The sequence below is a fragment of the Enterobacter cloacae complex sp. SYL001 genome, from assembly GCF_049237025.1.
GTDB classification, from domain to species: domain Bacteria; phylum Pseudomonadota; class Gammaproteobacteria; order Enterobacterales; family Enterobacteriaceae; genus Enterobacter; species Enterobacter intestinihominis.
Genome location: NZ_JBMKJI010000018.1, coordinates 1 through 55443, shown reverse-complemented (window position 1 = coordinate 55443; position 55443 = coordinate 1). Strand labels below are relative to the sequence as shown.

62 protein-coding genes, 2 tRNA genes and 1 pseudogene (1 of these 65 only partly in view) are annotated in these 55443 nt (G+C 54.3%); 27 read left to right on the top strand and 38 right to left on the bottom strand.

Annotation, left to right across the window (positions count from 1 at the left end):
- From ACOTZP_RS16145 to ACOTZP_RS16120, 6 genes are all read left to right on the top strand, one after another.
- Positions 1 to 488: the end of a methionine ABC transporter ATP-binding protein gene (locus tag ACOTZP_RS16145; RefSeq protein WP_271075313.1), read on the top strand. Its footprint begins 535 nt before the window's first position; only the last 488 of its 1023 coding nucleotides appear in the window; its start codon lies beyond the left edge, outside the window; it ends in the stop codon at positions 486 to 488.
- Positions 481 to 1149, top strand: a complete 669-nt coding sequence (locus ACOTZP_RS16140; protein ID WP_271075312.1) for a methionine ABC transporter permease — start codon at positions 481 to 483, stop codon at positions 1147 to 1149. Before ACOTZP_RS16145 ends, ACOTZP_RS16140 begins: the two co-directional genes overlap by 8 nt.
- 23 nt (positions 1150 to 1172) lie before the next feature.
- A complete protein-coding gene (locus ACOTZP_RS16135; RefSeq protein ID WP_023305994.1) occupies positions 1173 to 1985 on the top strand; it encodes a MetQ/NlpA family ABC transporter substrate-binding protein in 813 nt (270 codons plus the stop codon).
- Positions 1986 to 2093: 108 nt separating this feature from the next.
- The gene (gene fumD, locus ACOTZP_RS16130; protein ID WP_003857676.1) at positions 2094 to 2303 is read left to right on the top strand and encodes a fumarate hydratase FumD; all 210 of its coding nucleotides are present in this window, start codon (positions 2094 to 2096) and stop codon (positions 2301 to 2303) included.
- 117 nt (positions 2304 to 2420) lie between these two features.
- Positions 2421 to 2588, top strand: a complete 168-nt coding sequence (locus tag ACOTZP_RS16125) for a hypothetical protein (protein ID WP_022647883.1) — start codon at positions 2421 to 2423, stop codon at positions 2586 to 2588.
- Positions 2589 to 2732: 144 nt separating this feature from the next.
- Positions 2733 to 4139: a DUF1996 domain-containing protein gene (locus ACOTZP_RS16120; protein WP_271075311.1), complete on the top strand. Its 1407-nt coding sequence runs from the start codon at positions 2733 to 2735 to the stop codon at positions 4137 to 4139.
- A gap of 56 nt (positions 4140 to 4195) precedes the next feature.
- On the opposite strand, the gene ACOTZP_RS16115 is transcribed toward ACOTZP_RS16120, so the two are convergent.
- Positions 4196 to 4336, bottom strand: coding sequence for a hypothetical protein (locus ACOTZP_RS16115; protein ID WP_003857665.1), 141 nt, complete (start codon positions 4334 to 4336; stop codon positions 4196 to 4198).
- Positions 4337 to 4461: 125 nt separating this feature from the next.
- Here ACOTZP_RS16115 and ACOTZP_RS16110 point away from each other — a divergent pair, with 125 nt between their 5' ends.
- Together ACOTZP_RS16110 and ACOTZP_RS16105 are read left to right on the top strand one after the other, a co-directional pair.
- Positions 4462 to 5244, top strand: coding sequence for an MBL fold metallo-hydrolase (locus tag ACOTZP_RS16110; RefSeq protein ID WP_048965526.1), 783 nt, complete (start codon positions 4462 to 4464; stop codon positions 5242 to 5244).
- Between the two features lie 72 nt (positions 5245 to 5316).
- Complete coding sequence (locus ACOTZP_RS16105) at positions 5317 to 5952, top strand: carbonic anhydrase (protein WP_045309087.1); 636 nt, start codon at positions 5317 to 5319, stop codon at positions 5950 to 5952.
- 28 nt (positions 5953 to 5980) lie between these two features.
- On the opposite strand, the gene ACOTZP_RS16100 is transcribed toward ACOTZP_RS16105, so the two are convergent.
- Positions 5981 to 7576 carry an FAD-NAD(P)-binding protein gene (locus ACOTZP_RS16100; RefSeq protein WP_271075310.1) on the bottom strand — a complete coding sequence of 532 codons (1596 nt, stop codon included), beginning with the start codon at positions 7574 to 7576 and terminating at the stop codon, positions 5981 to 5983.
- 398 nt (positions 7577 to 7974) lie between these two features.
- On the opposite strand from ACOTZP_RS16100, the gene ACOTZP_RS16095 reads away from it, so the two are divergent.
- From ACOTZP_RS16095 to ACOTZP_RS16080, 4 genes are all read left to right on the top strand, one after another.
- Positions 7975 to 8271, top strand: coding sequence for a hypothetical protein (locus tag ACOTZP_RS16095; RefSeq protein WP_404350033.1), 297 nt, complete (start codon positions 7975 to 7977; stop codon positions 8269 to 8271).
- 54 nt (positions 8272 to 8325) lie between these two features.
- The gene (locus tag ACOTZP_RS16090) at positions 8326 to 8448 is read left to right on the top strand and encodes a hypothetical protein (protein ID WP_254909560.1); all 123 of its coding nucleotides are present in this window, start codon (positions 8326 to 8328) and stop codon (positions 8446 to 8448) included.
- 179 nt (positions 8449 to 8627) lie between these two features.
- Entirely contained in the window at positions 8628 to 8828 is a 201-nt protein-coding gene (gene glgS, locus ACOTZP_RS16085; RefSeq protein WP_271075309.1) for a cell surface composition regulator GlgS, read from the top strand.
- A 172-nt stretch (positions 8829 to 9000) separates the two neighbouring features.
- Positions 9001 to 9471 (top strand): Hsp20 family protein, encoded by a 471-nt coding sequence (locus tag ACOTZP_RS16080; RefSeq protein ID WP_003857647.1) that lies wholly within the window; start codon positions 9001 to 9003, stop codon positions 9469 to 9471.
- A gap of 3 nt (positions 9472 to 9474) precedes the next feature.
- On the opposite strand, the gene ACOTZP_RS16075 is transcribed toward ACOTZP_RS16080, so the two are convergent.
- The 4 genes from ACOTZP_RS16075 to mdtK all read right to left on the bottom strand — a co-directional run bounded on the left by ACOTZP_RS16075 (position 9475) and on the right by mdtK (position 11459).
- A complete protein-coding gene (locus ACOTZP_RS16075) occupies positions 9475 to 9801 on the bottom strand; it encodes a hypothetical protein (protein WP_271075308.1) in 327 nt (108 codons plus the stop codon).
- Positions 9775 to 9851 (bottom strand) — tRNA-Val (locus ACOTZP_RS16070). Before ACOTZP_RS16070 ends, ACOTZP_RS16075 begins: the two co-directional genes overlap by 27 nt.
- A 4-nt stretch (positions 9852 to 9855) precedes the next feature.
- Positions 9856 to 9932, bottom strand: a tRNA-Val gene (locus ACOTZP_RS16065).
- A gap of 153 nt (positions 9933 to 10085) precedes the next feature.
- Positions 10086 to 11459 carry an MdtK family multidrug efflux MATE transporter gene (mdtK, locus tag ACOTZP_RS16060; protein WP_032622176.1) on the bottom strand — a complete coding sequence of 458 codons (1374 nt, stop codon included), beginning with the start codon at positions 11457 to 11459 and terminating at the stop codon, positions 10086 to 10088.
- Between the two features lie 225 nt (positions 11460 to 11684).
- On the opposite strand from mdtK, the gene ACOTZP_RS16055 reads away from it, so the two are divergent.
- The gene (locus ACOTZP_RS16055) at positions 11685 to 12326 is read left to right on the top strand and encodes a riboflavin synthase (protein WP_022647892.1); all 642 of its coding nucleotides are present in this window, start codon (positions 11685 to 11687) and stop codon (positions 12324 to 12326) included.
- A gap of 30 nt (positions 12327 to 12356) precedes the next feature.
- On the opposite strand, the gene cfa is transcribed toward ACOTZP_RS16055, so the two are convergent.
- Entirely contained in the window at positions 12357 to 13505 is a 1149-nt protein-coding gene (gene cfa, locus ACOTZP_RS16050; protein ID WP_022647893.1) for a cyclopropane fatty acyl phospholipid synthase, read from the bottom strand.
- 298 nt (positions 13506 to 13803) lie between these two features.
- Positions 13804 to 15003, bottom strand: coding sequence for a purine nucleoside transporter PunC (punC, locus tag ACOTZP_RS16045; RefSeq protein WP_023299943.1), 1200 nt, complete (start codon positions 15001 to 15003; stop codon positions 13804 to 13806).
- A 112-nt stretch (positions 15004 to 15115) separates the two neighbouring features.
- Here punC and punR point away from each other — a divergent pair, with 112 nt between their 5' ends.
- Entirely contained in the window at positions 15116 to 16027 is a 912-nt protein-coding gene (punR, locus tag ACOTZP_RS16040; RefSeq protein WP_022647895.1) for a DNA-binding transcriptional activator PunR, read from the top strand.
- Positions 16028 to 16044: 17 nt separating this feature from the next.
- Here the strand turns inward: punR and purR are convergent, their stop codons facing one another.
- Complete coding sequence (purR, locus tag ACOTZP_RS16035) at positions 16045 to 17070, bottom strand: HTH-type transcriptional repressor PurR (RefSeq protein ID WP_006809011.1); 1026 nt, start codon at positions 17068 to 17070, stop codon at positions 16045 to 16047.
- 297 nt (positions 17071 to 17367) lie between these two features.
- Here purR and ACOTZP_RS16030 point away from each other — a divergent pair, with 297 nt between their 5' ends.
- Both ACOTZP_RS16030 and ACOTZP_RS16025 read left to right on the top strand, forming a co-directional pair.
- The gene (locus ACOTZP_RS16030; RefSeq protein WP_003857632.1) at positions 17368 to 17457 is read left to right on the top strand and encodes a YnhF family membrane protein; all 90 of its coding nucleotides are present in this window, start codon (positions 17368 to 17370) and stop codon (positions 17455 to 17457) included.
- Between the two features lie 160 nt (positions 17458 to 17617).
- The gene (locus ACOTZP_RS16025; protein WP_045622824.1) at positions 17618 to 18784 is read left to right on the top strand and encodes an MFS transporter; all 1167 of its coding nucleotides are present in this window, start codon (positions 17618 to 17620) and stop codon (positions 18782 to 18784) included.
- Between the two features lie 37 nt (positions 18785 to 18821).
- Here the strand turns inward: ACOTZP_RS16025 and sodB are convergent, their stop codons facing one another.
- Both sodB and ACOTZP_RS16015 read right to left on the bottom strand, forming a co-directional pair.
- Positions 18822 to 19403: a superoxide dismutase [Fe] gene (sodB, locus tag ACOTZP_RS16020; protein ID WP_271075305.1), complete on the bottom strand. Its 582-nt coding sequence runs from the start codon at positions 19401 to 19403 to the stop codon at positions 18822 to 18824.
- 122 nt (positions 19404 to 19525) lie between these two features.
- Complete coding sequence (locus ACOTZP_RS16015) at positions 19526 to 20284, bottom strand: C40 family peptidase (protein WP_271075304.1); 759 nt, start codon at positions 20282 to 20284, stop codon at positions 19526 to 19528.
- A 338-nt stretch (positions 20285 to 20622) separates the two neighbouring features.
- Between ACOTZP_RS16015 and grxD the strand changes: the two genes are divergently transcribed.
- Complete coding sequence (gene grxD, locus ACOTZP_RS16010; protein WP_003832760.1) at positions 20623 to 20970, top strand: monothiol glutaredoxin 4; 348 nt, start codon at positions 20623 to 20625, stop codon at positions 20968 to 20970.
- Positions 20971 to 21048: 78 nt separating this feature from the next.
- Here grxD and rnt read toward each other — a convergent pair whose 3' ends face one another.
- From rnt to eptA, 5 genes are all read right to left on the bottom strand, one after another.
- Positions 21049 to 21708, bottom strand: a complete 660-nt coding sequence (gene rnt / locus ACOTZP_RS16005; protein ID WP_063841778.1) for a ribonuclease T — start codon at positions 21706 to 21708, stop codon at positions 21049 to 21051.
- A gap of 96 nt (positions 21709 to 21804) precedes the next feature.
- On the bottom strand, positions 21805 to 22212 hold the full coding sequence (gene gloA / locus ACOTZP_RS16000) for a lactoylglutathione lyase (protein WP_022647898.1): 408 nt from the start codon (positions 22210 to 22212) through the stop codon (positions 21805 to 21807).
- A gap of 99 nt (positions 22213 to 22311) precedes the next feature.
- Positions 22312 to 23409: an alkene reductase gene (locus ACOTZP_RS15995; protein WP_023299948.1), complete on the bottom strand. Its 1098-nt coding sequence runs from the start codon at positions 23407 to 23409 to the stop codon at positions 22312 to 22314.
- Positions 23410 to 23462: 53 nt separating this feature from the next.
- Entirely contained in the window at positions 23463 to 24062 is a 600-nt protein-coding gene (locus tag ACOTZP_RS15990; RefSeq protein ID WP_022647900.1) for a TetR/AcrR family transcriptional regulator, read from the bottom strand.
- Between the two features lie 41 nt (positions 24063 to 24103).
- Complete coding sequence (gene eptA, locus ACOTZP_RS15985) at positions 24104 to 25729, bottom strand: phosphoethanolamine transferase EptA (protein WP_045308478.1); 1626 nt, start codon at positions 25727 to 25729, stop codon at positions 24104 to 24106.
- Between the two features lie 148 nt (positions 25730 to 25877).
- On the opposite strand from eptA, the gene ACOTZP_RS15980 reads away from it, so the two are divergent.
- From ACOTZP_RS15980 to sodC, 3 genes are all read left to right on the top strand, one after another.
- The gene (locus ACOTZP_RS15980) at positions 25878 to 26117 is read left to right on the top strand and encodes a DUF1289 domain-containing protein (RefSeq protein WP_023299951.1); all 240 of its coding nucleotides are present in this window, start codon (positions 25878 to 25880) and stop codon (positions 26115 to 26117) included.
- Between the two features lie 48 nt (positions 26118 to 26165).
- Positions 26166 to 27062: an aldo/keto reductase gene (locus ACOTZP_RS15975; protein WP_058647176.1), complete on the top strand. Its 897-nt coding sequence runs from the start codon at positions 26166 to 26168 to the stop codon at positions 27060 to 27062.
- An 80-nt stretch (positions 27063 to 27142) separates the two neighbouring features.
- Complete coding sequence (gene sodC, locus ACOTZP_RS15970; RefSeq protein ID WP_022647904.1) at positions 27143 to 27661, top strand: superoxide dismutase [Cu-Zn] SodC; 519 nt, start codon at positions 27143 to 27145, stop codon at positions 27659 to 27661.
- On the opposite strand, the gene ACOTZP_RS15965 is transcribed toward sodC, so the two are convergent.
- Genes ACOTZP_RS15965 through ACOTZP_RS15955 form a run of 3 tightly spaced genes read right to left on the bottom strand, consistent with a single transcriptional unit; the run spans position 27640 to position 30772 of the window.
- Entirely contained in the window at positions 27640 to 29673 is a 2034-nt protein-coding gene (locus ACOTZP_RS15965; protein ID WP_032622268.1) for an FUSC family protein, read from the bottom strand. The genes sodC and ACOTZP_RS15965 overlap by 22 nt on opposite strands.
- A complete protein-coding gene (locus ACOTZP_RS15960; RefSeq protein WP_038417029.1) occupies positions 29673 to 30533 on the bottom strand; it encodes an HlyD family secretion protein in 861 nt (286 codons plus the stop codon). The genes ACOTZP_RS15965 and ACOTZP_RS15960 overlap by 1 nt, the downstream gene beginning before the upstream one ends.
- Before the next feature lie 2 nt (positions 30534 to 30535).
- Positions 30536 to 30772: a DUF1656 domain-containing protein gene (locus tag ACOTZP_RS15955; RefSeq protein ID WP_022647907.1), complete on the bottom strand. Its 237-nt coding sequence runs from the start codon at positions 30770 to 30772 to the stop codon at positions 30536 to 30538.
- A 187-nt stretch (positions 30773 to 30959) separates the two neighbouring features.
- On the opposite strand from ACOTZP_RS15955, the gene slyA reads away from it, so the two are divergent.
- On the top strand, positions 30960 to 31400 hold the full coding sequence (gene slyA / locus ACOTZP_RS15950) for a transcriptional regulator SlyA (protein WP_032623345.1): 441 nt from the start codon (positions 30960 to 30962) through the stop codon (positions 31398 to 31400).
- Positions 31401 to 31438: 38 nt separating this feature from the next.
- Here slyA and ACOTZP_RS15945 read toward each other — a convergent pair whose 3' ends face one another.
- A complete protein-coding gene (locus ACOTZP_RS15945; protein WP_045308479.1) occupies positions 31439 to 32800 on the bottom strand; it encodes a sensor domain-containing diguanylate cyclase in 1362 nt (453 codons plus the stop codon).
- A gap of 196 nt (positions 32801 to 32996) precedes the next feature.
- The gene (gene slyB, locus ACOTZP_RS15940; protein ID WP_022647910.1) at positions 32997 to 33464 is read right to left on the bottom strand and encodes an outer membrane lipoprotein SlyB; all 468 of its coding nucleotides are present in this window, start codon (positions 33462 to 33464) and stop codon (positions 32997 to 32999) included.
- A 255-nt stretch (positions 33465 to 33719) separates the two neighbouring features.
- On the opposite strand from slyB, the gene anmK reads away from it, so the two are divergent.
- The 5 genes from anmK (at position 33720) to pdxY (ending at position 38302) form a co-directional block, all read left to right on the top strand.
- Positions 33720 to 34844, top strand: a complete 1125-nt coding sequence (anmK, locus tag ACOTZP_RS15935) for an anhydro-N-acetylmuramic acid kinase (protein ID WP_421633755.1) — start codon at positions 33720 to 33722, stop codon at positions 34842 to 34844.
- An 87-nt stretch (positions 34845 to 34931) separates the two neighbouring features.
- Positions 34932 to 35261 (top strand): C-type lysozyme inhibitor, encoded by a 330-nt coding sequence (mliC, locus tag ACOTZP_RS15930; protein WP_271075326.1) that lies wholly within the window; start codon positions 34932 to 34934, stop codon positions 35259 to 35261.
- A 57-nt stretch (positions 35262 to 35318) separates the two neighbouring features.
- Positions 35319 to 35975: a pyridoxamine 5'-phosphate oxidase gene (pdxH, locus tag ACOTZP_RS15925; RefSeq protein WP_003857601.1), complete on the top strand. Its 657-nt coding sequence runs from the start codon at positions 35319 to 35321 to the stop codon at positions 35973 to 35975.
- A 125-nt stretch (positions 35976 to 36100) separates the two neighbouring features.
- Positions 36101 to 37375, top strand: coding sequence for a tyrosine--tRNA ligase (gene tyrS / locus ACOTZP_RS15920; RefSeq protein ID WP_038415949.1), 1275 nt, complete (start codon positions 36101 to 36103; stop codon positions 37373 to 37375).
- Between the two features lie 66 nt (positions 37376 to 37441).
- On the top strand, positions 37442 to 38302 hold the full coding sequence (gene pdxY / locus ACOTZP_RS15915) for a pyridoxal kinase PdxY (RefSeq protein ID WP_271075303.1): 861 nt from the start codon (positions 37442 to 37444) through the stop codon (positions 38300 to 38302).
- A gap of 60 nt (positions 38303 to 38362) precedes the next feature.
- Here the strand turns inward: pdxY and gstA are convergent, their stop codons facing one another.
- From gstA to blr, 12 genes are all read right to left on the bottom strand, one after another.
- Positions 38363 to 38968 carry a glutathione transferase GstA gene (gene gstA, locus ACOTZP_RS15910; RefSeq protein ID WP_045308481.1) on the bottom strand — a complete coding sequence of 202 codons (606 nt, stop codon included), beginning with the start codon at positions 38966 to 38968 and terminating at the stop codon, positions 38363 to 38365.
- Positions 38969 to 39073: 105 nt separating this feature from the next.
- Positions 39074 to 40582 (bottom strand): dipeptide/tripeptide permease DtpA, encoded by a 1509-nt coding sequence (dtpA, locus tag ACOTZP_RS15905; RefSeq protein ID WP_023299961.1) that lies wholly within the window; start codon positions 40580 to 40582, stop codon positions 39074 to 39076.
- A gap of 608 nt (positions 40583 to 41190) precedes the next feature.
- Positions 41191 to 41826, bottom strand: coding sequence for an endonuclease III (gene nth / locus ACOTZP_RS15900; RefSeq protein ID WP_023306010.1), 636 nt, complete (start codon positions 41824 to 41826; stop codon positions 41191 to 41193).
- Positions 41823 to 42509, bottom strand: coding sequence for an electron transport complex subunit E (locus ACOTZP_RS15895; RefSeq protein WP_003857592.1), 687 nt, complete (start codon positions 42507 to 42509; stop codon positions 41823 to 41825). The genes nth and ACOTZP_RS15895 overlap by 4 nt, the downstream gene beginning before the upstream one ends.
- A 2-nt stretch (positions 42510 to 42511) precedes the next feature.
- A complete protein-coding gene (gene rsxG / locus ACOTZP_RS15890) occupies positions 42512 to 43132 on the bottom strand; it encodes an electron transport complex subunit RsxG (protein WP_022647917.1) in 621 nt (206 codons plus the stop codon).
- A 10-nt stretch (positions 43133 to 43142) separates the two neighbouring features.
- Positions 43143 to 44195 carry an electron transport complex subunit RsxD gene (gene rsxD, locus ACOTZP_RS15885; protein ID WP_022647918.1) on the bottom strand — a complete coding sequence of 351 codons (1053 nt, stop codon included), beginning with the start codon at positions 44193 to 44195 and terminating at the stop codon, positions 43143 to 43145.
- Positions 44196 to 46217 carry an electron transport complex subunit RsxC gene (gene rsxC / locus ACOTZP_RS15880; RefSeq protein WP_271075302.1) on the bottom strand — a complete coding sequence of 674 codons (2022 nt, stop codon included), beginning with the start codon at positions 46215 to 46217 and terminating at the stop codon, positions 44196 to 44198.
- Positions 46210 to 46788 carry an electron transport complex subunit RsxB gene (gene rsxB, locus ACOTZP_RS15875; protein ID WP_015570664.1) on the bottom strand — a complete coding sequence of 193 codons (579 nt, stop codon included), beginning with the start codon at positions 46786 to 46788 and terminating at the stop codon, positions 46210 to 46212. The genes rsxC and rsxB overlap by 8 nt, the downstream gene beginning before the upstream one ends.
- Positions 46788 to 47369, bottom strand: coding sequence for an electron transport complex subunit RsxA (rsxA, locus tag ACOTZP_RS15870; RefSeq protein ID WP_022647920.1), 582 nt, complete (start codon positions 47367 to 47369; stop codon positions 46788 to 46790). The genes rsxB and rsxA overlap by 1 nt, the downstream gene beginning before the upstream one ends.
- A gap of 76 nt (positions 47370 to 47445) precedes the next feature.
- Positions 47446 to 47886, bottom strand: coding sequence for a DUF2569 domain-containing protein (locus ACOTZP_RS15865; RefSeq protein WP_015570663.1), 441 nt, complete (start codon positions 47884 to 47886; stop codon positions 47446 to 47448).
- Between the two features lie 85 nt (positions 47887 to 47971).
- A complete protein-coding gene (gene ydgT / locus ACOTZP_RS15860) occupies positions 47972 to 48187 on the bottom strand; it encodes a transcription modulator YdgT (RefSeq protein WP_000217941.1) in 216 nt (71 codons plus the stop codon).
- Positions 48188 to 48416: 229 nt separating this feature from the next.
- Positions 48417 to 48542 (bottom strand): division septum protein Blr, encoded by a 126-nt coding sequence (gene blr / locus ACOTZP_RS15855; RefSeq protein WP_151884424.1) that lies wholly within the window; start codon positions 48540 to 48542, stop codon positions 48417 to 48419.
- A 239-nt stretch (positions 48543 to 48781) separates the two neighbouring features.
- On the opposite strand from blr, the gene ACOTZP_RS15850 reads away from it, so the two are divergent.
- Positions 48782 to 49822 (top strand): oxidoreductase, encoded by a 1041-nt coding sequence (locus tag ACOTZP_RS15850; protein ID WP_271075301.1) that lies wholly within the window; start codon positions 48782 to 48784, stop codon positions 49820 to 49822.
- 56 nt (positions 49823 to 49878) lie between these two features.
- Here ACOTZP_RS15850 and add read toward each other — a convergent pair whose 3' ends face one another.
- From add to ACOTZP_RS15825, 5 genes and pseudogenes are all read right to left on the bottom strand, one after another.
- Entirely contained in the window at positions 49879 to 50877 is a 999-nt protein-coding gene (gene add / locus ACOTZP_RS15845; RefSeq protein ID WP_022647922.1) for an adenosine deaminase, read from the bottom strand.
- A 96-nt stretch (positions 50878 to 50973) separates the two neighbouring features.
- Positions 50974 to 52146, bottom strand: coding sequence for a MalY/PatB family protein (locus ACOTZP_RS15840; RefSeq protein WP_271075300.1), 1173 nt, complete (start codon positions 52144 to 52146; stop codon positions 50974 to 50976).
- A 49-nt stretch (positions 52147 to 52195) separates the two neighbouring features.
- Positions 52196 to 53602, bottom strand: a pseudogene (malX, locus tag ACOTZP_RS15835) (maltose/glucose-specific PTS transporter subunit IIBC); the annotation flags it as partial.
- Positions 53603 to 53646: 44 nt separating this feature from the next.
- On the bottom strand, positions 53647 to 54927 hold the full coding sequence (locus ACOTZP_RS15830) for an Arm DNA-binding domain-containing protein (RefSeq protein ID WP_421633754.1): 1281 nt from the start codon (positions 54925 to 54927) through the stop codon (positions 53647 to 53649).
- Between the two features lie 32 nt (positions 54928 to 54959).
- A complete protein-coding gene (locus ACOTZP_RS15825) occupies positions 54960 to 55208 on the bottom strand; it encodes an excisionase family protein (RefSeq protein ID WP_022650951.1) in 249 nt (82 codons plus the stop codon).
- Positions 55209 to 55443: the final 235 nt, after the last annotated feature.

Here is a 55443-nt window from a genome sequence, read left to right as displayed (position 1 = left end):
TCCTCGATCTGCTCCTGGACATTAACCGTCGTTTTAACCTGACCATCGTACTCATTACGCATGAGATGCATGTGGTGCGCAAAATCTGCGACCGCGTGGCGGTAATGGAGAACGGCAAGGTGGTGGAAGAGGGGGAGGTGCTGAGCGTGTTTACGCATCCTCAGCAGCCGATCACCCGGCAGTTTGTCCGCCAGGTGAGCCAGTACGCGGAGGAAGAGACCTTCAATACCGAACTGGCAAATGAGCTGGAGGGCGCGGTCATCAAGCTCACCTTCACCGGGCACAGCACGCACAGGCCGATCGTCGGTGAACTGACCCTGCGCTACGGCCTGCCGTTTAACATCCTGCACGGCAAAATGACGCAAACCGCCCACGGTGTTTTCGGGCAGCTCTGGGTGCACGTGGTGGCATCGGATGAACAACTGAACAATATCCTCGCCGACCTGAAGCAAAGCGATATTGAAGGCGAGGTAATCAAGCATGGCTGAAGAACTCTTTCCGCACCTGAAGTGGGATCAACTTTGGGCTGCAACCCAGGATACGCTCTACATGACCGCGCTTTCCGGCGTGGCGACGTTTGTTCTGGGGATCGCGCTCGGTCTGGCGCTGTTTTTAACCGCCCGCGGCGGGTTATTCCACAACCGCACGGTCTACAGCGTGATGTCGATTGTGGTGAACGTGTTCCGCTCGATTCCGTTCATCATTCTCATTGTTCTGCTGATCCCGTTCACCAAGACCGTTGTGGGGACCATTCTCGGCGCTAACGCTGCGCTGCCCGCTCTGATTGTGGGCGCCGCGCCGTTTTACGCCCGTCTGGTCGAGATTGCCCTGCGGGAAGTGGATAAAGGGGTAATTGAAGCCACGCGTTCGATGGGCGCGCGGCTGAGCACGTTAGTGTTTCGGGTTTTACTGCCGGAATCTTCACCCGCACTGGTTTCAGGTATGACGGTGACGCTGATTGCGCTGGTGAGCTACAGCGCAATGGCGGGGGTGATAGGTGCCGGCGGTTTGGGAAATCTGGCTTATCTGGAAGGATTCCAGCGCAACCATGGTGACGTCACGCTGGTGGCAACGGTGACCATTCTGATCATCGTGTTCATTATCCAGTTCTGCGGCGATGCCATTACTTCACTGTTAGATAAACGCTAATAAATACACACAGGAACCACATCATGAAAAAGACACTGACACTGATCGCCGCAGCCACCCTGAGCGCCCTGAGCTTTGCCTCCTGGGCGGACACGCTCACCGTGGGGGCGTCCAACACCCCGCACGCGGAAATTCTGGAGCAGGCTAAGCCGATTCTGGCGAAGCAGGGTATTGAACTGGAGATTAAACCGTTCCAGGACTACATTCTGCCAAACACGGCGCTGGCAGGGCATGACATTGATGCCAACTATTTCCAGCACATCCCTTACCTGAACAGCGTGCTTAAAGATCATGCGGGCGATAAGGATTATGATTTTGTCAGTGCAGGCGCAATCCACATTGAGCCGATCGGTATCTATTCAAAAAAATACAAATCGCTGAAGGATCTGCCGGAAGGCGGCAAAATCATCATGCGTGATGCGGTTTCCGAGGAAGGGCGTATTCTCTCCATCTTCGAAAAAGAGGGCGTGATCAAACTGAAGCCAGGCATCGATAAAGTGACCGCGCGCATCAGCGATATTGTGGAGAACCCGAAAAAGCTGCAATTCACCCCTAACGTCGAGGCATCTCTGCTGCCGCAGATGTACAACAACGACGAAGGTGCTGCGGTGGTGATCAACGCCAACTACGCAATTGATGCCGGTCTGGATCCGGTCCACGATCCAATTGCGGTTGAAAGCGGTGAGAATAACCCGTACGCCAACATCATTACCGTTCATCGCGGTGATGAGAAGAAGAAGGATATCGTCGCGCTGGTGAACGTGCTGCACTCCAAAGAGATTCAGGACTGGATCCGCACCAAATACAAAGGCGCGGTCATCCCGGTAAACAACTAATCGCCTGATTTTCCAGACGAAGCCCGGCGAACAACACGCCGGGCTTCTTTTTTGTATCCAGCCGACGAATGATTTAAGCTGACGGTTTAGGGCAACGGAGTGATGGCAATGGGCAATGTGACCAAAGACGAAGCGCTGTACCAGGAGATGTGTCGGGTGGTAGGCAAGGTCGTTCTGGAGATGCGTGACTTAGGGCAGGAGCCCAAGCATATCGTGATTGCCGGGGTACTGCGTACCGCGCTGGCGAACCAGCGCGTTAAGCGCAGTGAGTTGACCACCAAAGCGATGGAAACGGTGGTTAAAGCGCTGGCCGGTTAGGACGAAGCGTCTCGCGAGTTTTTCAGATCCCGCATATCAACAGTCATTATTGTTATTTCCTCTTCATGATGAAGGCGTGTTTAACTGAGTCCAGGTTAAGCGAGAAGGGTAATGACGATGAAAAAATGGATAAGCACGTTACGGCGGTTTTTTGCGCCCCGACCAGCGAATGCGGAGAACAGCGCGCAACGTGTTCTTGAGTCAATACTGCCTGTCGCCAGCCTCTATGGCGTGGACGTAGCCAACATCGACCCGGAGTGGTTCTATGTTAAAACGTCACGCTGAACTTCGCCGGACGCGCGAAATGTACTGGAATGAGCTGTGCGTGATGCGTGTAAAGTGAGAATGAAGGGAAAAATGCCCTGGCTAATCCTCGGTAAACGATAGCCGTTTTGTTACCACTATCTCCTTTCTCAGATGGAGATGATAATGAAACGGACAGTATTAACCCCCGCGCTTTCTGCCACCGTGCTATTGCTTGCCATGCAGGCGGCACACGCTGGTCCACAGGCGCATGTTGTATGCAGTTATTCCCATACCCTCGGCGATGATGCCATTATGATGTACGGCATGCCCAACGAGGCCATGCTGCACGATTTTTTTGGTAACGTGCAAACGGATGCTTACTCCAGCCGTGAATCGCTGCGTACCCAGGAAAAGACCACCTGCGATAACAAAGCAGACAGCTCGGCCTACTGGGCTCCGTCGCTAAAATTACCGGACGGAACGGTGGTCAAACCCGCCTATCAAAAAACCTATTATCAGGCATCGAACGTTGACGCCTGGCCACTGCACCCGTTCCCGGCGGGGCTGTCGCTGCTGGCGGGCGATCATCACGGCACCGCGCCAAATCCACATATCACCTTTTTATGCGCCAACGGCAAGGGCTACACCACCAGAACGGGTGAAGTCTGCGGTTTACGCAAGGCGAAGGATGCCGTGCAGTTTAATATCGGCATTCAGTTCCCGAACTGCTGGGACGGGGCCAACCTGAAGCCCGCCCACGGTCTGGCTAACGCCACCTACGATACGAAAGGACAGTGTCCGTCCACCTTCCCGGTGAAGATCCCGACGGTGAACATGAATATTGCGTACGTGCTTCCGACAATTAGCTCTCTGGATACCAGTAAAGTCCAGCTTTCCCTCGACCCCACCATGCATGGCAGTGAACGTGAAGAGCGATGGGGGAGCCTGTATACGGCGCATGCTGACTTCATGAACGGCTGGACGGAAGATGCCGCGCGCTTTATGACCGACCTGTGCATGAACCGCGGAATGGATTGCGGCACCACCGTGCCGTATGGTTATTCAAAAGCGAAGGCCAACGTCTGGCTCAGCAGCATGGAACCCGCACTTTCACAGCCCGATCCCCAGGTCTTACTGGTGCAGGACAACTGGAAGAACGGCGGAAGGACGAAAAACAGCGAAACATTGTCGCTGGTGAAGTTCAACATCCCTCCGCTGCCTGCCGGACAGGATCCTGCCCAGTTTAAATACCGCGTGAGAATTTATGGCGGGAAAGTGGAAACCAACGGCGCGGATCAAATCTTCTTCTATCCGGCGAGCAACGACTGGGATCCGGCCACCGTGAGCTGGCATTCACGGCCGCGCTGCAACTATCGCTCGGATGCGGTGCTTTACCTGAACCACTCCCGCGAATACCGGATGGTGGATGTCGATAAAGCGGTACGCAAGGCGCTGGCAGAAGGGAAAACTGAAATTTCGTGGTATATCGGCGGCGATCGTCAGGGAAACCACTATCAGTTTGAGACGGGGTCATCTCAACAAAGCCTGATCCTGATGCTGACCGGGTTTAGCAAAACGCCGGAGATCTGATAGCGGGTAGCAAATGTATTCATAAAAAAAGCACCGGGGAGCCCGGTGCTTTTTCTTCAGATCTTGCAGGCATCGCCGCAGTCGTCATCGGCGACAATCGCCTGGGCTTTTTTATCCGCATCGTCGAGACGTTCTGCGTTGCGCTCTTCTGCTTCATCCAGCCCGTTAAAGACTAAGTTATCGAGATCAATTTCCATGTGCCACCTGCGTTATTCAGTTTTTGATACTGGCACAGTATAAGTCAAAAAAAGCGGGCCAGGCACCCCTCAGCACATATGGATAATCCCTGCCATACTCAGTGCTTTATTGCTGAGGAAAGCCGATGATTACACTCTGTAAAACCTGCGGTACCGCTTACGATGAACAGCCCAAAAACTGCCCGATTTGCGACGATGAGCGCCAGTATGTCCCGGTGACGGGCCAGGCATGGACGGACTTCGACAGCCTTACGACCACGCACACCAACAAATGGCAACAGCTGGAGCCACAGCTGTTCAGCATCAAAACCGTTCCCGCTTTTGCCATCAACCAGCGGGCGCTTCTGCTGAGTACGCCGCAGGGCAATGTTCTGTGGGACTGCATCGCTAACCTCGATCCGGCGACCAGAGCGTTAGTTGACGCGCTCGGGGGCATCAGCGCGATCGCGATTTCGCACCCGCATTACTACACCACCATGCAGGAGTGGGCCGCCGCGTTTAACGCGCCGATCTATCTGCACGCCAGCGATCGGCAGTGGGTGATGCGTGACAGTCCGGCGATACGCTTCTGGGAGGAGGACGCCCTGGAGATTATGCCGTCGGTGACGCTGCTGCGTCTGGGCGGGCATTTTGCAGGCGGCACGGTGCTGCACTGGCAGTCAGGCGACGGCGTGCTGCTGGCCGGTGATATTTTGCAGGTTACGCCTGGTAAGGACGCCGTGTCGTTTATGTGGAGTTATCCGAATATGCTGCCGCTGCCTGCCCGCACCGTTGAGGCGGTGATCGGTCGACTGACCGGGAAAACGTACCAGCGACTGTACGGGGCCTTTGAAGGGCAAAACATCCCGGCGAACGCAGATGAGATTGTGCAGCGGTCGGGCCAGAAATATATTGCTTGTCTCCGCTAAGGCACGGTGGTTAAATTTTACGAGTGTGATCGCGATCATACCTAAACTAAAACAGATAAAAGAGAAATGGCTATGCAACATATCATTGAAGGTTTTCTCAGCTTTCAAAAAGAGATTTTCCCGCAACGTAAAGAGCTTTTTCGTAGTTTAGCGTCCAGTCAGAATCCCAAAGCGCTGTTTATCTCCTGCTCCGACAGCCGTCTGGTTCCGGAACTGGTCACGCAGCAGGAGCCAGGACAGCTCTTTGTCATTCGAAACGCGGGCAACATTGTGCCACCGTTCGGGCCGGAGCCTGGCGGTGTCTCTGCAACCATCGAATACGCGGTAGTGGCCCTTGGCGTGACCGATATTGTTATTTGCGGCCACTCCAACTGCGGCGCGATGAAGGCGATTGCTGACAACGCCGATCTGGAGCCGATGCCAGCCGTTTCCCACTGGCTGCGCTATTCTGATGCGGCAAAAGCGGTGGTTGAGAAGAAAACCTGGGATCAGCCAATCGATAAAGTGAATGCGATGGTGCAGGAGAACGTCTTTGCTCAGCTGAGCAACATCAAGACCCATCCGTCGGTGGCGGTAGGCCTGCGCAACAACGCCATTCGCCTGCACGGCTGGGTATATGACATCGAAAGCGGCAAAATCCTTGCCCTGGACAAGAACACTAAAACCTTCGTATCGCTGTCGGAAAACCCGGAAGTCTTCTTCGAGTAATCCGACACCGCAGGGCAGGGAAGCCCTGTTAAAACTCCACGAAAGGTAATTTTCGTCGCACGCCCGACGCAGGATTCCCCGCCGCTTTCGCCATCGCTTTACCAATATCAGCGCACTCAGACAAACCCTGAACAAACGGATGATCGTGCATCAGCCAGGGGATCGCCCCAAAAGCGATACGTCCGCGCAGAGACGCAGGTGACAGCAACGTGTAGTCTTCCCCCACGTCCGGTATTTCATCCCCCGTTTCCTCAAGCTGTTTGCGCAGCGTCGGGAAGGGAATATCCTTATTTCTGAGCGGTTTCTGCCCGCGGGCATCGATAAAGACGTCGAAGCGATAACGCTTTTCTTTCGTGGTGATGACGGTCTGATCGCTGCCGATATCCAGGGCGTAATCATCACCGAGTGCGACTACGCTAATGATCCCTGCCTCGCGCAGTGCCAGTAACCGGCGGATAGACTGCGGTGGAATGGCGGCATAGTTATCAATAAACACACGCTCCAGCCCGGATTTAAACCGTTCTCTGTCACGCTCATTGAGTGAAGGGACAATGGCCTGAACTACTTCATGCAGACGAAGCACGGTATAGCGCCAGGCAACGGTGCGTTTCTCGCACTTGTTGCGCTCCACTTCTTTCAGATTCGCTTCGGCCCAGGTGAAAGGACCATGCTTTTTACGATCCTCAAACCAGACATCACGAAGCGTGTCAGCATTCAGCGTGCCGATCGTTATCGCCTGGCACCAGCGCGGATCGGCCAGCTCAAGCTCTTTCACCATCAGCGCAAAGATGCGGTCAAGCAGCCCGTCAGGGCCTTTGGCAATTTCGCTTTCTGCCACAGACTCCGTTAACACCGACAGCGGTTCATAAGGGATAGGGCAGTAAAAGTCGGCCTCCGGGAGAACGCCCGAGCGGGACATCAGCGTGATGTTTAGCCCCTCACTACCTTTATTGACAACGAACTGCTCCCCGCTAAACCGACCATGCTGCATTACTACAGCCATAGCAGCGTCCAGTCCGCTGAGGGAGGTACCCATAATCCCCACCTCACAGGCTCGGATATCCGCGTCCATCAGCCCCGACCATGGGCTTGGGAAATAGTCGCGGGTGGATTCATCTTCATCAGGCCAGACGTGACCGGTGGCGACCACTGCAAGATCAAACCGCCTTGAGAAAGGGGCATCGTTCACTGACAGGGCCACGCCGTCTGCATCAGCCTTAATATCAGTGACTTCTGCGTTGGGATGAACCTCGATATGAAACCCAGCCTTTTTCGCCTCGGCAACGACGGCGAGAAAGCGGTCGTGGAAATATTCACCCAGCAGAATACGGGGCAAAAACTGCCGGTCGTGCAGTTTGTCTTTGTCGACGCTATAGCGGGCAAGGTGGGCTGCATTTTGCTGTTTAAGCCAGTCGAGATAGGTGATAAAAATGGGCGGAATTTCGATACTGGCGATGTTCGCCAGCATCAGCCGGGAATTATCCTCGTCGCTGTAGGGCATCCCGACACCGGGTTGGTCTGCCTTTTCGAACACGGTGATCGAAAGCGGTGCTGCGTTGTTAAGAAGTGAGTAAAAGGTATAAATCCCTGTTGGACCTGAGCCGATAATGGCGATTTTTTTCATCGAAAGCGTTCCTGCATTTCTGAACCATAAAATAAGCGTAGCAGGAGAAAGGTTAAATCATTCAATGAAGGAAAAAATTAAGACGTTTTGAAGAGGGGATGTTGCGCCCCTTCCTGAACTTATGGGAAAGTCAATTCAATTGACCCTGGCTGATTAGATATGATTCTGCCTGATTTCTGAAAGGAAAGACTGTTTGGTCCCAGGTTTAACGATTATCTGTATGTGATGGGGGTTAAAAAGTACGGTAACTTCGCCGGCGGGCTTGACCTGCACAGCGTCAGTGAGGAGAACCAGCTGATTTTATCAGGAGAATTCTCCATCTTACGGTCAGTGTACTTTTTAACATGCAGGCTGATGCCGCCCGTGGGAGATAGCCCTGCTCTGGCTCAAAAGGTGGCATAGCACACTGTACATCGGATGGCAGTTTTGTCTGCAATGACGGAAGTCTGAGTCAGTCGAAGCGATTCTGTTCAGGTTATGGTGCCTCCGAACTGCCGCGACAGTTAAAACCCTCCCCCTCCGCCAGGAAAGCGCAGACGAAAAAAAGAATAGCCGTGCAAGGCCAGGAGCAGCGTGTTGTAGATAACAATGCGCAGTTCGATACACAACCGCGGCAACCTACATGCGCCCCTCTCTATATGGCCAACAAGCCCGGATACACCCATTTACCCATTTGTTCAGGAAATCAGTATTAATCCGCCAGTGTAAACGTTCTTTGTCTGTTATTCGAACTGATAAGACGCTTGCAGGTGGAAACCCACCTGAACGCGCTGGGCGACCTGTTACAGCGTCTGGCATTAAAGCACGCCGTTCGCACCTTCCGGCTACATGGCGAACTTACTGCATGGCTGGCGTTTATGTTTTCTGCGTGAGTGATAAAAGGGAGGGAAAATCATGACCAGGGCTGAAGAGTTTGGTCGTTCCTGAAATGTGAACACTGGCAGAGTGATGCGCACACATCGCTCAAAAAACGATCTTTTTCAGGCGGATACTGAGATCAGAAAAGCATATGACCTTGAACAGGAATCACAATGACTGGAGGGATATGCTAATGAAGCGACAAGATATAAACGCATTAAAGAATTTTGATTTTCTGGCACGCAGTTTTGCCCGTATGTACGCCCTGGGCCAGCCAGTTGATATCGATGCCGTGACCGGCAATATGAATAATAAACAGCAGGCATGGTTCCGGGAGCGATATGACCACTACCGAAAGCAGGCTGAGCGGGCGAGAGTAATAGAACTGCGATGATGTAACGAACAACGGGCTTAACGGCCCGTTGCTTTTTTAGGTTCCAGCTACATTTTTGCAGGCTCCTGAGGTTGAAATATTTTGCGGTAACCTCAAATAGAAAGCGGGTAAGGAACACCTGCCCATAAGACATGAACTTTTTGAATATTCTTTTTTACTGTTCAGGAGGTACATGATGACTCTCAGAACCTTTCCCGTGTTGAACGATCTCTCCGACTCTCTGTTTGCGGACCGTTTTAACCGTATCGATCGCCTTTTTAGCCAGCTAACCGGCAGTACGCCGTTGCCCTCCACGCCTTCTTACAATATCCGGCGGCTGGGCGATAACCGCTATGAACTGACGCTCAGCGTGCCGGGCTGGAAAGAGAGCGAACTGGAAATTGAAACCGTTGGCGGTCAGCTGAATATCAGCGGTAAACGTGAAGAGGAGAAAACCGAAAACGGCGAAGAAGGGTGGATCCATCGGGGTATCAGCCGCAGCGACTTCCGGGCCAGCTATAGTCTGCCGGAACATGTGAAAGTAACCGGCGCTTCGCTGGAAAACGGCTTGCTGGCGATTGAATTACACCAGGATATTCCGGAAGAAGAGAAACCGCAGCGAATCGCCATCAATAACAACCCGGCGATTGAACACAAGCCGTAATCGTTAACTGATGTTGTTTTCACGCCCGGCAAACGCCGGGCGTTTTGCTAACCTGATGAGCCACTTTTCTGGCCTCTGACTATTTGAGCCGTGAGCGCTGTAACGGTTTCTTGCTGCTGCACCAGGACCGCCTCCAGCTCCATTTTTTGAAGTCGTCAATGCTTTGCCTGGACGGATAAAAAATGTCTTATGCCATTCCGCTTTTCCCGGCACGCGCGGGCTGGAGGTTAATTTCGATGTGCTTAAAAAGTTTGCTGCCCCTGCACGAGGCTGAACGGGAATGAAATGTGCGAGGAAATTGATTGGTGCGTCTGAATGGACTCGAACCATCGACCCCCACCATGTCAAGGTGGTGCTCTAACCAACTGAGCTACAGACGCATAATGGTGCGTTCAATTGGACTCGAACCAACGACCCCCACCATGTCAAGGTGGTGCTCTAACCAACTGAGCTATGAACGCATTGTGTTGTCGGTGACAACGGGGACGAATATTAGCGGCACAGCCCCAAGGTGGCAAGAGGGAAAATGCATTTTTCTCTCTGATTTCACGCGATTGCTTCATTACCGCGCAAAGTGAAGAGAAAGTAGCCGCCAGCCGGCGGCTACTGTGTCATTAACGCGCAGCGCGTTGCAAAATTACCGCAGACGACTGACGTTGCAGGAAGCGCATGCGCAGCATCATCATAATGGCTGCAGACGTTAAGCCGATGATAAAGCCCATCCAGAATCCGGCTGGCCCCATGCGATCCACCACCAGATCCGTGAGCGCCAGAATATACCCACTCGGCAGGCCCAGAACCCAGTAAGCGATAAAGGTGATAAAGAAGATGGAACGCGTATCTTTATACCCACGCAGCACGCCGCTGCCAATTACCTGGATAGAGTCAGAGATCTGGTAAATGGCCGCCAGCAGCATCAAATGCGAGGCCAGGGTCACTACTTCCGGGTTGTCGTTATAGAGCAGGGCAATTTGCTCACGCAACAGCACGGTAAAGAGCGCGGTACAGACTGCCATGCAGACGCCGACGCCCAGCCCGGTGCGGGCTGCCGTTTGCGCATCCAGCGTCGAGCCTTGCCCCAGACGAAAGCCCACGCGAATCGTCACCGCAGCAGCCAGGGACATCGGCAGGACGAACATCAAAGAGCTGAAGTTCAGGGCGATCTGGTGGCCTGCCACGTCAATGATCCCTAACGGCGAGACCAGCAGGGCGACAACGGCAAACAGCGTCACTTCAAAGAACAGCGCCAGCGCAATGGGCAGACCCAGTTGGGTAAGGCGGCTCATCATCGACCAGTCAGGCGTGCTAAAGGCGGTGTCGTTACGAATGTCGCGCATGGATCGCGCATGTTTAACGTAGGTGAGCATACAGCCGAACATCACCCAGTACACCGCAGCCGTCGCCACGCCACAACCCACGCCGCCGAGTTCCGGCATGCCAAAATGACCGTAGATGAAGATGTAGTTCACGGGAATGTTCACCAGCAAGCCGATAAAGCCCATCACCATGCCCGGCTTGGTTTTTGCCAGCCCTTCACACTGGTTACGAGCCACCTGGAAGAAGAGATAACCGGGCGCGCCCCAGAGCAAGGCGCGCAGATAACCGACTGCTTTATCTGCCAGCGCCGGGTCGATATTATGCATGGCGCGAATAATATACCCGGCGTTCCACAGGACGATCATAATCAGGACGGAGACACCCCCGGCCAGCCAGAAGCCCTGGCGCACCTGATGGGCTACGCGGTCGCGTCGACCGGAGCCGTTAAGCTGCGCGATAACGGGCGTCAGCGCCAGCAGCAGGCCGTGACCAAACAGAATGGCCGGGAGCCAGATTGAGGTTCCGATCGCCACGGCGGCCATATCGGTGGCGCTGTAACCACCGGCCATTACCGTATCCACAAATCCCATTGCGGTTTGGGCTACCTGCGCGACGATCACCGGTATGGCCAGTGCCAATAACTGACGCGCTTCGATCATATACTTCTGCACGTGAACACCTTTGTATTGTAGTTATTTGAGAGACTAAAAAGGCCGCCGTTACTGGCAGCAAGAAGAAAAAACAGAGGGATGCCAGCTATTGTAGCGGGGTTTAACTAATTATCTAGTGAAAAAATCGCCAGAAATTGCGCATCACTGGCAACCTGTTTTTTCAACTGTTATTGTGGTGGGATTATACGGTGTCATCGCCGTTCGGAATGAACAGGAGCTGTACGCATGTTTACTGGTATTGTGCAGGGCACTGCCAAAGTGGTGTCCATTGATGAAAAACCGAATTTCCGCACTCACGTAGTTGAGCTGCCTGAATATATGCTCGACGGCATTGAAACCGGGGCGTCGATAGCGCATAACGGCTGCTGCCTGACGGTGACCGAAATTAACGGTAACCAGATAAGCTTTGATTTAATGAAAGAGACGCTGCGCATCACTAACCTGGGTGAGCTGGTGGTGGGGGATACCGTCAACGTTGAACGTGCGGCGAAATTCAGCGATGAGATTGGCGGGCATCTGATGTCGGGCCATATTATGACCACCGCAGAAGTGGCGAAAATCGTGACCTCGGAAAATAACCGTCAAATCTGGTTTAAGGTGCAGGATCCGTCATTAATGAAATACATCCTTTATAAAGGATTTATTGGCATCGATGGGATTAGTCTGACCGTCGGTGAAGTGACGCCAACGCGTTTTTGCGTGCATTTAATTCCTGAAACGCTGCAACGTACTACGCTTGGCGCAAAAAAACTGGGGCAGCGCGTAAATATCGAAATTGATCCGCAGACCCAGGCGGTCGTGGATACCGTTGAGCGCGTGCTGGCGGCGAAAGAGGCGGCGATAATAAAGGCCGTGGAAGAAGAATAAAAAATAACCCCGGGTAACCGGGGTTATTTTTCAGCGGGCCACGCGCAGGCCGTGCTCAATCCCACGACTAAACACCACCTGCCACAGCTGTATATCCCGCGCGCGGAACGCACCCGCGCAGGCATTCAGATAATAGCTAAACATCCGTTTGAATCGTTCCGAATAGTTGTCGGCGATTTCAGGCCATGCAGCCTGGAAACGTTCATGCCAGGCCATCAGCGTGGTGTCGTAATCTGCGCCGAAGTTATGCCAGTCTTCCACAATAAAATGCGGTTCGCTGGCGTTCGCAATCTGGCGAACAGAGGGTAAACAACCATTCGGGAAGATATATTTGTTGATCCAGGGATCCACATTGTTATCGGTGCGTTTAGAGCCGATGGTGTGTAGCAGGAAAATTCCGTCAGGCTTCAGGTTATGGTCGGCGACGTCGAAATAAGTCTTGTAGTTCTTTGGCCCCACGTGCTCGAACATACCCACGGAAACAATCCGATCGAACTGCTCATTCAGGTCGCGGTAATCCTGAAGCCGAATATCGACATCCAGACCCAGACACCGTTCCTGTGCCATCTTCTGCTGTTCAGCTGAAATCGTGACGCCGACTACGCTGACACCGTAATGTTTCGCCATAAACCAGGCAAGGCCGCCCCAACCACAGCCGATGTCCAGCACGCGCATGCCGGGCTGCAACTGCAACTTATCGCAAATCAGCTGTAGCTTATCCTGCTGCGCCTCTTCCAGGGTTGTCGCTTTTTTCCAGTATCCGCAGGAGTACTGCATTAACGGGTCGAGCATACGGCTGAACAGATCGTTGCCCAGGTCATAATGCTCTTTACCGACGATCCACGCGCGCTTTTTACTTTGCAGATTGAACAGGCGGGCGGAAGCGATACGTAACGTATCTTTGAAATGACGAGGGAGCTGATTTTCAAGACCGGCGCGTAAAACGCTGGAGAAGAACATATCCAGCCGCTCACACTCCCACCAGCCGTCCATATAGCTTTCACCTAGCCCTAACGATCCCTCCTGTAACACGCGTTTGAAAAAATCGGGATGTTTAATCTGGGGGTCGGAGGGGGATGAGCCATTAATCGTAATGCCCGCACGTCCCAACAGTTCACTGACGATCCGGGACCAGTTATCGTCCGGAACGCTGACTTCTTCTATACACGATGAACTCATAGCTTCTCCATCACCTTGCTGTGATCAGAACCTTAAAACAGCGTAGACGCTTTTTTGGTTTGTGAGAAATCTCACGGTAAATGCCCGCGAGGCTAATATCCGACGTAGAACAGAGGAAGGGAGATAACCCTTGCCGAAATGCCTTCCATGGTAAAACGGGAGCGCTCCGGCTCCCGTTAACACTTAATATTTATCGTATTTAATCGAACCAAATTCAGTATAGGCCGCAAAATTTGGTGATTCAACAGAAAATTGTTAGCAACCTAATCACTGGTTTTTAACATAGTTTCCCGCGTAATCAGGCGTGCGACGTTTCTGTCTGCGCGTTTTCACTCTGCTCGCGATGGGCGGAGGACTGCATGCGATAACCCAATCCTGCCAGCACAACGGTGACCAGCATCACGCTGGTGGTGGTGAGCAGCGGGGTTGCAATCAATGCAGAGACCACGAGACTTGCCAGGAAGCACAGGCCAAGTTGCAGGGTATTTTGCAGCGCGGCAGCGCGGCCTGTCGCCTGAGGGAATGGACGCAGCGCCTGGGCTACAACAATAGGGTAAATGGCCCCGTTAGCGATCGCCATGACGCAGAACGGAATCAAAATTTCTGCAAGCCCGGCGCCGGGAATAAAGCCGACAGCCCAGGTCGCAATCACGCTTAGCGCATACAGCACCAGCAGCCAGGGCAGCATCTGCTGGCCTTCCCATTTTTGCAGCGCGGCGCGACAGCCATAGCCACCCACCAGGAAGGCGATGGTCTGTGGTACATAGCTCAGGCCGATAGCCGCCGGGCTGTAGCCCATGTCATGCAAAATGAACGGCGAACCGGTCAGCCAGGCAAAGAAGCTGGCAGAGCAGGCGGCATAAATCAGCACGTTACCGCGATAGGCTTTCGACCGCAGTAAAGAGGTAAAGGTGATGGGCTTCGCGTCCGGATGCGTCTCTTTCTTATGCGCAGGTTTAAGCCCGAACGCGGGCAGCATCAGGACCAGCGTGATCGCAAAGAGCGTGGCGAAAATGGCCTGCCAGTCGAAATGCGCCAGGATCCAGCTGCCCAGCAGCGGAGCGAGCGCCGGAGACAGGCCGACCAGCGGCATGATGGTGGCGAAAATGCGGTTAGTGCGTGAGGCGGGGTAGTAATCGGTCACCAGCGCCTGCCAGGTGACCGCTGCGGCACAGACGCCGACCGCCTGAATAAAGCGCAACACCAGTAACCAGGCGGCATCGCGGACCCACAGCATGCCCAGACAGCCTACGGCAAAAATCGCCAGTCCCAGCAACAGGACGGGCTTACGGCCAAAACGATCAGAGAGCGGCCCCCAGAGCAGTTGCGCAAAAGCAAAGCCGGCGAGGAACAAACTCAAACTGGCGCTGATGGCGGCGGCAGGGGTTTGCAAATCTTCCTGCATCGCGGCGAATGCGGGCAGATACATATCGGTCGCCAAAAAGCCCAGCACGCTTAAGCCGCCGAGCCAGACTAAAAATCCTTTCCTGGGTTGCACTTTTTTTCTCCTGAGGAGGCAGGTGTACGTTGGCGCAGAGTGTAGGGAGTGCAAAGCGGCTTGTGAAACGCTAATATTTGGTGGGTGCATTCAAAAAATTTGCAGGCTAAAGATGTGGTCAGATTATTCCCTTGAAGTGGTTGATGCCGTGGCGCGTAACGGCAGCTTTACCGGTGCCGCCCAGGAGCTGCATCGCGTTCCCTCGGCTATCAGCTATACGGTGCGCCAGCTGGAGGCGTGGCTGGCGGTCCCGCTGTTCGAGCGGCGTCATCGCGACGTGGAGCTCACGCCTGCCGGCGCGTGGTTTTTGAAGGAAGGTCGGTCTGTTATCAAAAAAATGCAGATCACCCGTGAGCAGTGCCAGCAGATCGCCAACGGCTGGCGCGGACATCTCGCTATCGCGGTGGATAACATCGTTAAGCCGGAGCGGACCCGGCAGATGATCGTCGATTTCTATCGTCATTTTTCCGACGTCGAACTGCGTGTGTCGCAGGAAGTGTTCAACGGCGTATGGGATGCGCTGGCGGACGGCAGGGCGGAGATGGCGATTGGTGCAACCCAGGCGATCCCGGTTGGCGGGCGCTACGCGTTTCGCGACATGGGCATGCTGAGCTGGACCTGCGTGGTCGCGCGCGATCACCCGCTGGCGGCGCTGGACGGGCCGCTGAGTGATGACACCTTACGCAACTGGCCCTCGCTGGTGCTGGAAGATACCTCCCGCTCGCTGCCCAAGCGCATTACCTGGCTGCTGGATAATCAGCGCCGCGTGGTTGCGCCGGACTGGGAGTCGTCAGCCACCTGTCTGAGCGCGGGGCTGTGCGTTGGCATGGTGCCGGTGCATTTTGCGCGCCCGCGCATCGACGCGGGAGAGTGGGTGGCTCTGACGCTGGAAAATCCTTTCCCGGATGCTGCATGCTGTCTGACGTGGCAGCAAAACGACGTCTCGCCCGCCATGGCCTGGCTGCTGGATTATCTGGGAGACAGCGAAACGCTTAACCGGGAGTGGTTGCGGGGACCAGCGTAGCTGGCCCCGTAAAGAGATTAACGTCGGTAGTCGCGGAACGGACCGTCGGCAACGGAACGGCGTTCAATCAGGCGCGGGTGGACTTCAATGGACTGGGACTGTTCTCGCTTGTTGACGATCCTGTCCATCAGCATATTGAAGGCCGTTTCACCCAGCGAATCTTTCGGCTGGTGAATGGTGGTCAGCGCCGGGGTAAAGAAACGGGCGTTGCGCACGTTGTCATAGCCGATCACCGAGATGTCCTGCGGAACGCGCAGGCCGAGTTCATCCGCCGCGCAGAGCGCGCCCATTGCCATGATATCGCCGCCGCAGAACACAGCGGTAGGGCGATGCGGCTGGGAGACGATCTGCTGCATGGCGCGATAGCCCGACTCCGGCTCGAAATCGCCCTGGACAATCCAGTTTTCTGGCACGGTAATCAGCGCCTCTTCCATCGCTTTCATGAAACCGGCCAGACGGCCAGCACCGGTGTTACGCTCCAGCGGGCCCGGGATCACGCCAATTTCACGATGCCCGCGTTCTACCAGATAACGCCCGGCCATGTAGCCGCCTTCAAAGGCGTTATCAATAACAGAGTCGGTGAAGTCTGCGCGCGCCTCGCCCCAGTCCATCACTACCATCGGAATGTGGCGATACTCTTCCAGCATGGAAAGCACCGACTCAGGGTATTCAGAACACATGACCAGCAGGCCGTCGACGCGCTTTTGCGCCATCATCGACAGGTAAGCGCGCTGTTTTTCAATGTTGTTCCACGCGTTGCCCAGAATCAGGGTATAGCCTTTCTGAAAGCAGTTTTTTTCAACGGCTTCGATGATTTCAGCAAAGTAAGCCGCTTCACTGCTGGTGGCCAGCAGGCCAATCGATTTGGTGTGATTAACCTTCAGGCTACGGGCGACCGCACTTGGCGAGTAGTGCAGTTCTTTGATTGCCGCCCAAACGGCATTACGCGTCTCTTCTGCGACGAAACGCGTTTTGTTAATAACATGTGATACGGTTGTAGTGGAAACGTTTGCGCGTTTTGCTACGTCTTTAATTGTTGCCATTAAATGTCACTCCAGACCATATCCTAAGCTCCTGAAAAAATTGAAGGTAAACGTTTGCCTTCTCTCACCCTTATTACGCAAACATGAGTTGCGACACGCCGGGAAAACGACACAGGACGTCAGGAGGGGGTCAGTGGCCGGTACGCTAATAAATTTAGCGTGGAATTTTGTCCTATCTTGATGAAAAGGGGAAGAGGTAAAGTGGATATCCGTTTAAATCCTGGAAGATTTTTGACCTGAACTGTGTAAAAATGAGCAAGCTCACTTTTCGTAGGGTGAATAAAAGGAGAAAAATTGATGAGTACCGATCTGAAGTTTTCGCTGTTTACCACCATTGTTGTTCTTGCCCTGATTGTTGCGGGTGGTTTAACCGCTGCGCTGCACTGATTTAGGTGGAGGGAGAGTCTTCTCCCTCCCTTGCCGCTATTGTTACCTCTCCGGCAAAAATCTTTTGCCAAAATGTTAACTTCTCATTTTTTGTGATTGATGTCATGCTTTTGCCTTCTTAGTCTGTGCCGGGCAACGGCACGGTATCCGGAGTCTTTTCATGAAAATCAATTTTCCCCTGCTGGCCCTGGCGATTGGCGCCTTTGGGATTGGCACCACTGAATTCTCCCCGATGGGGTTATTGCCTGTTATCGCCCGGGGTGTGGACGTCTCTATCCCTGCGGCCGGTATGTTGATTAGCGCCTATGCGATCGGCGTGATGGTGGGCGCACCGCTGATGACGCTGCTGCTTTCGCACCGCGCGCGACGCAATGCGCTGATTTTCCTGATGGCAATTTTTACTCTCGGAAATGTGCTTTCCGCGATTTCGCCGGATTACACCACGCTGATGCTTTCCCGTATTCTGACCAGCCTGAACCACGGCGCTTTCTTCGGGCTGGGCTCGGTTGTTGCCGCAAGCGTAGTGCCAAAACATAAGCAGGCCAGCGCGGTAGCCACTATGTTTATGGGCCTCACCATCGCTAATATCGGCGGCGTTCCCGCTGCCACCTGGCTGGGAGAAGCCATCGGCTGGCGTATGTCTTTCCTCGCAACCGCCGGACTGGGCGTGGTCGCGATGGTCGCGCTGTTCTTCTCGCTGCCCAAAGGGAGTGCCGGTGAGCGTCCTGAAGTACGTAAAGAGCTGGCGGTACTGATGCGTCCTCAGGTGTTGTCCGCGCTGCTCACCACGGTGCTGGGGGCAGGGGCGATGTTTACGCTCTACACCTATATCTCCCCGGTGCTGCACGACATTACCCACGCAACACCACTCTTTGTTACCGCGATGCTGGTGCTGATTGGTGTCGGGTTCTCGATTGGCAACTATCTCGGCGGGAAATTTGCAGATCGCTCCGTCAGCGGGACGCTGAAAGGTTTTTTAACTCTGCTGATTGTCATCATGGTGGCGATCCCGTGGCTGGCGCGTAACGAAGTGGGCGCCGCGGTTGCCATGGTGGTGTGGGGCGCCGCAACCTTTGCCGTGGTGCCGCCGTTGCAGATGCGCGTGATGCGCGTTGCGCATGAGGCGCCGGGGCTCTCATCATCCGTGAATATCGGTGCGTTTAACCTGGGAAATGCGCTGGGAGCCGCAGCGGGTGGGGCGGTGATTTCGGGTGGTTTGGGTTACAGCTTTGTGCCGGTGATGGGGGCGATCATTGCCGCACTCGGCTTGCTGCTGGTGTTGATGTCCGGGCGTAAACAGCCAGAAGCGGTGTGTACGGCGGAATAAATAAAAACGCAGAAGGGTTGCCCCTTCTGCGTGTCCCTTATGCGGCGAAGTTCTTCGCAACAAATTCCCAGTTAACCAGTGCCCAGAAATGTTCCAGGTAGTTCAGGCGCGCATTACGGTAATCAATGTAATAGGCGTGTTCCCATACGTCCACGGTCATCAGCGGCGTTGCGCTGGTGGTCAGAGGGGTACCCGCATTAGAAGTGGAAACGATAGCCAGTTTGCCATCAGCCTCTTTTACCAGCCAGGTCCAGCCGGAGCCAAAGTTTTTAACGGCTGCGTCAGTAAATTTCGCTTTGAAATCCGCGAAACTGCCGAACGCGGCGTTAATCGCTGCGGCCAGCTCACCGGTAGGTTCTCCGCCTGCATTTGGAGCCAGGCAGTGCCAGTAGAAGGTGTGGTTCCACACCTGAGCGGCGTTGTTGAATACGCCACCGTCTGAACTGCGCACAATCTCTTCCAGCGTTTTGCCTTCAAAATCGGTGCCCTTGATCAGGTTATTCAGGTTGGTGACATAGGTCTGGTGATGCTTGCCGTAATGGTACTCCAGGGTTTCCTCAGAAATGTGCGGAGCCAGGGCGTCTTTTGCATACGGTAGTGCAGGTAATTCGAACGACATTGCTACTCTCCTTATAGTTCTATACGTTGCCAATAACCCTACAGACAACAAGGACAGAATAGCAAATTGAAAGGGTATGCAAAAGAGGAACTTACCCCGCCACGGAGGCGGCAGGGCAGGGTCTAGCGAATGGTTTTTGGCGTCATCACTCGGCGCGCACCCACATAGTGGCGCACCCAGTAATCTTCACTGAGGGAGGTGATCTGAATGTCCTGACCGCTGCGCGGTGACTGGATAAATTTACCGTTACCCACATACACCCCAACGTGATCGGCCGTGCCGCGTCCCTGGGTGCGGAAGAACACCAGGTCGCCATTTTGCAGTTCGCCACGGTTTACAGGCGCGGCGTCGCGCAGATGGTACATCTCATTGGCGGTGCGTGGAATGCGAAACTTCACCAGATCTTTATAGGCATAATAAACCAGCCCACTACAGTCAAAACCGGTGCGCGGAGAGGTGCCACCCCAGCGATATGGTTTACCTATTTGCCCCATCAGTTTATTCATCGCCGTTTTTTGCGCTTTCTGCATACGCGCTTTATGCACGTCAGCCAGCTTCGTCACTTTTGCGCATTTCGTTTTATGGCCTTTGCGCACGGTGCATTTATCATTCACCAGGCTGGCGGTCGTGCGAGTGGTTTTGTGCGTGCCGGAACGGAGAGTTTTGGTTTTACTGGAGGCGATCTTTTTGGTGTGAGCGGTGGTTTTCTTCTTTACTGTTTTGCTGGTGGTTTTTTTCTTACGTTCTGTGGTTTTTGCCAGATGCGTTTTTTGTACAGCAGAATGCCGCGCCTGTTCGGAGGCGTTCGCCGCTGGCGTAAATGAGAGTGTGGTAAACAGTAAAGCACAGAGCGTCATCGAGATTTTAGTTATCCGCGCCACTGGGCAGTCCCCTGATAAGTGCGAGCCAAAATACATACCCGCATGAGATTTACAAAACCAGTCGATTCTAATCCATAAAATCGGAATAAGTTAATAGCATTTTTCATTCAAAAAATGTGTTTCGTTAGCAAGTGCAAAAAAATTCACCATTCTGTCGCACTCTTGTTCGCTCCTTAAGCAAAACCGCACGGCGCGCAGCCTTAAACGTCATTATCAATGCAACTTTACGCGATAGCGGATAAAATAATGAGACGTGACAAAAATGTTATTTTCCGATGTCGGCCTGACCCGCTACAATGTCAGACTGATGCCGTAACAGAAGTTAAAGGAAGCAAGACATGAGCACCACTATTGAAAAAATTCAGCGCCAGATCGCTGAAAACCCGATTCTCCTGTACATGAAAGGTTCTCCGAAGCTGCCAAGCTGCGGCTTCTCCGCGCAAGCGGTTCAGGCGCTGTCCGCCTGTGGTGAGCGTTTTGCTTACGTTGATATCCTGCAAAACCCGGACATCCGCGCTGAGCTGCCAAAATACGCAAACTGGCCGACCTTCCCACAGCTGTGGGTTGACGGTGAACTGGTTGGCGGCTGTGATATTCTGATTGAAATGTATCAGCGCGGCGAACTGCAACAGCTGATCAAAGAGACTGCGGCGAAGTATAAAACCGAAGAGCCGGACGCAGAATAAGTTTTCTGCGGATATAAAAAAGCGACCACATTATGTTGGTCGCTTTTTTTTGTCCTGTGGGGCTGTTGATTACCCAGTCTACGATTGAAGATCGGCCTCGTCGCCCATCGGCAGCGGCCAGCCACCCAGACGTTTCCAGCGGTTGACGATCTCACAGAACAGCTCCGCCGTACGCTCGGTATCGTATAACGCGGAATGCGCCTGAGTGCCGTCAAACGCAATACCCGCCGTGATGCAGGCTTTAGAGAGCACGGTTTGCCCCAGCGCCAGGCCGCTCAGCGCGGCGGTGTCGAAGGTCACAAACGGATGGAATGGATTACGTTTTAGCGAGGCGCGCTCGGCGGCAGCCATGGTGAAGCTGTGATCGAACGTAGCGTTGTGGGCCACCATGATGGCGCGGCTACAGTCATTCTCTTTCATGCCCTTGCGCACCATTTTGAAAATGGCGTGCAGCGCCTCGTATTCGCTTACCGCCCCGCGCAGCGGGTTTGTCGGATCGATACCGTTAAAGGCCAGCGCCTCTGGCTGTAAGTTTGCCCCTTCAAAGGGTTCAACGTGGAAATGCAGCGTGGTGTCCGGTACAAGCCAGCCCTGTTCATCCATCTTCAGCGTGATGGCGGCAATCTCAAGCAGCGCATCGGTTTTAGCGTTAAATCCGGCTGTTTCTACATCAATGACAACGGGATAAAAACCACGAAAACGGTCGCACAGACCGGTAATTTGAGCGTTATCGGACATCAGGGTCTCTTACAAGGGGGAAAAAGCAGTGCGCATTATGGCAAATTTTGAGAGGGGATGCAGCAAAACAACGGGCGCATAGTGCGCCCTGCGGGATCAATTGCCCAGACCGCGACCAGCGTCTTTAGCTTCGATCAGTTCGATTTTATACCCGTCCGGATCTTCAACAAACGCAATCACAGTGGTGCCACCTTTAACCGGACCGGCTTCACGGGTGACGTTACCGCCATTGCTGCGGATACGTTCGCAGGCTTCAGCCGCATTATCCACTTCCAGCGCGATGTGGCCGTAAGCCGTACCCAGCTCGTAGCTGTCCACGCCCCAGTTGTAGGTCAGCTCGATGACCGCTTCTTCAGATTCCGGGCCGTAACCGACAAACGCCAGAGAGTATTTATATTCCGGATTTTCGCTGGTGCGCAGCAGCTTCATGCCCAGAACGTTAGTGTAGAAATCGATGGAACGTTGCAGGTCGCCAACGCGCAGCATGGTGTGAAGTAGGCGCATAATTTCCTCATTAACCAGTGGAATGGATTATCTTTTTGAACAGAAACGATGTTTTAGTATAGCGGCGAAAGGTCGCCGCTATCAATGTACAAAGCGGGATTACAATGAAGGGTAGTCGGTATAACCTTCCGCGCCGCCGCCATAGAAGCTTTCAGGGCGCTGCGGGTTCAGTTCGGCTTTCTTCTGCAAACGGGCAACCAGATCCGGGTTAGCAATGTAATCACGGCCAAAGGCCACGGCGTCGATCAGACCTTTACCGATCAGATCCTCGGCTTTCTCTGCCGTATAAGCGCCCGCCCCGATAATCACGCCGTGGAAGCGCTCGCGAACTTTCTGGCGGAAGGCTTCGCTGTAGGGCTTGCCGCCTGCCCAGTCCGGCTCGGACATGTGCAGATACGCGATACCGCGTTTAGCCAGCTCTTCAATCAGATACAGCGCATCCGCTTCTTCGTTCGGACCGTTGTCGACGTTCTGGAAGGTACCAATTGGGGAAACTCGAATACCAATGCGATCTGCGCTCCACTCATTACACACGGCATCTACCACTTCAAGCACCAGACGCGCGCGGTTTTCAACGCTGCCGCCGTACTGGTCGGTACGCTGATTGGAAGACGGTGACAGGAACTGGTGCAGCAGGTAGCCGTGCGCAGAGTGCAGCTCAACCAGGTCGAAGCCCGCTTCACGGGCGTTGGCGACGGCCTGACGGAAATCATTCACGATACCCGGGATCTCGTCCAGCTCAAGCGCGCGTGGCGTGGTGGTGTCGACACGAATAGCATTACCGTTTTCATCGCGCAGGGAAGTGCGGGTATTCGCATTCAGGGCAGAGGCAGAAACGGGCGCCTGACCGCCAGGCTGGATGCTGCTGTGCGAGATACGACCGGTGTGCCACAGCTGAACCGCAATACGGCCATCTTCAGCATGAACGCCTGCGGTGATTTTTTTCCACGCGGCGATCTGTTCCGGGCTGTGCAGACCCGGCGCACCGGCGTAGCCTTTAGCCTGGGCAGAAATCTGCGTGGCTTCGGAAATAATCAGGCCCGAGCTGGCGCGCTGACGGTAATACTCACCCATCAATGGCGTTGGGATATCTCCCGGCTCGATGCTGCGCAGACGGGTAAGTGGGGCCATAAACACGCGGTTTGGGGCAGTAACGGCACCCACTTTCAGTGGGGTAAATAGCTTTTCAGCGGACATAATGGCTCCTGAGTAGACCAGTCGACTAGTAAAAGGGTAAATAAAAACGCCGGCTACACACCAGGCGCGGTAATACAGTTTTTCACATGCGCCAGCGCGCTTTCGAGCGGCACGGCGCTGCGAGACATTTTTGCCTGCAGGTTGGCGCCTAACCAGAGGGAATAGAGCACCTGTGCCTGCGTGAGCGGATCGCCGGAGAAGGAGAGCGTTGTTTCATCGCGGCCTTTTTCCAGCGCCTGAGCCAGCAGAGCGATTACGCCGCTGGCCCCTTTATCCATGGCGGTGCGCATATCTTCGGAGAGATCGCACACTTCGGCAGACAGTTTTACCGTCAGGCACCCGCTGATGATGCCCTGCTGACAGAACTGCGTCAGCGTTTCCTGATAGTAGTTCAGAACACGATCCCGGTAGTCACCTTCGCCGCTGGCGAAGTGGGCTGCCAGGCGCTGATGGTAGCTGGCGTAGTGCCGCTCCAGCATGGCTACGCCAAACGCCTCTTTGGATCGAAAATAGTGATAAAACGATCCCTTAGGCACTTCAGCGGTTTTTAATAACTCACTCAGCCCCATACCGGTAAACCCGCGATGCATGCAAAGGCGCTCGCCGGTAGCCAGCAAATGTTCTCGTGTATCGTGTTCTGTATGTCTGCTCATGCTCTTACTCTAATAGACCGTTCGGTCTAATGCAAGCCTGCTTAGCGACGACATTGCGACAAAATATCCAGCTGCGGCTGATAAACCACTGATTTCACGTCCATCATGCCCAGAACCGTGGCAAACAAATTGTCCTGTGAAACTGCCTCTTTTGCAGCATGGTTACGCAGGCAATCCGTGTTTACGCCGAAGTTTTTCGCATAGTCCGGGGAGAGCCAGAACATAAACGGAATATGCGTTTGCTGCTCCGGGGCCAGCATATACGGCGTACCGTGCAGGTAAATTCCGCTTTCGCCCAGCGATTCGCCGTGATCGGAGAGGTAAATGAGCGCTGTGTTCATACTGGCCTTCCGGGCTTTTAGCGCGTCGATGGTTCGGCTGAGCACGCTATCGGTATACAGAATCGAGTTGTCATAGGTATTGATCAGCGACTGATGATCGCAATCCTGAATTTCATTGGTATCGCAGGTTGGGGTGAATTTCCGGAAGCGGTCCGGGTAACGGTTGTAATAAGCCGGACCGTGGCTGCCCATCAGGTGTATCACTAGTACGGTATCCTGCTTTATTCCGTCCAGCACGTTGTCCAGGCGGTACAGGTTGACGTCGTCGATACAGGATTTGTCCTTACAGAACTGATCCAGTTTCCACTGGGTCATATCCGTGTGCGGCACGCGGTCACAGGCACCTTTACACCCGCCGTCATTGTCACGCCACAGCAGGTTGAACCCGGCGTGGTTAAGCACATCGAGCAGTCCTTCCTGATGATGGGCGAGGTCCGCGTCATATTTTTTTCGCGTCATGCCGGAGAACATGCAGGGGACGGAAACGGCGGTTTCCGTGCCACAGGAGGAGGCCTGTGGGAAGTTGATGACATCCCGCTTTTTCAGCTCGGGGTTGGTTTCACGAGGGTAACCATTTAACGAATAGTTTGCAGCGCGGGAGGCTTCACCCACCACCAGAACCAGCACGGTTTTCTTACGTTGGCCGGAAATCAGCGCCCCTTTATGGGCATCCTCGCCAATGCGGACCAGCGTCTGGTCGCCGGCAAACCAGCGCATTTTACTGTACTTCACAACGGCGCTCACGTAGTTCGCCGGAGTGACCATTTTGACGATGCTTTTGTTATTGCGGAACAGCGAAGCATAGTCTTTATAGAACACTGCCGCGACGAGAATGATCACCAGCAGCGCACCCAGTATAGCGGCGAAACGTGTTAGCAGGGCATACCACCATTTTCCGGTTCGAATGCGCGTCAGGGCTAAGATGACGGAAGGGACCAGACCCGCGACGGCCAGCCACAGGATCAGCTGCGGCGTTACCAGGGCTGTCGCTTCCTGGGAGTTAGTCTCAAACACGTTCACAATCATGTTCTGATCGATAACCGCGCCATAGGTGTACATAAACCAGGTCGCGGCGGCGCATCCTATGGTCAGGGCAATCATGAGCGGCTTGCGAATAAAGGGAATATTCAGCAGGCTAAAAACAATGACCCAGCCGCAGAACAGAACCAGCGGCACACTGGCGGCAAAAAGCACGTCGTGCAGACGGGCAGGTGCGATGATTGACCAGCTGCGCTGGATAAACAGCACATTGAACACGGTGAAGAAAAGCGCACAGGCGAGGGTAAATTTCGTATCGTTACAGTGTAACTTTTTAGTGAGCCACATGATGACCAGACCATTCGTTATATCAATGCGGCGAGTATAAGAAGGGAAGATTAGCGAAACCTTAATGCCCTGTTTGTGACGGACACTCCTTGCATGCAGGCCATTTAGGGTCTTCACTGTAGGGAATAATGACGTTCTGGAGGTAGGTGTGGCAGAGCAACTGGAATTTTTCCCTGTCCAGAGCCCGTGCCGGGGTATTTGCCAGGTTGATGAACGAGGATACTGCCGTGGCTGCATGCGCACACGCGATGAACGTTTTAACTGGCAAAATTTCAGCGACGCGCAAAAGCAGGAGGTCTTACGGCTCTGCCGACAACGTCTGCTGCGCAAAATTCGTGCAAACAAAGCGGTTGAAACCGAAGAACCTCAGCAACCTTCACTGTTTTAGCAGGGTAATTGCGTATACTGGTGACATGACTTCCTTGAGGAAAATGTTATGGTTCAGCGTATTACCCTTGCCCCGCAGGGCCCGGAATTCTCCCGATTCGTTATGGGCTACTGGCGCCTTATGGACTGGAATATGTCTCCGGTCCAGCTGGTGGACTTTATAGAAGAGCATCTCGATCTCGGGATCACCACCGTCGATCACGCTGATATTTATGGCGGCTATCAGTGCGAGGCCGCTTTTGGCGAAGCGCTGAAGCGTGCGCCAGCGCTGCGTGAACGTATGGAGATTGTGACCAAATGCGGTATTGCCACCACAGCAAAACCGGAGCATGCACTTGGGCATTACATCACTGACAGCGCGCATATCGTTAAAAGCGCTGAGCAGTCACTGGTCAACCTGGCCACCGATCGTATCGACCTGCTGCTGATCCACCGTCCCGATCCATTGATGGATGCGGATGAGGTTGCGGAAGCGTTCCTGACGCTACACCAGAGCGGCAAAGTGCGTCATTTTGGCGTGTCTAACTTCACCCCGGCACAGTTTGCGCTATTGCAGTCTCGCCTGCCGTTTACGCTGGCGACGAATCAGGTGGAGATCTCGCCTGTTCACCAGCCGCTGCTGCTGGACGGAACGCTCGATCAGCTGCAACAGTTACGCATTCGTCCGATGGCCTGGTCTTGTCTCGGCGGCGGTCGCCTGTTTAACGATGAGGCCTTCCAGCCGCTGCGTAACGAGCTTGAAACCGTGGCCCGCGAACTGAATGCGGAAAGCATCGAGCAGGTAGTTTACGCCTGGATCCTGCGCCTGCCGTCTAAACCGCTGCCAATTATCGGCTCCGGCAAAATTGAGCGCGTACGCGCTGCGCTGGTGGCTGAAGAGCTGGATATGTCGCGTCAGCAGTGGTTCCGCATCCGCAAGGCGGCGCTGGGCTACGACGTACCCTGAGTGCGTGGAGTCTGACTTTCCGGTGAAATCTGCGCCTCTGGTATAGACTTAAGGTGCAAAAAATAACCCGTGGAGGTCATATGAAGCGTTTTGCTCTGGCAGTGGTCACGCTGGTTGTTTGCGCAGGAGCGCAGGCAGCCAGCGAAGAAGTTGAAATGAATCTCGTCACTTCTCAGGGAGTAGGCCAGTCCATCGGGACGGTGAAAATCACCGAAACCGATAAAGGGCTGGAATTTGCTCCCGATCTCAAGGCCCTTCCACCCGGTGAACATGGTTTTCACGTTCATGCCAAAGGCAGCTGTCAACCTGCAATGAAAGAGGGGAAACCTTCAGCCGCTGAGGCCGCTGGGGGGCATCTGGATCCGCACAACTCTGGTAAGCATGAAGGCCCGGAAGGTATGGGGCACCTCGGCGATCTGCCGGTGCTGGTGGTGAATAACGACGGTAAAGCCACCGATCCGGTTGTTGCGCCCCGGCTGAAAAAGATTGACGAGGTCAAAGGCAAGGCGCTGATGGTCCATGTGGGCGGCGATAACATGTCCGATCAACCTAAACCGCTTGGCGGCGGCGGGGCGCGCTATGCCTGCGGGGTGATCTGATCGCCAATTGTTCCGGGTGGCGGCGCCTGTTCAAGCTGTGACAGGGAGCAGTGCAGCCGCCAGATAATGGACGCCAGATCGCGGGCCGCAGGCTGATGGTGGTGCGCCAGAGCGTCGCAAATACGCTGAAGCTCGGCGAGCGTGACGCTCAGGGGGCGTTGCTGAACTCCGCGCTCGCTCATCACATCGCGAAGCATGGAAATACAATTATCGCGGACCTGCGAAAGCGGGTCGGAACGCGTCTCCCAGGCACGCAACTGCCACACCACGTGCGAACAGTTCAGCAGCACCACGCCCCAGCGCAGTAGCCAGCGACGGGAGAGGGAATCCTGGCTGTTGTTCAGCTGGCTGACATGATGGTAAACCAGCGATTCATACTCGCTTTCACGCAGATGCGGTCTGCGGCTCAGTTGATCGACAAAACCCCTGCGCAGCTCACGAATATGCCTGCGGCTTTTACGCGCATCCGAGCCCGGGCGTAGCACGGCGAAAGCCAGCCACGCCAGCCCCACGCCGAGGATCTTCGCCAGGTTATCGTTGAGAAAATCAGCGTAATCGTAAACCGGAGGATTCGTTACAGAGATAAATGAGCCCATAAAAACAATCAACTGACCCCACAGACCGGCCAGTTTTGGCATTTGCAGTTTGAGCAACTGCATGGTGGTTAACAGCGGGAACAGAAACAGCAGAAATTGCCAGAGGTCGGTTATCTGCACCATCAAACCAAATTTCACCACAAAGCTGAACAGCGACAGCAGTACCAGCGTACGCAGCAGAAGCGTCAGGGAATTAAACGGGGAAGCGGCGACGGAATAGAGCACGCAGCTGATTGCCGCAAGCGTCAGGGCTGCACTGCCCGCATCCCATTGGGTGGTGATGGCCCATGCGCCCACGGCCGTCAACGCGCAAAACGTACGAAAACCGCTCCACAGCGCCTCCATTGCGTCGGTATGGCGCGCCAGAGCTGGGCTACCGGGAACGGAAAATTCGGTGACGGGCGTGGCATTTTCGACGGCTTTTAACCAGCGGCTGCTGCGCAGATACAGGCGGCAGAAATAGTTCAGACGCTGCCAGAAGGCGCGGTGCCGGTAATCATATTCATCCGTTGGGGCGAGCGGCGCGATAATGCGGGCCACGGTATAGATATCGGCATCCGGACGCGCAAGGGCGGCGAGAAGCGCCTCGATAACTTCCCGGGTATGGGCTGGCGGCGCAGGCCAGTTCAGCAACATCCGGCGAAGGCTTGAGATCGCACTCGTCATCCGCAATTGCTGGTGCAGTAAATAGTTCAGGAGCGTGTTCTGGCGACGAAAACGGTAGTGGCTCCAGAATGCCTGGATGCGCAGCAGATTCATGGTCAGGATCTGGCCGATGACCTTTTCGTGTGCTAGACGGATGTTATCGCTGCTATCAGGCTGCCAGAGCAGGCTGGCATGTTCCAGCAAACGCGCGTGCATCGTTTTAAGGGCGGTGATAAGCGTAGTGCCATCCGAGGTGCTGGGCAGGATCATCATCATGACGCCGCCGCACAGAATGCCGACCATCACTTCACATACGCGTGCCTGGGCGATGTCCCATAGCTCGGTGGTATCCAGCACGTTGACGACCGGAAAGGCGATAATGGCTGCGGTGTAACCTGCCAGTTGAAACGCGTACGCAACGTTGTTGGTAAAATGGGCGCAGGCCCAGGTGCACAGCCCCAGCCATGCCGACATGCTTAACAGAAAGAGCCAGGGATCGTTCAGGGTATGGCCGGCAAGAAGCAGTGCAGCGGTCGCACCCAGCAGGCTACCCGCCACGCGCCCGAGGCTTTTACTGATAACGCCCCCGACGGTAGGGAAGCTGACAACCGCCGCTGAGGTCATCGCCCAGTAAGGCTCATCCAGATTCAGATAATAGGCAACCGTAAGCGCAAGGCACATGGCGATGCCGTTTCGCAGCGCGTAACGCCACTGCGGCCGTGTCGCTTTTATCCACGGCGTATTGCGCCAGGAGAAAGCTCCCAGGTTCATCATCGCGATCCGATGGCGACGGTGCAGGTTGTGCCAGAGACCAGAGTAATGTCTTTCGGCAGTTGCTCTAACTCGACGCGAACAGGCACCCGCTGAGCCAGACGCACCCACGGTACGTTGGGTTTGATGTCAGGCACCAGACCAGAATCGGTTTCCACGCTCTGATCGTAAATTGCCCGACCTATGCTACTAACGTGACCCTGTAACTTTTCTGCACCGCTGTAAAGCGTGATCCGGGCAGGCGCACCCTCGCGGATATGCCGCAGCTTGGTCTCTTCAAAATAACCTACAACATAGAAAGAGTGGCTATCTACCAGGGCAAAGACCGGCTGGCCTGTGGTGGCGTAATCCCCCACACGGGTCGACAGGCTCGTGATCCATCCATCCACCGGAGCTTTGACCACGGTCTGGGTCAGTTGCCACTCGGCCTGTTTCAGCGTTGCCTCTGCAACCTTCAGGCTGGCCTGCATGGCTTTTACATTGATATTGGCGGTATCGAGATCTTCCGCAGAGATGTAATTCCTCGACAGATGTCGGCGACGTTCGGCTTCGTTATTGGCTTTTGCCAGATCTGATTGAGCTTTTGCGAGCTGCGCCTGGGCATTGAGCACCGCAATGTGGAAAGGGGTCTCATCGATGCGGAATAACACATCGCCCGCATGAACGAACTGGTTGTCCTTCACCAGCAGCGCGCTGATACTGCCGGACACCTGTGGCGTGATGCTGACCTGTTCTGCGCGGATCTTGCCGTCACGCGTCCAGGGCGACTGCATGTAATAATTCCAGAGCCACCAGCCGGCCATAAGCGCCAGCGCTAAAACGAAAAGAGTGGAAAAATATTTTAACGTTTTCAATGCTATTCTCACCACACGGTTAACACGGCAAGGCCAAGACAGACGGAAAGGGTAAACAGGGAGAGATCCATTAACATCGGGTGCCAGATTTCACCGGAATACATCCAGTCGCGCAGCAGACGATGCGCAATGAGCCAGATCACAAAACCGACCATCACGGCTTTAAACAGTGGCGGAAAGTAGACCGATGCGCCGACAATCAGATCCTGGAGGGGCAACCCTGCGGAGAGGGAAAAGAACGTCACAAGCAGTGATCCTTTGCAGTGGGGTGAGGGCCACAATGGCATATTTCAATGCGATGGCGCATTACCGTTCAGTGTAAATCATCCTTTCAGGAATGATGAATACCGTGATTGCATTTGTTTTGGCAATACAAATACTGCAAACTATTCTAAAATCACTATAATCACTTAGCAAGCTAATTATAAGGAGATGAAATTGGAATCGCCATTAGGTTCTGATCTGGCAAGGTTGGTACGCATCTGGCGTGCTCTGATTGACCATCGCCTGAAACCTCTGGAACTCACGCAGACGCACTGGGTTACGCTGCATAACATTCATCAGCTCCCGCCCGACCAGTCACAGATCCAACTGGCAAAAGCGATTGGCATTGAGCAGCCGTCACTGGTGCGCACTCTTGACCAACTGGAAGAGAAGGGACTTATCTCCCGACAAACCTGCGCCAGCGACCGTCGCGCCAAGCGGATCAAATTGACGGAAAAAGCGGCCCCGATTATTACTGAGATGGAAGCTGTCATCAGTAAAACGCGTGGGGAGATCCTTGAAGGTATTTCCCCCGCTGAGCTGGAGATGCTGATAGGACTCATCGCCCGTCTTGAGCAGAACATCCACGATCTGCAGTCTCGCGACTGACCGAAGGTAAAGGCCTTGCGAAATAAAGGCCTTTCTTATTATCTGAACACCACCACCCGGTTGCGCCCTGTCTCTTTTGCCTCATACATGGCTTTATCCGCGCTCTCCACGCAGGTTTCCGCACTGGTTTCCGGCGAGGTTGCGGTGAATACGCCCATGCTGATGGTAATGGGTTCCGGCAGATGACCGCCGCTGCTGGCTTTATCAAACCCGCTCAGCTTGAGGCGAATGCGCTCGGCCACCTGCCGCGCGGCGTCTGAAGGGGTATTTGTCAGCATCAACACAAACTCTTCACCACCGATTCGGGCCGCGATATCCTGGGGGCGCACGGAATCCGTCAGCAGATTAGAGACGAACTGTAATACCTTATCGCCCTGCAAATGCCCGTAACAGTCGTTGATACGTTTGAAACGGTCAAGGTCGCTTACCACCACCGATACCGGGTGTGCCTCCGTTGCAGAGCTGAGGGCATAGTTTAATGAATCATAAAAATAGCTGCGATTATAAAGACGGGTAAGCGGGTCGCGGATTGAATTTTGATATGACTGCTGGTATTTGACGTGCGAGTCACGATACAAATTAAAGACGTCGGAAAGCAAAATGAAAATAATCATTAATGTCGCGACAGTTTCGAATAACCGGGCGCGGTACCATGATACATCTTCTACGTATCCACCTAACAACAGCATTAACAGCGTGACGACATAACAGACGCATAAAAAATTGCCGCCCGCCCAGAACAAATTTCTTATCCGGGTCACGACCATCAGGGTGATTAATGTGACAACCCAAAGAATGACCAAAATGATGTTGATGGTCTGGCTCCAGAGAATCATGAACTGCCGGGTTTCATTATCCACAAGATCCAGGGTTAACGTCGTGGAATGGCTGGAATAGAACCACGCCAGCCAAAGCATGCAGCCCGTAAAGAGAGCCGATCCGACAACAATACCGATGTGGGTGCTTCGTGAAAGGGGGGAAACGCGAAGCGTATAAAGTAAGGCTGAGGCCATCATGAGCACCGCCATTAAGAGGTGTCGGAACATATAAAAGATCATCGCGTCATTATAGTTCGCCTCGTTGAACTGATAGAGATCCAGCCAACCTGGAAAACTGGATAGCGTACCCACCATCAGCAGTGCTGAACCGGCAAAGGCTGACGCAATCGGAACGAGATATAGCCGTTTTTTATCACACCAGTATTTCATTGCCATAAAACAGGCGATAAACAGATGGAATACCAGAAGAAAAATAGTGAGCGTAGGGAAAAATAGCGGAGAGAATGAAGGAACCCATTCAACAAGTTTTATAAAACAACCTTGTAACACGGCAATGATAAAAATGCACCCAAGTGCAAAGGCCACAAAGCGGTTCATTACAAATCGACAGTTCGCAAGCATAGAATGTTAAAAAATTAAAAAGAGGAAAAAGAGAATCAGACGAGTCTAAAGGAGGGAAATAAAAAATACTTTGCGCAGGAACAATATCAGAGGGAATTAATTATACGCCGTGTGAATGTATTTTTATAAATACATTTTTTAAAATGATAGTTTTTGTAAATGGATGCGGCCCGAAAGGACCGCATCCGTCGGGATATTAACGCGGGGAGACGGTGACCTGGCTACCGTTGCTTGCCAGTACAACACGCTGGCCTGCAGAGAAGCGAGTATTACCCTGTTTCTGCACAACCATAATGGTGCTGCCATCGTCTTTACGGATTTCCAGCTCAACGCCCTGAGTTTTGTTCATCGCACCCTGAACGCCCTGACCCGCTACGCCGCCTGCAACTGCGCCTGCTGCGGTAGCCAGAGAGCGACCGGTGCCGCCACCAATGGTGTTACCCAGGAAACCACCCAGCACAGCACCACCGATTGCGCCCACGACGTTCGTGTCATCACCACCCTGAATCTGAACAGGACGGGCATTAACGATAGTACCGTAGGTCACGTTCTGTACCTGTTTAGCTTCAGAAGCACTATATACGTCGCCGGAGAGTGAATTGTCGTTCACACAACCCGCCAGTGTTAAACCAATCAGCGAAACGCCCAGTACACGTAAAATCATTTGACTCTCCTGTTCACCAAAAAACGCCCGGTTGGGGCATCCGTTATGGCTAAATTATATGGCATTCCTGACCACAGTTCATATCTTTGCATGCCGAATAGATAAATTTTACCTGAACGGGGCTTAACGGGACATAAACAAAAACCGTCTGTGCTACAGGTCTGAGATTGTTAAAAAATATTATCACCGGATAGCAAAGCAGCGTTATTTATGATGGAGTGGTTGCACTTAGCCCATGTAACGTAAGGAAAGCGCATGAAATCGGGTCGCTATATCGGTGTGATGTCTGGTACCAGTCTTGACGGTGTGGATGTCGTTCTGGCCGCCATTGATGAAAACATGGTGGCGCAGCAGGCAAGCCTGACCTGGCCTATTCCGGTCTCGTTAAAAGAAGAGATCCTGAACATCTGCCAGGGGCAACAGCTGACGCTTTCCCAACTGGGCCAACTGGATGTGCGTCTGGGGGCGCTGTTTGCTGATGCGGTACTGGTCCTGATGCAGCAAGAAAGACTTCATCCGCAGGATGTCGTGGCAATAGGCTGCCATGGGCAGACCGTCTGGCATGAACCTGTCGGCGAGGCGCCGCACACGATGCAAATTGGCGATAATAACCAGATTGTGGCAAAAACCGGCGTGACGGTGGTGGGGGATTTCCGTCGTCGCGATATGGCCCTCGGCGGGCAGGGGGCGCCGCTGGTTCCGGCATTTCATCAGGCGCTGCTGGCGCACCCGGTGGAGCGCAGAATGGTTCTGAACATTGGCGGGATTGCCAACCTGTCGATGCTCATTCCCGGGCAGCCCGTGCGTGGATACGATACCGGGCCCGGTAATATGCTGATGGATGCCTGGATCTGGCGTCAGAACGGTAAACCCTACGACAAAGACGCGCAGTGGGCCAGCCAGGGGAAAGTGATCCTTCCCTTGCTGCAAGCCCTGTTAAGCGATCCATTCTTTGCCCTGCCCGCGCCGAAAAGCACGGGGCGAGAGTATTTCAACTACGGCTGGCTTGAACGTCATCTGGCACGCTTCCCCGGCCTTGCGCCTCAGGATGTGCAGGCTACGCTGACTGAGCTTACCGCCGTGTCGATTTCTGAACAAGTGTTGCTCAGCGGCGGGTGCGAGCGTCTGCTGGTATGCGGAGGCGGAAGCCGCAACCCGCTCCTGATGGCACGCCTCGCCGCCCTGCTGCCGGGCACCGAAGTCACGACCACTGACGAAGCCGGGATCAGCGGAGACGACATGGAAGCGCTGGCCTTCGCCTGGCTTGCCTGGCGTACGGTTGCCGGTCTGCCCGGGAATTTACCCTCCGTAACCGGTGCGCGGGAGGCGAGCGTCCTCGGTGCTATTTTCCCGGCAAATCCGCGCCATAATCAGAGTTAACTGAAATTCAGCGGGAGGCATAACCCGTAAAATAGGGAAAAACAGGAGGGCGGTTAGGCCCTCCAGGACCAGGATAGTCTTCGGAATCTGCCCATGAAAAAACTTCTTCTCATTGCTGTACCTTTTCTTATGACCGGATGCAGCGTCTATAACCAGTTCGTTGAGCGTATGCAAACCGATAAGCTGGAATATCGTTGTGATGAAAAACCGCTGACGGTGAAGCTGAACAACACTCGCCAGGAAGCCAGCTTTGTTTATGACAGTAAGTTGTTGACGCTGAAGCAGGGGATGTCCGCCTCCGGGGCGCGTTACACGGATGGGATCTACGTCTTCTGGTCAAAAGGTGACAGCGCCACCGTCTATAAGCGAGACCGCATTGTGCTGAACAATTGTCAGCTGGAAAATCCGAAGCGTTGAGATTTTTGAAGGGCGCGCGCACAATAGCGCCACCCAACCTCACTTTCAGCTAACGCCATGTCAGATAACGACGAACTACAGCAAATTGCGCATCTGCGCCGTGAATACACCAAAGGCGGTCTGCGCCGCCAGGATCTTCCCGCCGAACCGCTGGTGCTTTTTGAACGCTGGCTGAAACAGGCCTGCGAAGCGAAACTGGCCGACCCGACGGCGATGGTCGTTGCCACGGTTGATGAAAACGGTCAGCCGTATCAACGCATCGTTCTTCTTAAGCATTATGACGAGAAAGGGCTGGTGTTCTACACCAACCTTGGTAGTCGTAAAGCGCATCACCTGGAAAATAATCCGCGTATTAGCCTGCTCTTCCCGTGGCATATGCTTGAGCGCCAGGTGATGGTTACCGGCAAGGCAGAGCGCCTCTCTACGCTCGAAGTGGTGAAATATTTCCACAGCCGACCGCGCGACAGTCAGATTGGCGCCTGGGTTTCTAAACAGTCCAGCCGAATCTCGGCCCGCGGCGTACTTGAAAGTAAATTCCTCGAACTCAAACAGAAGTTTCAGCAGGGTGAAGTGCCGCTGCCGAGTTTCTGGGGCGGGTTCCGCATCCCCATTGAGCAGATGGAATTCTGGCAGGGCGGTGAGCACCGCCTGCACGACCGCTTTTTATACCAGCGCGACAACGGTGGCTGGAAAATAGACCGACTGGCACCGTAATCCCCAAAATTTGTTGATTTAAGCGCTAGCGCACACCGCGCTGGCGCTTTATTCTATGGTCCTTTCGCATCAGGCGAAAAGTCGTGTACCGGCAAAGGTGCAGTCGTTTATACATGGAGAATTTGATGGCAAGCAGTAACTTGATTAAACAATTGCAAGAGCGGGGCCTGGTGGCCCAGGTGACGGACGAGGAAGCGTTAGCAGAGCGACTGGCGCAAGGCCCGATCGCGCTCTATTGCGGCTTCGATCCCACCGCTGACAGCTTGCATTTGGGGCATCTTGTTCCATTGTTATGCCTGAAACGCTTCCAGATGGCGGGTCATAAGCCTGTTGCCCTGGTTGGCGGTGCGACTGGTCTGATTGGCGACCCAAGTTTCAAAGCCGCTGAGCGTAAGCTGAATACCGAAGACACCGTGCAGGAGTGGGTGGATAAGATCCGTAAACAGGTTGCACCGTTCCTGGATTTCAACTGTGGTGACAACGCTGCGATTGCGGCGAACAACTACGACTGGTTTGGTGGCATGAACGTGCTGACGTTCCTGCGTGACATCGGCAAACACTTCTCTGTTAACCAGATGATTAACAAAGAAGCGGTCAAGCAGCGTCTTAACCGTGACGATCAGGGTATCTCTTTCACCGAGTTCTCCTACAACCTGTTGCAGGGGTATGACTTCGCCTGCCTGAACAAGCTGCACGGCGTGTCGCTGCAAATTGGCGGTTCTGACCAGTGGGGTAACATCACCTCCGGTATCGATCTGACCCGTCGTCTTCACCAGAATCAGGTATTTGGTCTGACCGTGCCGCTGATCACCAAAGCAGACGGTACTAAGTTTGGTAAAACCGAAGGCGGCGCAGTATGGCTTGATCCGAAGAAAACCAGCCCGTACAAATTCTACCAGTTCTGGATCAACACGGCGGATGCCGACGTTTATCGCTTCCTGAAATTCTTCACCTTTATGGATATCGAAGAAATCAATGCGCTGGAAGAAGAAGACAAGAACAGCGGTAAAGCACCGCGCGCCCAGTATGTGCTGGCCGACGAAGTGACTAAACTGGTTCATGGTGAAGAAGGTCTGGCAGCGGCGAAACGCATTACGGCGAGCCTGTTCAACGGGACCCTGAGCGATTTAAGCGAAGAGGACTTCGAACAGCTTGCTCAGGATGGCGTGCCGATGGTGGAGATGGAAAAAGGCGCCGATCTGATGCAGGCGCTGGTGGACTCCGAGCTCCAGCCGTCTCGCGGTCAGGCGCGTAAAACCATCGCCTCTAACGCGATCACCATTAATGGCGAAAAACAGGCCGATCCGGAATACACCTTTACCGAGAACGACCGTCTCTATGGTCGCTACACGCTGCTGCGTCGCGGTAAGAAAAATTACTGCCTGGTCTGCTGGAAGTAATTAAAAGTACGCAGGGGCGTGGGAAACCACGCCCCTTTTGTTTTGACAGGGTTTGGTAAGTACAACATGAAGAACATCCTCGCCATTCAGTCCCACGTTGTTTTTGGACATGCTGGCAACAGCGCTGCGGAATTCCCGATGCGCCGCCTCGGGGCTAACGTCTGGCCCCTCAATACCGTTCAGTTTTCAAACCACACGCAATACGGCAAATGGACCGGCTGCGTGATGCCGCCATCGCATCTGACGGAGATCGTTCAGGGGATTGCGGATGTCGACCAGCTTAAACGCTGCGATGCCGTACTGAGCGGTTATCTGGGTTCGGCGGAGCAGGGGGAGCATATCCTCGGCATTGTGCGCCAGGTGAAAGCGGCAAACCCCGCGGCGAAATATTTCTGCGATCCGGTGATGGGACATCCGGAAAAAGGCTGCATCGTCGCGCCGGGCGTTGCGGAGTTTCATGTCCGTCATGCATTGCCTGCCAGCGATATTATTGCGCCAAATCTGATTGAACTTGAGATCCTGTGCGAGCATCCGGTCAACAGCGTAGAAGAGGCTGTACGCGCCTCTCGCGAGCTCCTCGCCCAGGGGCCAGAGATTGTGCTGGTTAAGCACCTGGCACGCGCAGGGTTGAGCCAGGACCGTTTTGAGATGCTGCTGGTGACCAAGGACGAAGCCTGGCACATCAGTCGACCGCTGGTGGATTTCGGTGCACGTCAGCCTGTCGGAGTTGGGGATGTGACCAGCGGTTTGCTGCTGGTGAAGCTATTGCAGGGCGCAAGCCTGCGCGATGCGCTGGAGCACGTCACCGCAGCCGTTTATGAAATCATGATTGCGACGAAGACGATGCAGGAATATGAGCTACAGGTGGTTGCGGCGCAGGATCGCATCGCGAAACCCGAGCATTATTTCAGCGCAACCCAATTGTAAGAGCAGGGAAAGTGTAGGCCGGGTAAGCGCAGCGCCACCCGGCAATACAGCGCGCTCGGATTAATTCAACCCTTCTGCCTTCAGCGCCGCTGCAACCGCAGGACGTGCCGCTACGCGTTCCATATACGACGCAATATGATCTAATCCTTCCAGGTTCAGCTTCACCGCGCGCGCCCAGCGTAGAACGGTAAACAGATACGCATCAGCAATGGTGAAACGCGCACCGCAGATCCACTGATCGTCTTTCAGTGATTCATTAATGTACTGCATCTTTTTCTCAAGTAACGCACGTACGGTCGGTTTGTACTCTTCCGGAGTATCCGGGCGGAACAGCGGCGTAAAGCCTTTGTGCAGCTCGGTCGCGATGTAGTTAAGCCACTCAAGGGTTTTATAGCGAGAGATACTGCCTGTTGGTGCCAGCAGCTGACGATCAGGCACGTTGTCGGCCAGGTACTGCATTATCGCCACGCCTTCGGTCAGCAGCGTACCATCATCCAGCAGCAGGGCCGGAACCTGCCCTTTTGGGTTAATCGCAAAAAAGTCACCCCCGTTTTCCAGGCGCTTTTTCATCAGGTCAACGCCGTCCAGCGTGAAATCCTTACCGCTCTCGCGAAGGGTGATATGCGAAGCAAGAGAGCAGGCGCCCGGTTTATAGAACAGTTTCATCGGTAACTCCTTTTTGCTGAGGTTCCCGCTATGTTAGTGCGCGTTCAGATAAAAAAAAAGCCGCTAATCAATTAGCGGCTTCTGTTCAGTCGTTTCCCGATGACATTACGCGTTCGCGGTGTTGGTCGCTTTAGCGGATTTGTCGTCGTCCTGCGTCATACGATTGAGTTTTGGTGCGGTGAGCAGCATCAGCACGGCAATTACGGCTGTCGCGATACCAATTTGCATGAACACGGTGCCGTAGACGTTCAGGGAGACCAGCGGGTCGGTGACGTTGTCCGGTACCGCCATCAGGTTCGCAATCTTACCTGCAATGATGGCTGCGCCAGCGGTCGTCAGGAACCAGCTACCCATGATGAAGCCCATCAGACGCTGAGGGACCAGCTGTGCAACCATCGCCAGGCCCAGACCGGAGATCATCAGTTCACCGATGGATTGCAGCGCATAGCTCAGGATCAGCCAGTTAACAGACACGATACCCGCGTCGGTCGCGAATTTCGTCCCCAGCGGCAGCACCAGGAATGCGCCAGAGCACAGCACCATACCGATAGCGAACTTGTGCGGCATCGGCAGACGGTCGCCCATCTTGTTATAGATAGCGGCCAGAATCGGGCTACCAATCATGATCCAGAACGGGTTCAGTGCCTGGTACTGCTCCGGCTCGAACGCGATACCCAGGATGGAGTGCTCAACGTTGCGGATTGCGAAGAAGTTCAGAGACGTCGGCATCTGGCTGTACAGGACGAAGAAGATAATCGCTTCCAGCATCAGGATGAACGCCACAATCATCTTACGACGTGCCGCACCCTGCATCGCGAAGGCTTCTTTAGCGAAGATAATCACGATACCCAGCGCAACCACGGCCAGTACGGCACGTGCAATACCCTGGTTGTGCAGCAGCCAGGTCGCGACAGCGGCCAGGATCACAATGCCGACGATGGTTGCCAGCAGTTTGCCCATATGCACGGGTTCGAAGTCTGGTTTAGAACCATAATCTTTAACCCAGCTGCGACAGAACAGGAAGTTCACAACGGTGATCAGCATACCCACGAAGCTCAGCGCAAACGCTACGCTCCAGCCGAATTTCGCGGCCAGCCATGGGGTTGCCAGCATAGAGAAGAATGAACCGATGTTGATGGACATGTAGTACATGGTAAATGCACCGTCCAGACGCGGATCATCTTTGTTGTAGCAGGTAGAAAGCAGGGAGGACGGGTTAGCCTTAAAGAGGCCGTTACCTACCGCGATGGTAGCCATGCCCATGTATACCACGCCCGCATCGTGCCCGGACCATGCAACCAGGCCATAGCCAATCGCCAGAACCACGGCGCCCAGCATAATGACACGTTTCGTACCGAGGACTTTATCGCCTAACCAGCCGCCGATGGCGACCAGGCCATAGACCAGAGCGCTGAAGGACGAGAACAGCGTGATGGAATCGGCTTCGGACATACCCAGTTGCTTAACCAGGTAAACGGCCATAATCCCTTGCAGGCCGTAGTAGCCAAAACGCTCCCATAATTCGATAGAGAAAATGAGATAGAACGCTTTAGGCTGTTTGAAAGCGTTAAGACTTACGCTCTCATCTGTTGGTTTATTGTTTGCAGTAGACACATATACCTCTTTTTTTACATCCCATATTAACGGGGGTGTTCATAGCGTGATGACCGTAGTCCATCCGCTTTATAGTTATATTGGGAGGGGAAACGGCGGGTAATGTTCACTATCCAGCCCCATCTGGCAATACGTTTGTAATAATCTGTTACATATAACTGTGGCGGTATAATCATCGGTTCACGCAAATGTTATGCAGCGTTAAATTTCATCCGTTGAGAATTGGTGGTTTTTTTCACTGTAAATGACCCTGATGAATGGCTGTATGGCGATATGTTCTGCTATTTTGGGTGAAAGGCAGTGATATAGCCCATATTCTGAAAAATGACTGGTCTTATATGCGGTGAGTAATGGATGAGATCTTGTCTGGCAAAGGCGTGGAGAGGGTTTTAACAACAAAAATCCAACATCAAGTTATCAGAGTGATCGCGATCACAGATGTATAGAAATTTTTGGTGATGAAAAAACTATTAACCTGTTTGAGTGTTAAATATCCGCAGAATCGACAACACTTTATGGACAATGAGAGGGAAAATTACGGCCAAGGGAGAAGATATCAGAGCCCTTTTTTAATCTAAGGGCTTGAACAGTAACAAGTGTATGTACCTTCAGGGATAGACTTTTTCTTTGTATTCACAGAGATCTTCGATAATGCAGGAGCCGCAGCGTGGCTTACGTGCAATACAGGTATAGCGCCCGTGAAGGATTAGCCAGTGATGGCAATCCACCTTAAATTCCGCAGGGACCACTTTTAATAGCTTTTCTTCCACCTCTTCCACGTTTTTACCCGGCGCGAACCGGGTGCGATTAGAAACGCGGAAGATGTGAGTGTCCACGGCGATCGTCGGCCAGCCAAACGCCGTGTTGAGCACGACATTTGCCGTTTTACGCCCGACGCCTGGCAACGCTTCCAGCGCTGCGCGATCTTCCGGGACTTCACCGCCGTGCTGCTCAAGGAGGATCCGGCAGGTCTTAATGACGTTTTCGGCCTTACTGTTAAACAGGCCGATGGTCTTGATATAGGATTTTACCCCTTCAACCCCCAGCCCCAGCATGGCCTGCGGCGTATTGGCTACAGGGTAGAGCAGGGCCGTGGCTTTGTTGACGCTCACGTCAGTGGCCTGCGCAGAGAGCAGCACCGCGATCAACAGTTCAAACGGCGAGTTAAAATTCAGCTCTGTCGTTGGATGAGGATTCTCATCGCGCAGGCGCGTCAGGATCGCAATGCGTTTCTCTTTATTCATACTGCTTTCTCGGGGATCCCTTCCTGTACGCTGCGTTCAGCGGCGCGGCGTTTACGTTTTTCATCAATCAGGTATTTTAACGCCAGCATCATCCCAAGGCCAATGAAGGCGCCTGGCGGTAGCATGGCCAGCAGGAATGGGGTGTCCGTATGGAACACCTCGATACGCAGCGATTTCGCCCAGCCGCCAAGCAGCGCGTCCGCACCGTCGAAGAGCGTACCGTTGCCCAGAATTTCACGCAGAGAGCCGAGGACGAACATGGCGGCAGTCGCGCCCATGCCGATGGAAAACCCATCCAGCGCGGAAATTGCCGGGTTGTTTTTCACCGCGAAGGCTTCAGCGCGTCCCACGACAATACAGTTAGTCACGATAAGCGGAATGAAGATCCCGAGCGACTGGTACAGGCCAAATGCGTAGGCGTTAATTAGCATTTGCACGACGCTGACCACCGATGCAATGATCATGACATAAATCGGAATACGGATTTCCGATGGCGTCCAGCGGCGCAAAACAGAAATGGAGAAGTTGGTCAGGGTCAGCACCAGCGTGGTCGCCAGCCCCAGCCCGAGCGCGTTGGTGGCGGTAGACGTCACCGCCAGCAGCGGGCACAATCCCAACAGCTGTACCAGTGCCGAGTTGTTTTTCCAGAGTCCCTGGACGATAACCTCTTTAACCTGGCTCATGGTCACTCCTCACAGGCGGAAAGATGATTGATCTGCGCGGGCAGCGTTTCGGCATACAGACCGGCGCGTTTGACGGCGTTGACGACCGCGCGGGGCGTAATCGTGGCGCCCGTGAACTGGTCAAACTCACCGCCATCTTTTTTCACCGCGAAAGCAGGATCGTCCTCGCCATGAATCATCTTACCGGCAAAGTGTAAAATCCAGTCGCTCAGGCGTGTTTCAATTTTGTCGCCAAGGCCCGGCGTTTCGTGATGTTCCGTCACGCGCGTACCCAGCACGGTGCCGGAAAAATCGCTGCCTACCAGCAGCTGAATTGCGCCAGAGTAACCGTCCGGCGCGGTGGCTTCCATGATGGCACCCACCGGGTTCTCGCCCTTACGGGCAATATAAACGCGGTGGCTTCCTTTACCGAGCTGCGGGGCCTGCACGACAAAGCAGCTTTTTTGCAGGTTATTATCATAGAAGTCTGATGGGATCACCTGATCGAACAACGCCTTTTGCTGCTTCATTGCCTGCTCTTCAATGGTGCTTTTCGTCAGTTCATTTACCAGCGCGGTCAGCCCGGTGAGGGCGGCGGCGAAGATCGCCAGCGTGACGCCGTGTTTTTGCATAGTCTTTAGCATGGCGTAACCCTTAGCGATGACCGTACACGCGTGGACGCGTGTAGTAGTCGATGAGCGGAACGGTGATGTTAGCCAGCAGTACGGCAAATGCCACGCCGTCCGGATAGCCACCAAAGCTGCGAATAAGCCAGACCAGCAAGCCCGCCAGCGCGCCGAAAATCAGACGACCTCGGTTGGTGGTAGAGGCGGTGACCGGATCGGTGAGAATAAAGAATGCCCCGAGCATGGTCGCGCCGGAGAGCAGATGGAGCTGTGGGCTGGCCAGTGACTCAGGTGAGATGACCCAGCCGAGCGTTGAACAGACGGCCAGCGTCACCAGGAAGCTCACCGGAATATGCCAGCGGATCGCTTTTTGTTGCAGCAGGAAGGCACCGCCCAACAGGTAGGCCAGATTGACCCACTGCCAGCCCGCACCCGCCAGTACGCCGCTGTAAATAGACGATTTCATCACCTGCTCGACGCTGTGGCCGGCACGCAGGGAGGTTTTGAAGGTATCGAGCGGGGTGGCCTGGCTGATGCCATCCACGCCCATGCGAAGCGCGTTCATATCCGCGCCCATCGCGGTGTGGCCAGTAAAGATAACGTTCAGGGCATCCATAAAGCCGGGCACCGTGGCGGCGATCTCATGCGGCGGCAGCCAGCTGGTCATCTGTACCGGGAAGGAGATCAGTAGCACCACGTAACCAATCATTGCCGGGTTAAACGGGTTATGGCCCAGCCCACCGTACAGCTGCTTGGCGATGATCACCGCAAATACCGTTCCCAATACTACCATCCACCACGGGGCGAACGGGGGAATGCTGATGGCCAGCAACAGGCCGGTCAACAGAGCGGAGTTATCGCTCAGGATGCGAGTCACCTCCATTTTGCGCAGCTTCAGGATCGCTGCTTCCGCTGCGACGGCACTGGCGCAACCCAGAACTAACTGGAAAAGCGTACCCCAGCCGAAAAACCAACACTGTACGGCAATACCTGGCAACGCGGCCAGGCACACCAGCATCATAATACGCGATGTCTGGCGCTGGTTATGGGTATAAGGGGAACTTGCAATTCTGAAAACCATTTAATCCTCGTTAACGGCTTGCTGCGCGGCTTTCTTTGCCTGAACACGCGCAATCGCGGCGGCGACTGCGGCTTTGCGTGGATCGTCGTTGGCGGCCGCAGGCCGTTCGTCCTGCTGTGCCGCTTTTCGTGCTTTGGCACGGGCGATGGCCGCTTCAACGGCGGCTTTACGTGGGTCGACAGGCGCTTCACTCTCTTCGGCAGGCTGAAGCTGTGCCGCTTTACGTGCTTTGGCGCGTGCGATAGCGGCTTCAACGGCCGCCTTGCGCGGATCGGTCGCTTCCTGTTCAACCACCACTGTCTGCTGACCGGCTTTACGGGCTTTTGCCCTGGCGATAGCCGCTTCCACCGCCGCTTTACGCGGATCTGTGTTGGCTTCCGGTTTGGCGTTTTGCGCCTTCTCCGCCTGACGTGCGCGCGCTTCGGCTTTACGCGCTTCGCGGGCGGCAATCGCTTCGCTATTGTCCGGCTTTTGGCCAGACACGATCGCTACCGGCTGAGCGGCAGTCGCGTTCTTCTCCCGCACACGGGCGAGGGCAGCGTTAATCGCATCCTGATCTTTCGCCGCAGGCTGCACGGCAGCCTGCTTATGGCGTTCCTGACGGGCTTGTTTCTCGCGCTCCAGTCGCGCCTGGCGCGCTTCAAAGCGAGCCTTCGCTTCAGCGGCACGTTTTTCTTCCATGGAGATAGCGTAGATTTCGGCTTTCTCCTGACGGAAGTACTGCACCAGCGGAATATTGCTTGGGCAGACCCAGGCACAGGCACCGCATTCAATACAGTCAGCCAGGTTATGCGCCTGGGCTTTATCGTGCAGCTGGCCTTTGCTGTACCAGTACAACTGCTGCGGCAGCAAGTCTGCCGGACACGCATCCGCGCAGGCGCTACAGCGTATACAACCTTTCTCTTCCTGCGTTTCGCCCATCTCCGTTGGGGAAGGGGCGAGCAGGCAGTTGGTAATCTTCACCACTGGCACATCCAGCCACGGCAGGGTAAAGCCCATCAGCGGGCCGCCCATAATGACCATCTGCTCGCTCCCCGGGCAGAAGTCAGCCTGTTCCAGCAGATGATGCACCGGCGTACCCAGACGCGCCCAGACGTTGCCGGGACGGGAGACGGACTCGCCGGTCAGCGTGACGACGCGTTCGGTCAATGGCTCGCCGTCAATCACCGCACGTTTTACCGCGTAGGCAGTACCCACGTTTTGCATCAGCACGCCGATGTCGGACGAACGGCCCCCGTGGGGGACCTGTTTTCCGGTCAGGATCTGCGTCAGCTGCTTCGCCCCGCCGGACGGGTATTTGGTCGGGATCACGCGCAGGGCGATATCATGGCTGTCCGCCAGTACCGCACGCAGCATCGAAATGGCCTGCGGTTTATTGTCTTCAATACCGATCAGCACTTCGCGGGGTTGCAGGATATGCGCAAGAATGCGAATACCTTCCACCACCTGCGCGGCACAGTCCTGCATCAGACGATCATCGGCGGTGATGTACGGTTCGCACTCGGCGGCGTTAATAATCAGCGTTTCGATTTTATCGCCGCCGCCGTGAAGCTTGGCGCCGGTCGGGAAGCCAGCGCCTCCAAGACCTGCTACGCCAAACTGATGAATGCGTTCAATCAGCGCTTCACGGCTGCGGGAACGGTAGTCGCTCCAGCCGTCACGATCGATCCAGCGATCTTCCCCGTCGGCTTCAATGATGACGCTCAGCTCAGACAACGCCGAGGGATGGGCAACGGTATGGGGGGCAACAGCCACCACCTTGCCCGAAGTCGGGGCATGTATCGGCAACATACGTCCACGACCAAAGGTCAGCGGCTGGCCGCGAAGGACGGTATCGCCTTCTTTCACGCACAGCTCGCCTTCCGCGCCGATGTGCTGTTTCAATGGCATCACGTAGCGGGTCGCCAGCGGAATTTGACGCAGCGGCGTACCGTTTGACTGGGTTTTCATTTCCGGGGGATGGATACCGCCGTCGAAGTCCCAGATCTTCTCTTTTCTGAAAGCAGAAAATAACTTAAGCATGTTGTTCCACAGGAATATTGCGAACCGGAATGGTCTGAAGATCCCATTTCCAGCTTTCGGTCGTCGTTTCAACCGGGCGGAGTTCTATACACTGCGTCGGGCAGGGGGCCACGCAGAGGTTACAGCCGGTGCACAGGTCCGCCACAACGGTGTGCATGGCGCGGGTTGCGCCTACAATGGCGTCGACAGGGCACGCCTGAATACATTTGGTGCAGCCGATGCAGTTGGCTTCGTCGATAACAGCAAGGGCACGAACGGGCTCCTGCGCCTGTTCATCGCCGTCGACAGGCTGCGGATCGACGTTCAGCAGGGCAGCTATTTTAAGCATGACCGCTTCGCCACCCGGCGCGCAGCGGTTGATCTTTTCTCCCTGCACGCCCACCGCCTCAGCGTAAGGACGGCAGCCAGGGTAGCCGCACTGCCCACACTGGCTCTGCGGCAAAAGCTCATCAATTTTTTCAACCACCGGATCGTCCTCTACCGCAAACCGGCGGGAGGCATAACCCAGAATGATGCCAAAGACGAGTCCCAGTACGCTGATGGACGCGATGGCAATCCAGATAGCACTCATTACAACTTCACCAGACCACTAAAGCCCATAAAGGCCAGAGACATTAAACCTGCGGTCACCAGAGCGATGGCGTTTCCGCGAAACGGCGCGGGAATATCCGCCGCTGCCAGACGCTCGCGAATCGACGCGAACAGGACCATAACAAAAGAGAAACCGACCGCCGCGGAAAAACCGTACAGCGCCGACTGCATGAAATTATGCCCAAGGTTGATGTTGAGCAGCGCCACGCCCAGCACAGCACAGTTGGTGGTGATGAGGGGCAGAAAAATACCCAACAGGCGATACAGGGCAGGGCTGGTTTTACGCACTACCATTTCGGTAAATTGCACCACCACCGCAATGACCAGAATAAAGGACAAGGTGCGCAGGTAGAGCATGTCCAGCGGGATCAGGATCCAGGTATCAATCAGCCATGCGCAAATGGAGGCCATCGTCATCACGAAGGTGGTGGCCAGCCCCATGCCCATTGCCGTCTCCAGCTTTTTGGAGACCCCCATAAACGGGCACAGGCCAAGGAACTTCACCAGTACGAAGTTATTAACCAGCACAGTTCCGACAAAGAGCAGTAAGTAATCGGTCATTATTTAGCCTGAAATAAAAGAGCCGCCTATTATCGGATAAACGACAACAGGCCACAACAGGTTAACTGTAAGGTTATTACGGGTTAACGAAGGTCTTCTTAACGCGCGTCGACCGCTTGAAATAGGGCACCAGAAGCGCCGTTGCAAGCAACGGAAAGAGTAGCTGGCGAACCGCCAGTGCGTCAGAAACTGGCGAAAAAGCGAACGCTTTGACGGCAAGCAGCACGGAGACCAGCAGCCAGATAATGTAATGTTTCGGCACGCTTTTGCGGCGTTTGAAGAAGGCGATGGTCAGCCAAAGCGTGTAGTACCACATCGCGATTGCGAAAACGAACGACACAAACCACGTCGCAATATTGAGCGCGCTCTGAGACATCAGTGTCTGGATAGCATGAGGAGTAACCAGTGCAGTGGTGTAAAGCAACAGCGCCAGCGAAGCGCTTAATAAAGCCACCAGCAGCCATGCCAGCGGGGCGATTAACCAGCCCCCAATTCTCTCTCCAGGCAATGCGGTCATACGCTCTCCCATAGTCTGCGCGAAATGTTATACAGAAATTTGCAGGGCGGAGAGTATATAACATTTCACGCCGAAGGCTACTTTCTTATACAACGTAACGCCAGACAGATTTAGGTACTTCCCCCACGTTGAACAGACGACCGCCAGAGACGAGTTCGGCGCGACGATGGTCAGCCGCGCGGTACATATTGATGATGTCCTGATTATCCGACAGCGTGTAGTTCAGATGGTCAAACAGTTTTTCCAGGCTTTCGAGGGAATTGATCTTGCGAAATTTTAATAAATAGTCCTGAACTGTCATATTAATAAGTTTCCATATAAAAGGGTAATACCCATAAAGGTAATGCGTTCGAATAATAAACGGATTAATAAAGACGTAAACTGTCCACTCGGGTAACGCGACGAAATTAGGAGTTTTCTTTGCGAAGATTCAGGCATCAGCAGATGCCTGGAAGAGAAGGGTAACCCCGTACATTACGGCTGGCAATACGTTCCATGACGTAATGTGTCACGCTTTATGACGATGCGGCTTACTTTTGTTGAGCAACAGTAACAGGCTCCGGCGGCTGGTAGTTATCGATATGGCTGGCAATGCCGAGCAACACGACTGAAACGCCAAGGACAATCCATCCCGCTAATTCAATGATTCGATTAATTATTGATGACATATTTTGTGTTTGTAATTTATCCATAAATACAGATTACAAATGTTACAGCGGCCTTTTCGACAGAGCAAGCGCTTTGGGAACGATTCCCGGGCCCCATATACACACTTTAATGCGAGGTAACAAAAAAAGCTGTCGCGAGATGCTATTTTAACTCACAGGGCACATTATTAATCTGTGCGTTAAGCACAAGGCCAGTGATAAATAAGCGCACAGCGAGGGGGCATACGATGAGTGAAAACATCCGCGTCGGTCTTATTGGCTACGGGTACGCAAGCAAAACCTTTCATGCGCCGCTGGTTGCCGGCACGCCGGGAATGGAACTGGCGGCTATCACAAGCAGCGATGAAACCAAAGTCCATGCCGACTGGCCAGCCGTGCCGGTGGTAACGGAGCCTAAGCATCTGTTTAACGATCCTAATATTGACCTTATTGTCATTCCCACCCCTAACGACACCCATTTCCCCCTGGCGAAAGCGGCGCTGGAGGCTGGCAAACATGTCGTTGTCGATAAGCCTTTTACCGTGACGTTGTCACAGGCGCGCGAGCTGGATGCGCTGGCGCGAAGCCTGGGTCGGTTATTGTCGGTCTTTCACAACCGGCGCTGGGATAGTGATTTCCTGACGATCAAAGCGCTGATAAACGAAGGCACGCTCGGCGAAATTGCTTTTTTTGAGTCTCACTTCGATCGTTATCGTCCGCAGGTGCGAGATCGCTGGCGCGAGCAGGCGGGACCGGGCAGCGGCATCTGGTATGACTTAGCGCCGCATCTTCTCGATCAGGCCGTTCATCTGTTTGGTCTGCCCGTAAGCATGACGGTCGATTTAGCGCAGCTCAGGCCGGGGGCGCAGACCACCGACTATTTCCACGCCGTTTTGAGTTATCCGCAGCGGCGCATTGTGCTGCACGGGACAATGCTTGCGGCGGCGGAATCGGCCCGTTATATCCTTCACGGGGCGCGCGGCAGCTATGTGAAGTTCGGCCTGGATCCGCAGGAAGAGCGCCTCAAAAATGGCGAACGCTTACCGCAGGAGGATTGGGGCTACGACATGCGGGACGGGGTGGTGACGCGTGCGGAGGGTGAGGTACTGGTTGAAGAGACGGTGTTGACCCAGCCTGGGAACTATCCGGCGTATTACGCCGCAATTCGTGACGCGCTGAACGGTTCAGGTGAAAATCCGGTTACGGCGAGCCAGGCAATCCAGATTATGGAGCTCATCGAGCTGGGGATCGAATCCGCCAAACATCGCGCAACGCTCTGTCTGGCATAAGTGCCAAACGCTTTCGTAGGCCGGGTAAGCGCAGCGCCACCCGGCAGTAAAGAGGACTACTGAGCAACTTTATCGCGCAGCGCCTGTTTCTCTTCAGGCGTCAGGAAGGCGATCTCCAGCCCGTTGATTTGCGCCTGACGGATCTGCTCGCGGCTCAGCCCGGCCTGCGGCGCGGCGATGTTGTATTCGTGAATAATATCCACGCCCTGAACCGCCGGATCGTCCGTGTTCAGTGAAGCCAGCACCCCGTGTTCAAGGAAGGTTTTCAGCGGGTGTTGCGCCAGCGACGCCACTGTACTGGTCTGAATATTGGAGGTCAGGCAGGATTCGATTCCAATACGTTGTTCAGCGAGGAAATCCATCAGCGCGCGATCTTCAATGGCTTTCACACCGTGACCAATACGTTCCGCACCCAGTTCACGAATGGCCTGCCAGATGCTTTCCGGCCCCGCGGCTTCGCCAGCATGAACGGTAATATGCCATCCTGCATCACGTGCGCGGTTGAAATGAGACAGGAACAGGCTGCCCGGGAAGCCCAACTCATCACCGGCCAGGTCGATGGCGGTGATCTGGTCGCGATGCGCCAGTAACGCTTCCAGCTCCTGAAGACAGGCCGCTTCACCGAAGGTACGGCTCATAATGCCGATCAAACGCGCCTGAACGTCAAAGGTTTTGCAGCCTTCACGCACGCCCTCAATGACCGCTTCAACCACGCCCGCTACGGGGAGACTGTGGGTCATCGCCATATAGCCCGGAGAGAAACGCAGTTCGACATAGTGCAGGCCGTTGCGAGCGGCATCTTCGATGTTTTCAAAGGCGACACGGCGACAGGCATCGAGCGAGGCCAGCATCTTCACGCCCCAGTCAAGCTTGCTCAGAAAACTTACCAGATCCGGCTCGTTCGACGTCACCTGGACATGGGGGATCAGGGTTTCAAGCGTTTCGGCAGGAAGCGTTAAATTGAACTGGCGACCAAGATCGAGAATAGTTTGGGCACGAATGTTCCCGTCGAGGTGGCGGTGAATATCAGTTAAAGGCAGGCGTGTATCAATCATGGTCGCACTCTTTGCTGGTTAAAGTGCGCCATATTATAAAAACAAAACGGGGGAAAAAGCTATTTGCGCAAGGGAATATTCCGTTGCGCAAATAATTTACAGCAGACTGTTGATGCCAGCGATAAGGCGCTGAACGCCCTGTTCAAGCTTACTACGCGGACAGCCAGCGTTCAGTCGCACATAGCCTTTTCCTTCATCCCCATAAGTATATCCCGGCATGATGGCCACTTTTTGTTGTTCAATCAGCACGTTTTGCAGCGTATTGTCATCAATACCGAGTGGGCTGAGATCAATCCAGGCCAGATAGGTGGCCTCTGGCGGTTGCCAGCTGAGTGTCGGAAATGCAGCATTCAGTTCGTCAGCAATGTAGCGCAGGTTTTCTTCGAGATAGGTCCGCAGCGCGTCCAGCCAGGGTTCGCCCTGCCGGTAAGCAGCAATGTGCGCGGTCAGCGCCAGCACGGAAGGGGAAGAGAGTCCGTCCCGCCCTTTTAATGCATTCAGATAGGCGTTACGGCTGTCGTCATCGGCGATAAGCCCCCAGGCGCCCGTCAGTGCCGGAATATTGAAGCTTTTGGAACCCGAGGTCAGCAGCGCCCATTTACCGCGTGCAACCTCATTCCACGGGGTATGGCGATGCGTGCCCCATACCATGTCCATATGAATTTCGTCGCTGATTACCGCCACATCATGACGGCTGCAAAGCGTTGCAATAGTGGCCAGCTCTTCCCGCGTCCAGACTTTGCCGGTTGGATTTTGCGGGCTACACAGCAGCAGAACCGTGTTTTCCGGTTTTGCCAGCGCCGCTTCCAGCGCGGCCATATTGCCGTCCCAGCCACGCGCCGTTTTCTGCATCGGCACGGAAACAACGGTACGCTGGTTGCCTTCAATGGCTTTATAAAAGGCATCGTAAGCCGGGGTATGAACCACCACACCGTCGCCAGGCGCGGACCATATGCGGATCAGCTCCGAGACCATATAAATGACCGACGGCCCATACACTACGGTTTCGGCATCAATCTGACTGTTAAAGCGTTGCCGGAACCAGTGCGCCACGGCAGCCAGAAATTCGTCATTTTTCCAGCGGCTGTAGCCAAACACGCCGTGGTTGATGCGCTGGTGCAGCGCATCGGTAATACAGGGAGCGGTGGCGAAATCCATATCAGAGATGGTGAAGGGCAGCAGGTCGGCAGCCCCAAAACGGTCAGCGACATAATCCCACTGGGTACACCAGGTGCCGTGTCGATCCACGACGGTAGAAAAATCAAACATGACGGTGCTCCGTAAAGTAAAACCCCCTCATGACGAGGGGGACGAGGCATCAGGCTTCGACGGTTCGCATCAGGGTTGCCAGCTCATCCTTCACTGACTGTACCTGCGGGCCAATGACGACCTGCAAATTGTGTTGATTTAACTGTACCACGCCGATAGCCCGGTTAGCTTTAAGTGCGTTGGTATCCACTTTGGACATGTCCGCCACCGACAAACGCAGGCGGGTGATGCAGTTATCCAGAGAGGTAATGTTATCCGCACCGCCCAGCGCCGCCAGAATAGCCGGCGTGTTATATCCGGATTTCCCAACGGTACCGGCCACTGCCTGTTCAACGCTGGTGGCCGTATCGGTATCGCGGCCAGGCGTTTTCAGGTTAAAGCGGGTGATGGCGAAGCGGAAGATCCCGTAGTAAACCGCGAACCAGATGGCGGCCACAACCGGCACCAGATACCACTTGGTGGACAGGCCGTGCAGGATACCGAATACCACGAAGTCAATCACGTTACCGTCAGTGTTACCGATGGTTACACCGAGCACAGCCATCACGGTGAAGCCCAGGCCTGTCAGTACGGCGTGGATGAGGTATAACACCGGTGCCACGAACAGGAACAGGAACTCGATAGGTTCTGTCGTACCGCCCACCACGCAGGCAATAACGCCGGAGATCAGCAGGCCTTTAATTTTATGACGATTTTCCGGACGGGCGCAGTGGTACATCGCCAGCGCAGCGCCCGGCAGGCCGCCGAGGAAGGCAGGCATTTTCCCCTGAGAGAGGAAACGCGTCGCACTTTCAGAGAAGCCGTGCGTGGTCGGGCAGCTCAGCTGGGCCTGGAAGATGGTCAGCGCGCCGCTAACGGAATGACCGCAAACGTCCATAGTGCCGCCTGCTTCAGTAAAACGGATCAGGGCAACCAGGATGTGCTGTAAACCAAATGGCAGCAGCAGACGTTCACCCGTACCGAAAATCATCGGGCCGAAATCACCCGCGCCGTTGATAATGCGGCCAATACCGGTGATCCCCATGGCAAAAACCGGCCAAATCAGAGGGATAATCAGACCAAACAGACCCATCACAACCAGCGTAATGATTGGCACAAAGCGGGTGCCGCCGAAGAAGGCCAGCGCATCGGGCAGGCGGATGTTATGAAAGCGCTCGTGCAGCATCCAGATGATCACTCCCGCGATCACGGCTCCAAGGATCCCGGTATCGATGGACTGAATTCCAATCACGCTCTGAATGTTATTGGCTTTCAGTACCGCCGCGTCGGTCGTCGGCAGGATCCCTTTGGCGGTCAGCCAGAAGTTAACCGCAAGGTTCATGACCGCATAGCCAACGAAGCCCGCAAACGCCGCCACGCCTTTGTTTTCGCGCGCCAGACCCAGAGGAATGGCGATACAGAACATCACCGGCAGGAAGCTAAAGGCAAACGATCCGACCTTGCTCATCCAGATGAATCATGATTGAAGTGATATTAATATGTTAAATCAGATAGTTAAGGTTATGCGGTTTTTCTATGGGGCATCGGTGGGGCATTTTGAGTAAATGATGCGTTCAAAATGCCCACCTGGTCATGGTTATTCTCGGTCATCCATTTACCGTAAACCGTGAATAGCATTTGCGCTGACGAATGGCCCATCTGGTGCGCAACGAAATTTGGGTTCGCTCCGGCGACCAGTGCCCAGCACGCATATGTGTTCCTGGTTTCATAAGACCGTCTTTGTCGGACGCCTGCACGACGCAGGGCAGTGCGCCAGGCTGAATTAATGGATCCGGGGACGTAGCACATCGTCTTCTTACCGTTCATTGAAGTAATGGACGGCGAGAATATAAAGGTGCATTCATCGGTTCTCTTTTTTTTGTATTCCCGTAGGCTGACGCTTACCTTGTGGGATGCCATCATTCTGGTCAGTGGCATTTGCGCCTTGAGGGCATCAATTGCTGGCTGGGTCAGCTGTATTGTTCGAATCCCGGCGTTGGTTTTTGGCAGGGTGAAGTTTCCCTTCAGGGAATAGTTCCGTGACACTGTAACAGCCCAGTTGACAGTATCCACATCCTCCCAGGATAACGCGCTTAGTTCGCCATGCCTGACGCCTGTATTTACCGCAAAAATAACCATATTCTGAAACTGGAGCGTTGGGCAGGCCGCAACCACTCTCTGATACTCATCAGAAGTGAGAGGATCTGGAATGGGTCTTTCTTTTGCGAGAGGGGTAATACCTGCCATCAGATCGGTTTTCAGGTAGCCACTTTTGAAAGCAAAGCCCAGCATCCCGCCAAGGCATGCCATATAGCTATTGACTGTAGGAACGCTTCTTCCCTTTTTGGGTGGATGATTTAGGCCATGTCTGGTCTTCTGCCAGCCGTTCAGTAGCTCCTTCCTGGCACTAAGGATATCTTCAGTGTTCAGGCTGCCGATATACCTGTGCTCACCAATTGTTTCGATAGTGGTTGTGAGGTGGCAATCGTAACGCCTCAACGTCCCGAGGCTAAGCTCCATCTCTTTAAGCCCAAGCCATTTCGATTTCAGTTCAAGTAGTGAGATTTGCTTTCTGACAGTGCTGAATTTCTCTGCGTTCGATGAATCAGGGAATTGCGAGGCATAATTGAATGTGCCTGTCTTTATCGCAAAGCAGACTGAAGCCCGAAGTTCGCCTGCCATTTTCCTGTTTTTTGGCGTGTCAGGAACGCCGAGATTTTCCCTGACACGCTTCCCCTGATATATGAACCATATGCGTAACGATTCGCCATGAACCTCTACGCCTGTTGGGTATGCTGCCATAATCATTCCTCGTTTGATGTGCCAAAGGACATTTAAGCAGATATTCTCCGGCGTTTCGCTGGGCTTTGGTGCTCGATCCAGTGGTTTATCTCATCGCGGTTATACATGATTGGGCTGTTTTGCTTAGGTGCCATATCAGGGGCAACATGGCGATAATGCTTTCCCTCCATCCAGGTAGACCGGCGGGCATGCTGAATCATGTGCTTTGACATGCCGGTTGTCGCAGTTAAAAGTTCCTCTGTGACCCATTTATTCGGTACCAACTGAATAATGTCGCTCATGGTTTTCTCCAGGCAAAAAGAAGCCGCCCGTAGGCGGCAATAACATCAAGGGATGTGAGGCAGTGCTTTCGCACCCAATAGCCAGCTCATAACTGGCTATCAGTTGCGTCAGTCGTCTTCATCTTCGTCTGTAGTGGTCAACTAAAACTGGCCACGGCTTTAGATTTTTTCCAGTATCGGTTTTCCGATTCGTTTGGCGGTAACCCACCGTTATAGTCATGCGGCCTGAGCGAGC

Coding starts and splice junctions, on each gene's coding strand:
- ACOTZP_RS16140 (WP_271075312.1), top strand. CDS start 481: ATGGCTGAAGAACTCTTTCCGCACCTGAAGTGGGATCAACTTTGGGCT.
- ACOTZP_RS16135 (WP_023305994.1), top strand. CDS start 1,173: ATGAAAAAGACACTGACACTGATCGCCGCAGCCACCCTGAGCGCCCTG.
- fumD (WP_003857676.1), top strand. CDS start 2,094: ATGGGCAATGTGACCAAAGACGAAGCGCTGTACCAGGAGATGTGTCGG.
- ACOTZP_RS16125 (WP_022647883.1), top strand. CDS start 2,421: ATGAAAAAATGGATAAGCACGTTACGGCGGTTTTTTGCGCCCCGACCA.
- ACOTZP_RS16120 (WP_271075311.1), top strand. CDS start 2,733: ATGAAACGGACAGTATTAACCCCCGCGCTTTCTGCCACCGTGCTATTG.
- ACOTZP_RS16115 (WP_003857665.1), bottom strand. CDS start 4,336: ATGGAAATTGATCTCGATAACTTAGTCTTTAACGGGCTGGATGAAGCA.
- ACOTZP_RS16110 (WP_048965526.1), top strand. CDS start 4,462: ATGATTACACTCTGTAAAACCTGCGGTACCGCTTACGATGAACAGCCC.
- ACOTZP_RS16105 (WP_045309087.1), top strand. CDS start 5,317: ATGCAACATATCATTGAAGGTTTTCTCAGCTTTCAAAAAGAGATTTTC.
- ACOTZP_RS16100 (WP_271075310.1), bottom strand. CDS start 7,576: ATGAAAAAAATCGCCATTATCGGCTCAGGTCCAACAGGGATTTATACC.
- glgS (WP_271075309.1), top strand. CDS start 8,628: ATGAAGCGACAAGATATAAACGCATTAAAGAATTTTGATTTTCTGGCA.
- ACOTZP_RS16080 (WP_003857647.1), top strand. CDS start 9,001: ATGATGACTCTCAGAACCTTTCCCGTGTTGAACGATCTCTCCGACTCT.
- ACOTZP_RS16075 (WP_271075308.1), bottom strand. CDS start 9,801: ATGGTTCGAGTCCATTCAGACGCACCAATCAATTTCCTCGCACATTTC.
- ACOTZP_RS16055 (WP_022647892.1), top strand. CDS start 11,685: ATGTTTACTGGTATTGTGCAGGGCACTGCCAAAGTGGTGTCCATTGAT.
- cfa (WP_022647893.1), bottom strand. CDS start 13,505: ATGAGTTCATCGTGTATAGAAGAAGTCAGCGTTCCGGACGATAACTGG.
- punR (WP_022647895.1), top strand. CDS start 15,116: ATGTGGTCAGATTATTCCCTTGAAGTGGTTGATGCCGTGGCGCGTAAC.
- purR (WP_006809011.1), bottom strand. CDS start 17,070: ATGGCAACAATTAAAGACGTAGCAAAACGCGCAAACGTTTCCACTACA.
- ACOTZP_RS16030 (WP_003857632.1), top strand. CDS start 17,368: ATGAGTACCGATCTGAAGTTTTCGCTGTTTACCACCATTGTTGTTCTT.
- ACOTZP_RS16025 (WP_045622824.1), top strand. CDS start 17,618: ATGAAAATCAATTTTCCCCTGCTGGCCCTGGCGATTGGCGCCTTTGGG.
- sodB (WP_271075305.1), bottom strand. CDS start 19,403: ATGTCGTTCGAATTACCTGCACTACCGTATGCAAAAGACGCCCTGGCT.
- grxD (WP_003832760.1), top strand. CDS start 20,623: ATGAGCACCACTATTGAAAAAATTCAGCGCCAGATCGCTGAAAACCCG.
- rnt (WP_063841778.1), bottom strand. CDS start 21,708: ATGTCCGATAACGCTCAAATTACCGGTCTGTGCGACCGTTTTCGTGGT.
- gloA (WP_022647898.1), bottom strand. CDS start 22,212: ATGCGCCTACTTCACACCATGCTGCGCGTTGGCGACCTGCAACGTTCC.
- ACOTZP_RS15995 (WP_023299948.1), bottom strand. CDS start 23,409: ATGTCCGCTGAAAAGCTATTTACCCCACTGAAAGTGGGTGCCGTTACT.
- ACOTZP_RS15990 (WP_022647900.1), bottom strand. CDS start 24,062: ATGAGCAGACATACAGAACACGATACACGAGAACATTTGCTGGCTACC.
- eptA (WP_045308478.1), bottom strand. CDS start 25,729: ATGTGGCTCACTAAAAAGTTACACTGTAACGATACGAAATTTACCCTC.
- ACOTZP_RS15975 (WP_058647176.1), top strand. CDS start 26,166: ATGGTTCAGCGTATTACCCTTGCCCCGCAGGGCCCGGAATTCTCCCGA.
- sodC (WP_022647904.1), top strand. CDS start 27,143: ATGAAGCGTTTTGCTCTGGCAGTGGTCACGCTGGTTGTTTGCGCAGGA.
- ACOTZP_RS15965 (WP_032622268.1), bottom strand. CDS start 29,673: ATGAACCTGGGAGCTTTCTCCTGGCGCAATACGCCGTGGATAAAAGCG.
- slyA (WP_032623345.1), top strand. CDS start 30,960: ATGAAATTGGAATCGCCATTAGGTTCTGATCTGGCAAGGTTGGTACGC.
- ACOTZP_RS15945 (WP_045308479.1), bottom strand. CDS start 32,800: ATGCTTGCGAACTGTCGATTTGTAATGAACCGCTTTGTGGCCTTTGCA.
- slyB (WP_022647910.1), bottom strand. CDS start 33,464: ATGATTTTACGTGTACTGGGCGTTTCGCTGATTGGTTTAACACTGGCG.
- anmK (WP_421633755.1), top strand. CDS start 33,720: ATGAAATCGGGTCGCTATATCGGTGTGATGTCTGGTACCAGTCTTGAC.
- pdxH (WP_003857601.1), top strand. CDS start 35,319: ATGTCAGATAACGACGAACTACAGCAAATTGCGCATCTGCGCCGTGAA.
- tyrS (WP_038415949.1), top strand. CDS start 36,101: ATGGCAAGCAGTAACTTGATTAAACAATTGCAAGAGCGGGGCCTGGTG.
- pdxY (WP_271075303.1), top strand. CDS start 37,442: ATGAAGAACATCCTCGCCATTCAGTCCCACGTTGTTTTTGGACATGCT.
- gstA (WP_045308481.1), bottom strand. CDS start 38,968: ATGAAACTGTTCTATAAACCGGGCGCCTGCTCTCTTGCTTCGCATATC.
- nth (WP_023306010.1), bottom strand. CDS start 41,826: ATGAATAAAGAGAAACGCATTGCGATCCTGACGCGCCTGCGCGATGAG.
- ACOTZP_RS15895 (WP_003857592.1), bottom strand. CDS start 42,509: ATGAGCCAGGTTAAAGAGGTTATCGTCCAGGGACTCTGGAAAAACAAC.
- rsxG (WP_022647917.1), bottom strand. CDS start 43,132: ATGCTAAAGACTATGCAAAAACACGGCGTCACGCTGGCGATCTTCGCC.
- rsxD (WP_022647918.1), bottom strand. CDS start 44,195: ATGGTTTTCAGAATTGCAAGTTCCCCTTATACCCATAACCAGCGCCAG.
- rsxC (WP_271075302.1), bottom strand. CDS start 46,217: ATGCTTAAGTTATTTTCTGCTTTCAGAAAAGAGAAGATCTGGGACTTC.
- rsxB (WP_015570664.1), bottom strand. CDS start 46,788: ATGAGTGCTATCTGGATTGCCATCGCGTCCATCAGCGTACTGGGACTC.
- rsxA (WP_022647920.1), bottom strand. CDS start 47,369: ATGACCGATTACTTACTGCTCTTTGTCGGAACTGTGCTGGTTAATAAC.
- ACOTZP_RS15865 (WP_015570663.1), bottom strand. CDS start 47,886: ATGACCGCATTGCCTGGAGAGAGAATTGGGGGCTGGTTAATCGCCCCG.
- ydgT (WP_000217941.1), bottom strand. CDS start 48,187: ATGACAGTTCAGGACTATTTATTAAAATTTCGCAAGATCAATTCCCTC.
- ACOTZP_RS15850 (WP_271075301.1), top strand. CDS start 48,782: ATGAGTGAAAACATCCGCGTCGGTCTTATTGGCTACGGGTACGCAAGC.
- add (WP_022647922.1), bottom strand. CDS start 50,877: ATGATTGATACACGCCTGCCTTTAACTGATATTCACCGCCACCTCGAC.
- ACOTZP_RS15840 (WP_271075300.1), bottom strand. CDS start 52,146: ATGTTTGATTTTTCTACCGTCGTGGATCGACACGGCACCTGGTGTACC.
- ACOTZP_RS15830 (WP_421633754.1), bottom strand. CDS start 54,927: ATGGCAGCATACCCAACAGGCGTAGAGGTTCATGGCGAATCGTTACGC.
- ACOTZP_RS15825 (WP_022650951.1), bottom strand. CDS start 55,208: ATGAGCGACATTATTCAGTTGGTACCGAATAAATGGGTCACAGAGGAA.